The following is a 56,149-nucleotide window of genomic DNA, read 5'->3' as shown; positions in this document are numbered from 1 at the left end:
GATTCTAGGCGGGGCCTGTCACCGGGCCTGTCACCGGGCCTGTCCACCGGGCCGACCCCGCGAAGTCCCGAAGCACAATGTCCGGATGAGCCAGACCCCGGACGACAACACCCCCGCCGCCGCCGCGCCGGCGCAGCGCCCGCTGCTGCTGCTGATCGACGGATCCAGCTACCTCTACCGCGCCTACCACGCGATGCCCGACCTGCGCGGCCCCGAGGGCCAGCCGACCGGTGCGGTGCATGGCCTGGTGGCGATGCTGACCCAGCTGCGCGGCCAGTTCCCGGCCGCCCACGCCGCCTGCGTCTTCGATGCCAAGGGCCCGACCTTCCGCGACGACTGGTATCCCGCGTACAAGGCCCAGCGCGCGCCCATGCCGGACGACCTGCGGGCCCAGATCGAGCCCATCCACGAGGTCGTGCGCCTGCTCGGCTGGCCGGTGCTGGAGGTACCCGGCATCGAGGCCGACGACGCCATCGGCACGCTCGCCCGGGTGGCCGAGGCCAGCGGCCACCGGGTGCTGATCTCCACCGGCGACAAGGACCTCGCCCAGCTGGTCACGCCGCACGTCACGCTGATCAACACGATGAGCCGCGAGTCGCTCGACGTCGACGGCGTCATGGCCAAGTTCGGCGTGCCGCCCGATCGCATCGTCGACTACCTGACGCTGATGGGCGACACCGTCGACAACGTGCCCGGCGTGGAGAAGGTCGGCCCCAAGACCGCCGCCAAGTGGATCGCCGAACACGGCTCGCTCGACGGCGTGGTGGCCGCCGCCGCGTCGATCAAGGGCGTTGCCGGCGAGAACCTGCGCAAGGCGCTGGACTGGCTGCCGACCGGGCGCCGGCTGGTCACCGTCAAGTGCGACTGCGACCTCAGCGGCCACGTCGCCGGCTGGCCCGAGGTCGAAGGACTGGCGATGCGCGAGATCGACCGAGAGGGCCTGCTGGCCTTCTACACGCGCCACGGCTTCAAGACCTGGCGGCGCGACCTGGAGTCGCAGCTCGGCCAGCCGGCCGGGGCTGCCATGCCGGCCGCCTTGACGTCCGCCGTGACGTCCGACGATCTGGCCCCCACCGCGGCGCCCGCCGCTGCCGCCGCGCCGGTCGAACGCCGCTACGACTGCCTCACCACGCTGGACGCGCTCGACGCCTGGATCGCCCGCCTGCGCGCCGCGCCGCTGTCGGCGCTGGACACCGAGACCGACTCGCTCGACGCGATGCGCGCCCGCATCGTCGGCATCAGCTTCGCGGTCCAGCCCGACGAGGCGGCCTACGTGCCGATCGGCCACGACTACCCCGGCGCGCCCGAGCAGCTGGCGCTCGACGAGGTGCTGGCGCGGCTGCGGCCCTGGCTGGAGGACCCGGCGGCGCACAAGGTCGGCCAGAACATCAAGTACGACCGCCACGTCTTCGCCAACCACGGCGTCACCGTGCGCGGCCTCGTGCACGACACCCTGCTGCAAAGCTACGTCCTCGAAGCCCACAAGCCGCACGGCCTGGCCAGCCTGGCCGAGCGCCACCTCGGCCGCAGCGGCATCGCCTACGAGGACCTGTGCGGCAAGGGCGCCAGCCAGATCCCCTTCAGCCATGTCGCGGTCGACCAGGCGACCACCTATTCCGGCGAGGACAGCGAGATGACGCTGCAGGTCCACCAGACCCTGTGGCCGCAGCTGCAGGCCGAGCCGAAGCTGCGCGCGCTGTACGAAGGCATCGAGATGCCGGCCTGCGAGGTGCTGGCCCGCATCGAGCGCACCGGCGTGCGCATCGACGCCGGCGTGCTGGCACGCCAGAGCCAGCAGCTGGCCCAGCGCATGCTCACGCTGGAGCAGGAGGCCCACGCCATCGCCGGCCAGCCCTTCAACATGGGCAGCCCGAAGCAGATCGGCGAGATCCTGTTCGTCAAGCTGGGCCTGCCGGTCCGCAAGAAGACCGCCACCGGCGCGCCCAGCACCGACGAGGACGTGCTGCAGGAACTGGCGGCCGACTACCCGCTGCCGGCCCGCATCCTCGAACACCGCAGCCTGGCCAAGCTCAAGGGCACCTACACCGACAAGCTGCCGCAGATGGTCAACCCGTCCACCGGCCGCGTCCACACGAACTACGCGCAGGCGGTGGCGATCACCGGCCGGCTGTCCAGCAATGACCCCAACCTGCAGAACATCCCCATCCGCACGGCCGAGGGCCGGCGCGTGCGCGAGGCCTTCGTGCCGCCGGAGGGCTGGCACATCGTCAGCGCCGACTACTCGCAGATCGAGCTGCGCCTGATGGCCCACATCAGCGGCGATGCCAACCTGCTCAAGGCCTTTGCCGACGGGCTGGACGTGCACCGCGCCACCGCCGCCGAGGTCTTCGGCATCGCGGTCGACCAGGTCACGTCCGAGCAGCGCCGCTATGCCAAGACCATCAACTTCGGCCTGATCTACGGCATGGGCGCCTTCGGCCTGGCGCAGAGCCTGGGCATCGAGCAGAAGGCCGCGCGCGACTACATCGACCGTTACTTCGCCCGCTACCCGGACGTGCGCCGCTACATGGACGACACCAAGGCCTCGGCCAAGGCGCTGGGCTATGTCGAGACCCTCTACGGCCGGCGCATCTACCTGCCCGAGATCAACGGCGGCAACGGCCCGCGCAAGGCCGGGGCCGAGCGCCAGGCGATCAACGCGCCGATGCAGGGCACGGCGGCCGACCTCATCAAGCTGGCGATGGTCGCGGTGCAGGACACGCTGGACCGCGAAGGCCGCAGCAGCCGGATGATCATGCAGGTGCACGACGAACTCGTCCTGGAGGTGCCGGACGCCGAGCTGGCCTGGGCCCGCGAAGCGCTGCCGCGGCTGATGGCCGGCGTGGCCGCGCTGCGCGTGCCGCTGGTCGCCGAGGTCGGCGTCGGCGACAACTGGGACCAGGCGCACTGAGCCCTCGCCCGGTCGTCCAGTCGTCCAGTCGTCCGGTCGTCCGGTCGGCGTCCAGCATGACAAAAGGGCCCCGCAGGGCCCTTTGTCGTGGTTCGCTGACCCGTGTGGGCGTCAGCCGGCGCTCACTGCTTGGCGCCTTCGCCCAGGCGGCGGCCCAGCGAGACCGCATAAGGCGCCGCCCGCGCCGCCAGCATCGGGTCGGCCGAAGGCTCGACGCCCTTGGGCAGCACCATTGGGTTGAAGGTGATGGCCAGGCAGTCGCCGCCCGCGTCGGCGGCCACCGAGGTCACCTTCAGCTGGCCCAGCGTGACCTTGCGGCGGCCCTCCGGCAGCGGCACGGTGGCGCTGTCCAGACGGTCGCCGGGCTGGGCCAGTTCCAGGTTGAACCGGAAGGCGACCTGGCCGGCGGCGACCCGCGCGCGCAGGTCGTCGAACAGGAAGCTCGCGCCCTTGGCCTTGGCCTCGTCGTCGCTCAGGCCCTGCACGCCGCCGACCGGCTCGAAGACCCACTTGCCGAACTGCCGCTCGCCCTTGGCGTTGACGAAGCCGAAGGCATGCACGCCCCAGTAGTTGATGCTCGCGTAGCTGGCCGGCACCGGCTGGCTGGCGAAGTAGCGGCCTTGCAGCAGCACCTCGGGGTTGGCGTCGGCAAAGGCCTTGACCTTGGCCGGATCGGCCGCCTTGGTGGCCGGGTCCGGACGCAGCGACTCGACGCGGCCGAGCATCTGCTCGGGCGACGACGCACCGAAGATCGGCGCGTTGATGTTGCCCATCTGCCAGGTCTCGCCGCCCGGCAGGTTGAACTGCAGCGCCAGGTTGCGCTGGCCCTTGCCGTTGTCGGCCGCCTTCGGGTTAGCCCCGCCGACCGAGAAGCGCACGATCACCGGCACCGGCTGGCCGCTGAAGGCCGAGCTGCTCGACAGCGCGCGGCCGTCGGCGCTGCCGACGAACTCGCCGGTCGCGCAGATGCCCTTGGCGCCCGAGCGGCGGTAGCCCTCGAACTTGCCGTTGGTGGCCTCGAAGGCATCCACCAGCTGCACGGGGCTGACCTGGGCGGCGGCGCCGAGGCTGATCAGGCTGGCGGCAGCGGCCAGGGCGGAAAGGGCGATGTGTCGCATGTCGGAAGTCCTCGGAGGGTCAAGGCCACGGTGGCCAGGGATGGCGGGGGCTGGAGAATCGGCACGCAGCGCCGTGCGCGGATGGCGTCGTCGCGCCGACAAGGCTGTGTCGGGCTCGGGCAGGCGTTCTTACGACCGCACCTCGCCGCCCGCGACGCTACCTACGCAGGCGCGGCCGGATCGGATGCAGCCGTCATGCCCCTGCCGGCGCAGCGTGTTTCACCCAGGGAGTTGCCCATGTCCGAACCCACCCCGCCGTCCCACCTGTCGCGCCTGGACCAGCAGGTGCTGCTGCTGCTGGCCGAGCGTGCGGTCGGCGCGCTCGGCACGCTGGAAGACGACGGCTCACCGGCCGTGTCGATGGTGCCCTTCGCGGTCGATGGCGCGGCCGGCGAGCTGATCCTGCACGTCAGCGCCCTGTCGGCCCACACCCGCCAGATGCAGCAAGACGACCGCGTCAGCCTGCTGGTGACCGCCGCCGACGATGCGGCCGATCTGCCGCAGGCCCTGCCGCGCGTCACCGTGCAGGCCCGGGCCCGCTTCGAGGCAGCCGGCAGCGAAGCGGCCGCGCGTTGCCAGGCGCTCTACCTGGCACGGCACCCGGCCGCCGAGCTGATGACGCAGCTGCCCGATTTCGCCTTCGTCCGCCTGCGCCCGACCGCGGTGCGCCACATCGCCGGCTTCGGGGCCGCGCGGTCGGTGGACCCGGCCGTGTTTGCCGGTCTGCTGGCCGCCGTTGCGGTGCGGCCGGTCGGTGTGCCGGCCGCCGACACGCCCAGGGCCGACTGAGCCACACTGCGCAGCGCCGAAACCGGCCAAGACCCACCATCACCCGCGAGGAGACCGCCATGAAACCCGTCGTCTGGGGCGTGCTCAGCACCGCCAAGATCGGCCTGACCAAGGTCCTGCCCGGCATGCTCAAGAGCAGCCAGCTGGAGATCCGCGCGCTCGCGTCGCGCAACCTGGCCGCGGCACAGGCCGCCGCCGCGCCGCTGGGCATCCCGGTGGCCTACGGCAGCTACGAGGAACTGCTGGCCGATCCGGCCATCGAGGCGGTCTACAACCCGCTGCCCAACCACCTGCACGTGCCGCTGACGCTGGCCGCCGCGCGGGCCGGCAAGCACGTGCTGTGCGAGAAGCCGATCGCGCTGAACGCCGACGAGGCCGCGCAGCTGCGCGAGGTCGCCGGCCAGGTCCACATCATGGAAGCCTTCATGGTGCGCTTCCACCCGCAGTGGATCCGCGCCCGCGAGCTGGTGCGCAGCGGCCGCATCGGCCGGCTGGTCGGCATCCAGGTCTGGTTCTCCTACTTCAACAACGACCCGGCCAACATCCGCAACATGGCCGGCATCGGCGGCGGTGCGCTCTACGACATCGGCTGCTACCCGGTGGTCGCCGGCCGCTGGTTCTTCGAGGGCGAACCGCTGCGCGTGGTCTCGCTGGCCGACCGCGATCCGGCCTTCGGCACCGACCGCCTGTTCAGCGCGCTGCTGGACTTCGGCGCCGGCCGCCAGCTGAACTTCAGCGTCGCGATGCAGACGGTGCCCTACCAGCGCATCCAGCTGATCGGCGAGCACGGCCGCATCGAGATCGTCATCCCGTTCAATGCCCCGCAGGGCGCGACCACGCAGGTCCGGCTGGACGACGGCCGCGCGCTCGACGGCGCCGGCATCAACACCCAGACCGTCGCCGAGAGCGACCAGTACCAGCTGCAGGGCGAGGCCTTCTCGGCGGCGGTGCGCGGCGACATCCCGCTGCCCTACGGCGTCGAGGACGCGGTGCAGAACATGCGCATCATCGACGCGCTCTACGCCAGCGAGCGGCAGGGCGGCTGGATCAGCCTGTGAGCCACCCCGGCATCGCCTGACCGCCTGAACCATGAAGATCCTCGTCACCGGCAGCGCCGGACACCTGGGTGAAGCGCTGATGCGGACCTTGCGGGCCGAAGGCGTCGCGGTCGTCGGCATCGACCGCCTGCCCTCGCCCTGGACCGACCGGGTCGGCGACATCGCCGATCCGGCCTTCGTGCGCGAGGCGATGGCCGGCGTCGGCCAGGTGCTGCACACCGCCACGCTGCACAAGCCGCATGTCGAGACCCATGCGCGCCAGGCCTTCATCGACACCAACGTCACCGGCACGCTGAACCTGCTGGAGGCGGCGGCCGCGTGCGGTGTCACCGGCTTCGTCTTCACCAGCACCACCAGCGCCTTCGGTGCCGCGCTGCGGCCGCCGGCTGGCGCGCCGGCGGTCTGGGTGGACGAGACGCTGACGCCGGTCGTGCGCAACATCTACGGCCTCACCAAGACGGCGGCCGAGGACCTGTGCGAGCTGATGCACCAGCTGACCCGCCTGCCGGTGATCGTGCTGCGCACCAGCCGCTTCTTCCCCGAGGACGACGACGACCCGGCCGCACGCGAACGGCGCTCGCGCGACAACCTGCAGGCCAACGAGCTGCTGTACCGCCGCGTCGACATCGAGGACGTGGTGGAAGCCCACCGCGTCGCGCTGCGCGAGGCCGGCCGCATCGGCTTTGGCCGCTACATCGTCAGTGCGACCACGCCGTTCACGCGCGAGGACTGTGCCGCGCTCGGCCGCGACGCCGCCGCCGTGCTGCGCCAGCGCGTGCCGGGCTGGCAGGCGGTCTATGCCCGCCAGGGCTGGACGCCGCCCGACACGCTGGACCGCGTGTACGACAACCGCGCCGCGCGCGAGGCACTGGGCTGGCAGCCCCGGGTCGACTTCGCCGCCGCGCTGGCCCGGCTCGACGCCACCGGCGACCTGCGCAGCCCGCTGGCCCGCGTCATCGGCCAGAAGGGCTATCACCGCAGGGCTTGATGGCCGCGGGGCCTGATGCCCGCGCGTCGTCCGTGACGGGTCAGCCCTTCAGGCCGTCGTGCAGCGCGACGTATTCCTGCGTGAGCTTGTGGCGCGCGTCGAGGTGGATCATGGGCCGCGACAGCTCGTGCGATTCCTTGATCTTGACGGAGGCCGACAGGTAGGGCTGCAGGACCGGCAGGCCCTCGTCGATCAGCTCCTGCACGACCTTCTGCGGCAGGCTGGCGCGCGGCTGGAACTGGTTGACCACGATGCCCTCGACCTGCAGGCCGGGGTTGTGGTCGGCCTGGATCTCCTTGACGTTGTCCAGCAGCGCATAGAGCGCGCGGCGCGAGAAGTCGTCGCAGTCGAACGGGATCAGGCAGCGCTGCGCGGCGATCAGCGCACTGCGCGTGTAGAAGTTCAGCGCCGGCGGCGTGTCGATGTAGATGCGGTCGTAGTCGGCCGCCAGCGCATCGAGTGCATCGCGCAGCTTGTAGATCTTGTAGCGCGACTCCAGCTTGCCGTGCAGTTCCTCCAGCGCCGGGCTGGACGGCATCAGGTGCAGGTGCTCGAAGGGCGTCTCGTAGATGTACTCGGCCGACTTCTTCGGGTCGAAGGCGAAGCTCAGCGTCTGGGTGAAGAACTCGGCCACCGAGGTCTCCAGCGCATCCGCCCCGTCGCCCAGCAGATAGCGCGTGGTGTTGCCCTGCGCATCGAGATCGAGCACGAGGGTGCGCAGGCCCTGGCTGGCGCTGATGGCGGCCAGGTTGCTGGTGATCGTGGACTTGCCCACGCCACCCTTCTGGTTGAACACGACACGGCGCATCGGAGGTCTTTCGGTCGGGAGGAGATCGGGAGGGCCCTCCGCTCGCGACAGCTCACGAACCGGCGGGGCCGGCTGGGATTGTGCCGTGTCTGCTGCGCTGCAACATCAACACTGGCTTCGCCGTGCCGACGTTTCGGCAGGAACCGCTTTCCCGTGTTCCCTGTGGACGATGCGGGTCGACGTGAACCTCGAGCGTGACCGCCGTGTCGCCGACGCGCCCAACCTCCGCAGGTGAAGGATTGAGCGCCTCACGCGTCAGCGTGATCCCGATGATGCTGAATCAGGCTAGAACTGTTCGTAAACGGTACTGACGGCCAACCCGATCAGTGTCCATCCACACAAAAGGTTGAGCCAGTGGGCCACGGCGGTCGGCAAAGTCCTGTGCATCGCATGGATCAATCCCGCACAAACGAAACACCACAGCAGCGACGACGTCATGAAACCTGCAAAGAATACGCTGTAGTGCGCTGTGGTCGGTTGATTGACACCCAGTGTGCCGAGTACACCACCAAGGGCAGCCCAATAGAAGACGTTTGCGGGATTCGTCAGCGAGAGACTGGCGCCGGCAAAGAGGGCGCCTTGGTTTCCTGCAGGCTCGCCCGTGCCGTCCATCGTCTCAGTGCGGTTCGGGGTGCTCATCAGTGTGGTTGCACCCAGCCACGCCAGATAGGCTGCACCGCAGATCGTGAGCGGCATCCGTATGGTTGGCCACTGAAACAGTACGCCTGCACCCGCCAACCCGAGTACCGCCCAGGTTGCGTCACCCACCAGCGATCCGAATTGGACCTTCAGGGCCGCGTCGTAACCGCCCGAAAGGCCGCGCTTGAGGGACTCGGCAAACACGGCACCCGGCGACGCATTGAAGATCAAGCCAAGAAGGAAGGCAGAGATGAACAAGGTCATCATGAGAACAGTTCCTCCATCGTCGAGTGATCGACCACACGATCGACTTCATCTGCTGCGGCCCAAACCATGTTGACGACGACTCGCTTCGCACCGTCGTTGATTTCGCTGACGCGATGCATGCTTGTATCTGTCCTGATGATGTATGCGTCGCCGGGCTCAAGCCGGAACGAATGTATGACCGAATCGAAAAGCACGTCTTCGACGCTTGGACGTTGGCGGTTCCAGCGGGAATTGGGGACGACTTGCACGTAGCCGCCGTTTTCCTTTTCCGGGACTTCGACTGCGAAAACGATTCCGTACTTGTAGTCATCCCAGTGCCAGCCATGGGTGTTCCCGGATTTGAACAGGGCGTTGATGATGAATTCTTCAGGTTTGTAGGGGCATGGCATGAATTGGCATCCCGCGATCTCCTCGAACAAGTGCTTCATTGCTTCTGACTTGTAGAGTGCGGGAATAATCTTGCCATTGGTTGAGATGTCTTGTTGTCTGACATTCACCATGCGTCTCGGCGTGTTTGCCGTTTGCTTCATCAGGAAGTCTCGTTCAATCCCATGTGATCCCAAAAGCCTGTGGCATTCTTCGCGTAGGGCCTGCAGCAGTTCTTTTTCGATTAATCCGGGTAGGTGCGCAAATCCACGCTCCTTGAGTGAATACTTGAGCTTTTCAGTATTGCTGGGAGGTTTATATTGATTGGCGGCATGATTGATTTGATTGTCGATGCTGCTGATTGTGTTCATTTGCTTATCCCTGGTTTGAATGCGCTCGATTGATAGTTCCCTCATTGCCTCATGAGGCACGAGAGTTGTTCAAGCTTAGTCAAACATCAAACATAGGGTAATTACTTATACAGGTAGAACTTCGACTTGAAAGCGTTGCATCTGCGGGACTGTCCGCGCGTGCAGGGGTGCCAAGGGTGAACCTCGGGCCGAAGTCGATCCAGAGCTACCCGCCCCGCCGCTCCAGCGCCCCGCGCCGCCACAGTTCCGGGAACAGCCGCGTCCACAGCCCCGCCACCGCCAGCACGCCGAAGCCGCCCAGCAGCACCGAGCCGACCGGGCCGAGGGCGGCGGCGGTGGCGCCGGACTCGAACTCGCCGAGCTGGTTGCTTGCGCCGATGAAGACCGAGTTGACCGCGCTGACCCGGCCGCGCATCGCGTCGGGGGTCTCCAGCTGCACCAGCGTCTGGCGCACCACGACGCTGATCATGTCGGCCGCGCCGGACAAGGCCAGCACCGCCAGCGACAGCCAGAACACCGTCGACAGCGCGAAGCCGACCATGCACAGGCCATAGAAGGCCACCGCGCCGAACAGCACCGGGCCGGCATGCTGCAGGCTGGGGCGGCGGGCCAGCCAGATCGACATCGACAGCGCGCCGACCGCCGGGGCGGCGCGCAGCAGGCCCAGGCCCCAGGGGCCGACGTGCAGGATGTCCTTGGCGTAGATCGGCAGCAGCGCGGTCGCGCCGCCCAGCAGCACCGCGAACAGGTCCAGCGAGATGGCGCCCAGCAGCACCGGCTGGCCGCGCAGGTAGTGCACACCGGCCCAGACGGCCGACCAGCCCTTGTTGTCGGGATCGGGCCGTGGCCGGGCATGCACGACGCCCAGCGCGCAGCCGAAGGCGATCACCAGCAGGCCCGCGCAGACGCCGTGCACGACGGCCGGCCCGAAGGCATAGAGCAGCCCGCCGAGTGCCGGACCGCCGATCACCGCGATCTGCATGCCGCTGGAACTCAGCGCCACCGCGCGGGCCAGCATGTCGCCTGGCACCAGCAGGGCCGGCAGCGCCTGCGTGGCGGGGGTCTGGAAGGCGCGGGCGACGCCCAGCAGCACCGACAGGGCCAGCACCGCATCGCGCCCCAGCCAGCCGCCGAAGGCACCGAGCTGGCCGCCGGCCAGGCTGCCCATCACCAGCGCCAGCGCGATCAGCGCCTGCATCACCGTGGTCGCCTGCAGGATGCGCGAGCGCCGGTGCCGGTCGGCCATGGCGCCGGCCGGCAGCGTGAAGACCAGTGCCGGCGCGAACTGGGCCAGGCCGACCAGGCCGAGGTCCCAGGCGCTGCCGGTCAGCTCGTACATCTGCCAGCCCAGCGCAACCATGGCCATCTGGCTGGCGGTCTGGGTCGTGACGCGCGTCAGCCAGAAGCGGCGGTAGGGCCGGATCGCCCACAGCGCGGCGAGGCCGCCAGGTGCCGCGTCGTTCACGAGCGGAACAGGCGCGAGTACTGTGCCTCGTGCCGCGCCGACAGGATGGCCAGCATCGGTGTGTGCGCCTGGCGGGTCGTGTCGTCCAGCGTCATCGCCTGTTCGACGGCGGCGGGCAGGGCCTCGACCAGCGCGGCCAGGATGCGCTGGCCGGCGCTCTGGCCCAGCGGCACCGCCTTCAGTGCGGCCTGCACCATGTTCTCGGCCCAGCCGAAGCCGTGCGCCAGCAGCGCCTGCTGCAAGGGCGCGCCGCTGCGGGCCAGCGCCAGCGCGTGGGCGACCGGCCAGGTCGGTGCCGGCTTGAGCGCACCGAGCTGCGCGATGCGCGCGTCGGCATCCACGACCGCCCCGTGTTCATCGGCCTTGCCGGCCTGCTGGATGCGCAGCCACTCGTGCAGCGAGCGGCCCATCTGCTCGGTCTGCTGGCGCAGTTCCAGGGTCTCGCGGGTGGTCCGCACCCAGGTGTTCAGGGCCTCGATGCGGGCGAGGTCAGCGCGGCGATCGTTGCCGGGCTCGACATCGTCGACGCCACCGCGCCAGGCCCGGATCGCCTCGGCCACGACCGGCAGGTCCGAGCGGGCCAGCGCGAGCCGCAGCTGGTCGACCAGCCAGCGCCGCGCGCCGGCCTCGTCACGCACCTGGCCGCCGTCGACGGCCGCCTCCAGACCCTCCGAGTAGCTGAAGCCGCCGACCGGCAGCACCGGCGAGGCCAGCCAGATCAGCTTGAGCAGCGCATCGGGCGTCGGGCTCATGCGTGCTTGTGTCCGTGGTCATGACCGTGGTCGTGCCCGTGGTCATGACCGCAACCGGGACCGTGCACGTGCGGCGTGGCAGCAGCCTGCACCGGGATGCCCAGCGGCTTGCCACGGGCCGGCGCGGCAGCCGGGGCGTGGTCATGGCCGTGATCGTGGTCGTGTGCATCACTGTGTGAATGGCCGTGTGCCTGACCGTGTGCATGACCGTGCCCCCCCGCCGCATAGGCACCGCCCTCGGGCTCGAAGGCGCTGGCCTCGCTCGTGACGATCAGGTGCATCTGCCGCAGCATGTCGGCCAGCACGTGGTCGGGTTCGAGCTTGAGGTGATCGGGCTGCAGCGCCAGCTGCACGTGCCGGTTGCCCAGGTGGTAGGCCGCGCGCAGCAGGTCGAAGGGGCTGCCGTGCTGGGCGCAGGCACGCACGACCAGCACGTCCTGCGGTGCGGCGATCACGCGCACCAGGCTGCCGTCCTCGACCACCAGCACGTCGCCACCGCGCACCACCTGGCCGCGCGGCAGGAAGACGCCGATGTGGCGGCCGCCGCTGTCATGGGCGTCGAAACGGCTCTTCTGGCGCGTGTCCCAGTCCAGCTCGACGCTGGCGGCGCGCTTGAGCAGCACGTTGGCAAGGCCGCGGCCCTGGGGAATCAGCTTGTTGACGGTGAGCATGACGGCAGGCGGCGGGGCAAGGCGCCGCAGTTCGGGGAAACCGAAATTCTCCCGCAGGATGCATGCCTGCGCCCGGCCGGTGCCGGCGGTCGCGGGCTTGCGCTGTCGCTCAGCGCAGGTCCGGCCGGTCGCTCAGCTCGTTGCGATCGGTCTGGCCGGCCACCCGTGGACAGTGCTTGCGCAGCAGGGCGTCGACCGCGTCGATGGCGGCGCCCAGGCCGTCCTCGAACCGACCGGCCGCGAGCGCCGGCCGCATCGCGTCGACGATGGCCTGCCACTGCGCTGGCGTGACGTGCGGGTTCAGGCCGCGGTCGGCCACGACCTCGATCGCGTGGTCGGCCAGCAGCAGGTAGATCAGCACGCCGGTGTTGGCCTCGGTGTCCCAGACCCGCAGCTTGCTGAACATCATCAGCGCGCGTTCGCGGGCGCTGGCGCCGCGCCGCAGGTAGGACAGCGGCAGGCCGGCCTCGATGCACAGGCGCAGCTCGCCGGCATGGTCGGCCTCGCTGGCCTGGACGCGGGCGGTCAGCCGGTCCAGCACGCCGGGGCCGAGCGTGCGTTCGATGCGGCGCGGGTCGGCCAGCAGGTGTCGCAGCAGGCGCAGGGCGCTCTTCACGGTGCGGTTCAGGACGTTCGCGCTCATCTCACCAGCCTCCCGACGCGCCACCGCCGCCGAAGTCGCCACCACCGCCGGAACTGAAGCCGCCGCCCCCTCCGCCCAGGCCTCCACCCCCGCCGAAGCCGCCCCCGCCGAAGCCGCCGTCCGAGCCCCAGCCGTGGCGGTTGCGCCCCCGGCTGGCCGACACCGCCTGGTCCAGCAGGCCGGCCGCGCTGAGCGCACCGATCACCAGCGCCACCACCAGGCCGAGGCCGGCGGCGATGCCGGCCAGCACGAGGCTGGCGCTGAAGTCCCAGACGATCCAGCCGGCCGCCGCAGCCGTCGCCAGCGTGCCCAGGCCACGTCCGGCGATCTGCGTCAGCACGCGGGCGATGATGGGCACGCCGACCAGCGCGATCATGCCCAGCGCGGTCCAGTCGGTGTCGGTGCCGGTGCCGGTGTCGCCAGCGCCACCGGGGTCTGCGGCGGGCGCCGGCAGGCCTTCGCCCTTGACCAGCGTCTCGACCCGCGTGATGGCGTCGACCAGGCCGGCGGCTGGGTCGCCGCGCCGGAAGGCGGGCGTCAGGGCTTCGTCGATGATCCGCTTGGCGGCCAGGTCGGGGATGGCGCCTTCGAGCGTCTTGGCCACCTCGATGCGCAGCTTGCGGTCCTGCGTGGCGACCACCAGCAGCAGGCCGTCGCCGACGTCGCGGCGGCCGATCTTCCACTGCTCGCCGACCCGCTGCGCATAGGCGGCGATGTCCTCGGGTGCGGTGCTCGGCACGATCAGGATGACCATCTGCGTGCCCAGCCGCTGCTCCAGCCCGGCCAGCTGCGCCACCAGCGCGTCGTGCCGGTCCGGCGGCAGCCAGCCGGCGGCGTCGATGACGCGGTCGCTCAGCACCGGCACGGCCTGCTGGGCCTGTGCCGGTGCGACGGCGCACAGCAGCGGCAGAACGGCCACCAGCGCCACCAGCGTGGCGCGCAGCCAGACGCGCAGCCAGGTGCGCAGCCGGCCGAGGCTCACTTCGACGCGGCCTTGCCGCCGAAGTCGACCACCGGCGCGGTCGAGATCGCGGCCTCGTTGGCGACGGTGAAGCTCGGCTTGACCGCGTAGCCCATGACCATCGCGGTCAGGTTGCTCGGGAAGCTGCGGGCCAGCACGTTGTAGTCGGTCACGGCCTTGATGTAGCGGTTGCGCGCCACCGTGATGCGGTTCTCGGTGCCTTCGAGCTGCACGCGCAGGTCCTGGAAGCCCTGGTTGGCCTTGAGGTTGGGGTAGTTCTCGGTCACGACCAGCAGCCGGCTCAGCGCGCCCGACAGCTCGCCCTGGGCGGCCTGGAACTTCTGCAGCGCCTCGGGGTTGTTGAGCAGCTCGGGCGTGACCTGGATGGCGGTGGCGCGCGAACGGGCCTCGATCACCCTGGTCAGCGTCTCCTGCTCGAAGTTGGCCTCGCCCTTGACCGTGTTGACGATGTTGGGGATCAGGTCGGCGCGGCGCTGGTACTGGCTCAGCACCTCGGCCCAGGAGGCCTTGACCTGTTCGTCCAGGCGCTGGAAGTCGTTGTAGCCGCAGCCGGTCAGGGCCAGCAGGGCGAAGGTGGCGATCAGGGCGGAGAGCAGTCGGCGCAGCATCGGGGGGTCCTCTCTGGGCGATGTCGAACGGCGGGGTGTACCACGGTGGCGTGGCAGGACCTCGGACAGGTCCCGGGCCGCCCTCAGCCGACCGGTTGTGCTCCGGCTTCCTGGATCGGGTGCTTGTTGAACAGCTGCTGGAAGTGGCGGCGGTGGGCCGACATCAGGCCGAAGGTGTCGCGCTGCGCCAGCATCTCGACGATCAGCAGGTGGCTGCGGGCGATGTCCTCGAGCGCCAGCGGGTCGGCCGGGCGCGGCCGGTCGTTGCGGATCATCTGGTGGAAGGTCTTCCAGAACAGGTCGATCATCGAATTCAGGAAGTCGTTGCCGAGGCAGCTGTACATCTCGACGTGGAAGGCGCGATCGGCTTCCAGGAAGTCCTCGCCCAGCCGAGCGTGCGCCAGCATGGCGTCGGTCAGCTCGCGCAGGCGCGCCAGGTTCGCGGGCTGGATGAAGCGCACCACGTCCGGGATCGCCCCGAGCTCCAGGTAGGCGCGGGTGTAAAGCAGGTTGCGCACCTGCATGTCCGTCATCGCCATCGCGTAGGGCAGGTTCTCCAGGATGGCGTCGAAGGTGAAGGCCTTGACGTAGACCCCGTCGCCATGCCTCGACTCGACGATGCCCAGCGAGTCCATCGCCTTGATCGCCTCGCGCAGCGACAGCCGGCTGACCCCGATCAGCTCGGCCAGCCGGTCCTCGGTCGGCAGCGCGTCGCCCGGCCTCAGGCCGTTCTTCTCGATGTACTGCTTGATGTCCAGCTGGGCTTGGCGGTAGGTGGGAATGCGCGTGGCCATGGCAGATCAGGGTCCTGTCCGGGAGAGGGGGGCATGTTCCGTTTGGATTGTCGCTACCCCAGCACCTGCACGACCTGCTCGTCGACCGACCAGCGCAGTTCGGTCAGCGCGGCGGTGGCGTGGCCGTCCTGGGTCTCGCCGCCGATCAGCAGCAGGCTGTCGTCGAGCTGGACCTCTGCGCCGTAGCCGCGTCCTTCGGGCAGCGTGCCGGCGACCCGCCAGCGGCCGTCGACGCGTGCGTAGATGTCCGCATGCCAGACCTTGCGCAGGCCCCGATGCGCCCACAACATGCCCTGCGCGAACTGCTGTCGTGACCCCGGGAAGCTGGCCCCGCCCGCCACCATCCACACGCCCAGGCTGTGGCCGGCATGGGCGCCCGCCAGGCCGTCCTGTACCTCGGCCCACGGCGGTGGCGGAAGAGGTTCGGCGGACCACTCGATCTGCCAGCCGGAAGACGCGCCGCCGTGGATCGTCGCCGTCGTGACCAGCGGCGTGCGCAGCCCCGGCTTGATCTCGCCGCCCGCCAGGGCCAGCTCGCGCCCGCATGCCGCCACACCTGCGCCGATGAAGGGTGTGCCGGGGAGGCTGCCGACACGCTGCCAGGAGCCGGTCGGGACATCGCAGGCGACCACCTCGCGCGAGAAGAAGTAGTCCTGCGGGCGCCGGTTGAAGTAGGCCGCCTGCAACTGCGGCAGCGCCTCGGTGTCGCCCCGGCTCGTCGCCTCGTGGCAGGCCCGGTTGTGGCCGTCGAACACGGCCGGGTTGACGCCGCCGAAGAACAGCACCGTGCGCTCGTCGGGCACATGGACGGCACTCGCCAGCAAGCCCATCGGTGGCTGGATCGTCAGCCGCGACCAGGTGTCGGTCGCCGGTTCGTATCGGAACACGCTGTCGTCGACGCGGTGGAAGGCGTCCTCCGGCCGGGTCCGTCCCTGGCCGCCGAACACCAGCACCTGGCCCCCGACCGCGACGGCGCTGGCCGACTCGCGCCAGCCGCCGGGGTAGTCGGCCAGCCGGGTCCAGCCGGCGTCAGGCCGGCGCAGGTCCAGGCGCCACCAGCGTGCGCCGGCCGTGCCCAGGCCCGCCAGCACGGCGTCGCCGAGGCGTGCGGCGCAGATGAACTTCGCAGCTTCAGGGAAGGCTGGCCAGACCGGGTCGTTGGGGGTGGAAGGGGACATGGGGCTCCTCGGATCGTCTCGTGTAGACCGTCGTTGCCTGCATCATGACATCAGATGAATTATTGATCCATCAACTGATGACAACCTGGCGTGTCAGCGAATAATCGCTTGGGAAATGTTCAAATTGCTTGGGTTTAAGGCGATAAATGTCGACACTTACCCTTGTTTAGTTGTAAGTATGACGCAAACACCGGGTAAACCGTAGCCTTGTCATCTGATGAGTTTTTATAGACTACGTCATGCGCTTCACAAGTCATCAGATGACTTGCGGTACATAAGTGACTTTCAACCCACAGACCCAGGACCTGAGGAGTAGCCCGACATGAAGAAATCCCTGATCGCGCTGGCCGTGCTTGGCACGTTTGCCGGCGGTGTGGCCGCCCAGAGCAGCATGACGATCTCCGGCCTGCTGGACGTGTCGCTGATCCACACGTCGACGACGCCAGCCCCCGCCCAGGCCTGGAAGGTGGCGGCCGGCAACAACAACCGCCTGATCTTCTCGGGCGTCGAAGATCTCGGTGGCGGCAACACCGCCACCTTCGGCCTGCAGCACCGCTTCGAGCCCAACAGCGGCATGCTGGAAAAGGCGGGTGCCCGACCGTTCTGGCAGGGCGAATCGCGCGTCGGCCTGCGCAGCAACGATTGGGGCTGGCTGCGGATCGGCCGCGGTCTGACCCCGGTACAGGAACCGAATGGCAAGTTCGAGCCTTTCGGCGTGGCCACCGTGGCCCACACGCAGGATTACCTGACGGCGTACTACAAGGCGGTGGATGACACGACGAAGGCACTCAATGCAGCCGGGGTATCTGATGCCTTTGTCGGCGGTGAAGGCCGCTGGGATGGCGCCGTGTTCTACGAAACGCCGAACTGGAGTGGTCTTGCCGTGCGTGGCGCCATCCAGAAGTCCGACCGCGACGAGCCTTCCCAGCCCGTCAGCGCGTCGCTGACCTACGACCAGGGCCCGACCTCGGCCATGGTCGGCGTCGAGCGCAACAACCGCGGCACCCGCAACATCCAGATCGCCGGCCTGCACAACTTCGGGCCGGTCAAGGTGATGGGCTCCTGGGCGGTCAACGACCCGGTCGGTGCTCTCAAGATCACCGGCATGGGCGCCGGCCTGCACGTGCCCGTTGGCGACTTCCTGATCCGTGCTGGCCTGGCTCAGGCCAAGTCCAACGGTGCGGGCACGGTCTCGGCCAAGAAGATGGGCCTGGGCGGTCTCTACAACTTGAGCCCCCGCACCTCCGTCTATTCCGACATCGCGCGCAGCAACGGGCTGCTCAGCCGCACCAACACGACCGCGATGGATCTGGGCATCGCCTCCAAGTTCTGACGCTGGTCAGTCGTCCCACCGGACGGCCCGTGGTGCCAGCCTGCTGCGCACGGGCCGTCCGCCGTCCGCCTCTTGAATCCGGGATCTGACGTGCCCTTGCTGCTCGACGTGCGCGACCTCGTGACGCGCTTCCGGACCGACGGTGCGACCGTGCACGCGGTCAACGGCATTTCCTTCACGCTCGACGAGGGCGAATCGATGGGCATCGTCGGCGAGAGCGGCTCCGGCAAGTCGGTCTCGATGATGTCGCTGATGGGCCTGATCGGCGATCCGCCCGGGCGCATCGAATCCGGCCAGGCGCTGTACCGTGGCCGCGACCTCCTGCGGCTGTCGGCCGCCGAACTGCGCCAGGTCCGCGGCAAGGAGATCGCGATGATCTTCCAGGACCCGATGACCTCGCTCAACCCGGTGCTGCCGGTGGGCCTGCAGATGACCGAGATGATCGGCCTGCACCTGCGCCTCGGCCCGAAGGCCGCGAAGGCCCATGCCATCGAGATGTTCGAGCGGGTCGGCCTGCCGCGTGCCCGCGAGCGCCTGGGCGACTTCCCGTTCCAGTTCTCGGGTGGCCAGCGCCAGCGCATCATGATCGCGATGGCGCTGTCGTGCGGCCCCAACCTGCTGATCGCCGACGAGCCGACCACCGCGCTGGACGTGACCATCCAGGCCCAGATCGTCGACCTGATCCAGGGCCTGCAGCGCGAGCTGGGCATGGCCGTCATCTGGATCAGCCACAACCTCGGCCTCGTCGCCGGTGTGGTCGACAAGGTCGCCGTGATGTACGGCGGGCACATCGTCGAACAGGCGCCGGTCGATGCGCTGTTCGAGCGCCCCCGTCACCCCTATACGCGCGGCCTGCTGCAGGCGATGCCGAGGCTCGAAGGGCGCGACGCTGCCCGCCTGGTCCCGATCGACGGTTCGCCGCCCGACCTGCGCGAGCACCCGGTGACTTGCGCGTTCGCGCCACGTTGCGTCCATGCGGTCGAGCGCTGCCGCGAGGCGCTCCCGCCACTGTCCGGCCCGACGGCCTCCCAGGTCGCGCGCTGCTGGCGTGCCGACGAGATGGATGCCGTCCGCACACAGGAGCTGGCATGAACGACGTGACCCAGGCTCGCCCGCTTGTCCAGGTCGATGACCTGCAGGTCCATTTCCCGATCCGCGAAGGCCTGCTGCGCCGGCAGGTCGGCGCCGTGCGTGCGGTCGATGGCGTGTCCTTCGACATCCATCCTGGCGAGACGCTCGGCCTGGTCGGCGAAAGCGGCTGCGGCAAGTCGACCACCGGACTGGCCGTGCTGCGCCTGCTGGCGCTCAGCGGCGGTTCGGTGCAGGTCGAGGGAGTCGACCTCGCCGGCCTGAACGAGCGAGAGATGCGCGCGATGCGCCGCCGCATGCAGATGGTCTTCCAGGACCCGCATGCCTCGCTCAACCCGCGCATGACGGTCGGCAGCATCGTCGGCGAGCCGCTGGACGTCCACGCGATCGGCAGCCGGGCCGAGCGTCGCGAGCGCACCGAAGACCTGCTGGCGCTGGTCGGTCTGGCGCCGTCCTTCATCAACCGCTATCCGCACGAGTTCTCGGGCGGCCAGCGCCAGCGCATCGGCCTGGCGCGCGCCCTGGCGCTGAACCCCTCTCTGATCATTGCCGACGAGCCGATCGCCGCGCTCGACGTGTCCATCCAGGCGCAGGTCGTGAACCTGATGGCGGACCTGCGAGCGCGTCTGGGCCTGAGCTACCTGATGGTCTCGCACGACCTGTCGATGGTCCGCTACCTCAGCGATCGCGTCGCGGTGATGTACCTCGGCCGCATCGTCGAGATCGGCGGTCGGGATGCGGTGTTCGACATGCCGCGACATCCCTACACCCGGGCGCTGCTGTCGGCGGTGCCCGTGCCCGACCCGAAGCGCGAGCGGGCGCGCCAGCGCATCACCTTGCAGGGCGATGTGCCCAGCCCGGCCAAGCCGCCCGCCGGTTGCCATTTCCATCCGCGCTGCCCGATGGCCAGTGCGCGCTGCCGCGACGAGTCGCCGCAGCTGAACGGCCCGACGGGCGCGACCCCGTCGCCGGCCTTGCATCGCGTGGCGTGTCACCACGCCTGATCTCCCACCCTGTCGTTCAACCCGCCCGGCGCAGACCCGCCAGCCTTACCCCAGGAGCATCCCCATGCGACTTCGAACCTCCACCCTCGCTGCCGCGGGCAGCCTGCTGCTGGCCTTCGCGCTCGGCACGCCGACGGCGGTGTCGGCCCAGGCCGCCGCCGCACCGGCAGGCACGATCCGACAGGCCTTCCGCACCGGCTGCATGGGAGGCCCGCTGTGGACCACCTGCGGGCGCCGGCTCGACGAGACCGTGCTGCAGGGCCTGGCCCACGTGAAGTGGACCGGCAACGGCGTGGCCGCGATGCTGGCCGAGTCCTGGAGCACGCCCGACAACGGCAAGTCCTGGGTCTTCAAGCTGCGCAAGGGCGTGAAGTGGCACGACGGCAAGCCCTTCACCGCCGATGACGTGGTGTTCTCGTTCAACACCTATGCCGATCCGGCCGTGGCCTCGATCTACGCGCCCAAGCTGGTCGACGTGGCCGGCTACCAGGACTTCCGCGACGGCAAGGCCAGCAGCCTGCGTGGCGTCAGCAAGGTCGACAGCCACACCGTGCACATCGAGCTGGTCGGCACCCGGCCGCTGTGGGTGGACCTGCAGCAGATCTCGATCACGATGCTGCCGCGTCACCTGCTTGGCGGCATCAAGGCGTCCGAGCTGCAACAGGCACCGTACTGGACCGAGAACCGCGTCGGCACCGGACCTTTCAAGTGGGTGCGCCATGTGCCGGACCAGTACATCGAGCTGGCCCGCAACGACGACTACTTCCTGGGCAAGCCCAGGGCGTCGCGCATGATCTACCGCATCTTCGCGGACATCCCGTCGATCCTGAACGCGCTGTCGGCCGGCGAGATCGACGTCATGTCCTACGAGGGTGGCGGCGTGCCCATCAGCGATGTCGAGCGCATGCAGAAGCAGCCCGGCCTGACCGTGCTGCCCAACCTCGATGCCGGGCTGCCGTCCTATCTTCAGTTCAACCTGTCGCAGCCTTACCTGAAGGACGTGCGGGTACGCCAGGCCATGGTCCACGCGATCGACCGCGACAAGATCATCGCGTCGATCAAGAAGGGCACCGGCAAGATCTCGAACACCATGTTCCCGGCCGCATGGGCCCAGGCCGCCGACCTCAATCCCTACAAGTACGACCCGGCCAAGGCGCGCGCGCTGCTGGCCGATGCGGGCTGGGACACCAGCCGCAAGATCGACTTCATCTATTACTACGCCGACCAGGTCAACAAGGACACCGTCACCGCGATCCAGTCCTACCTGTCGGCGGTCGGCGTGAACATCGTGCCGCGCCTGCTGAACCCGGCCGAGATCCAGACCGTCTACAAGGACGGCACCTTCGAGATGGGCTACTTCGCCAACGGCCAGGGCCTGGATCCTTCGCTGGGCGCGTTGACGAGCCGTTGCGGTGCGCAGCTGGCCTTCGGCTGGTGCAACAAGCGTGTCGACGAGCTGTACGACCAGGCCCTGAGCGAATCAGCCCGTGCGAAGCGGGCACCGGCCTACCAGGAGATCTCGAAGATCCTCAACACCGAGATGTTCCGCGGCTGGCTCTGGTACGAGGTCCGTCCGATGGCGTTCAGCAAGCGCGTCAGCGGTCCGGCCGAGCACTACGCCGAGATGCCCAACCTGATCTTCGACCTGCCCGTCTACAACGAGGTCGAGAAGTGGGACGTGAAGAACTGAGCCCAGCCACCTGCCGCGGCGGCGCGGGCCGCGCCGCCGCACGGGTTCTTCCCTTCTGCCTGGGTACTCCATGTTCCATTACCTCGTCCGTCGCCTGCTGGTCAGCATCCCGATCCTGCTGGGCATCACGCTGATCGTCTTCCTCATCGCCTCGAAGATGCCGGGCGATGCGGTGCTGGCGATGATCTCCAACGAGACCCCGCAGGCCGAAGACCTCATCAAGCTTCGCCGTGGCCAGCTGGGCCTCGACCTGCCGGTCTGGCAGCAGTACGGACGCTGGCTGTGGCAGCTGCTGCACGGTCATCTCGGCTATTCCTTCCAGAGCGGCGAGCCGGTCAGCGCAGTGATCGCCGCCCGCCTGCCGGCCACCGTGCAGCTCATGGGCGTGGCGCTGCTGTTCGCCATCGTCGTCGGCGTGACGCTGGGCGTGGTGTCGGCGCTGCGGCAATACAGCTGGGTCGACTACAGCTTCACGCTGTTCGGCTTCGCCGGGGTGTCGATCCCCGACTTTTTCCTCGGCATGGTGCTGGTCTACGTCTTCGCCATCGAGCTGCACCTGCTGCCAACCTCGGGCTTCGGCACGGCCGGCGAAGCCTATTCGTTGACCGACAACCTGCGCCACCTGCTCCTGCCGGCGCTGGCGCTGGGCCTGGCGCGCACGGCGGTGTTCATGCGCTACACACGGGCCAGCGTGCTGGAGGTGATGAACAACGACCACGTGCGCACCGCCCGTGCCAAGGGTCTTCGGGAATGGCGTGTGATTGCCCGACACGTGCTGCGCAACGCGCTGGTACCGGTGGTCACGGTGATCGGCCTGTCGCTGCCGGTGCTGTTCGGCGGGGCCGTGATCATCGAGACGATCTTCCAGTGGGCCGGCATTGGCCTGATGTTCATCAACGCGGTTACCGGTCGAGATTCGCCCGTGATCATGGGCTACGTCCTGCTGTCAGCCGTGATGGTCCTGGTCAGCAACCTGCTGACTGACGTGGCCTATGCCAGCCTGGATCCGCGCATCCGATTCGACTGAAGCCATGACGAGTCCCATCCCTTCCATCGTCCCGACCACGTCCGCCCGCGTGCGTGGCATCAGTCCCTGGGCCAAGGCCAGTCGGCGCTTCATCCGCCATCGGCTCGCCATGGGTGGTCTGGTGATCCTGTGCCTGATGATCCTTCTGGCGCTGCTGGCGCCATGGATCGAACGCCATTCGCCGATCGAGATCAACCTCGACGCGATGGGCCAGCCGCCCAGCCTGGCGCATTGGCTGGGCACCGACACGACCGGACGCGACGTCTGGTCGCGCGTGCTGCATGCCGGTCGCGTGTCGCTGTCGGTCGGCCTGGTCGCAGTCTCGATCTCGACCGTGATCGGCATCGTCATCGGCGGCATCGCCGGCTACGCCAGCGGCAAGGTGGACATGCTGCTGATGCGGCTGACCGACATGTTCATGGCCTTCCCGTCGCTGGTGCTCATCATCACGGTGGCGGCGGTGCTCGGCCCCAGCATCTACAACACCATGCTGGTGATCGGCATCCTCACCTGGCCGGGCATTGCCCGGCTGGTGCGCGGCCAGTTTCTGTCGCTGCGCGAACAGCCCTTCGTGCTGGCGGCCCGCTCGGTCGGCGTGCCGCCGCACCGGATCATGCTGTTCCACCTCTTTCCCAACGTCGTGGGCACGGTGACCGTTGCCGCCACGTTCGGCGTGGCCAGCGCGATCCTTCAGGAGGCGGCGCTGTCCTTCCTCGGCCTGGGCGTGCAGGCGCCCATTCCGAGCTGGGGGAACATGCTGCGCGACGCGCAGACGTTGACCATCCTCGAGACCATGCCTTGGCTCTGGCTGGTGCCCGGTCTGATGATCGCCATGGCCGTGCTGGCCATCAACTTCGTCGGCGACGGACTGCGCGACGCGCTCGATCCGCGCTCGATCCTCTGAGTGGCCGACCAGCCCTCGTTTCCTCGCCATCCACGGAGCATCCATGCCCAACGGCTTTCGACTCAAGGGGCTCGTGCCCGCGACCTTCACGCCGATGAAGGAGGACGGCCAGATCGACCTGACGAAGATCCCCGCCATCGTCGACCGCCTGCAGGGTCACGGCGCTGGCGGCCTGTTCGTCTGCGGCACCACCGGCGAGGGCGCTTCGCTGAGCATGGCCGAACGCATGCTGACGCTGGAAGCCCACGTCGGTGCGGCCGATCGGCGCCTGCCGGTCATCGCGCACGTCGCGCACACCTCGCTGGTCGAGGCGCGCGAGCTGGCCGCGCATGCGCAGCGTGCCGGCGCGGCGGCGATCTCGGCCTTGCCGCCGTTCTACTTCAAGCCCGCAACGCTGGAGCAACTCGTTGCCAGCATGGCCGAGATCGCTTCGGCGGCGCCGGAGTTGCCCTTCTACTACTACCACATCCCCGGTTTCACCGGCGTGAGCCTTGACCTGGTCGAGTTCCTGCGGCAGGCCGCCGACCGCATCCCCAACCTGGCTGGCGTGAAGTACACGGCCCCGACGCTGTACGAGTTCCAGAGCTGCGCGGCCGTGCTGGATGGTCGTTTCGACCTGGTCTTCGGCGTCGACGAGATGCTGCTGGCCGGCCTCGCCACCGGCGCGCAAGGTGCCGTGGGCAGCACCTACAACCTGGCGCCGCGCCTGTACCAGGCGGTCATGACCCATGCGTTGGCCGGCAACCTGGCCGAGGCCCGCCGCCTGCAATTGCTCTCGGCCCACATGGTCGAGGCGGTCAAGCGCTACCGGCCCCTGCCGGCCCTGAAGGCCATGATGGCCTTCATCGGCCACGACTGCGGCCCGACCCGCCTGCCGCTGCAGGCCATGTCCGCGACTGAGAAACTGGCCCTGCACCGCGAACTGGACGACATCGGCTTCCTCGAATGGATGGCCTGATTGGCGCGTCAGCAATAGCGAGTTTCGAACAACGCCAGGAGACGACATGAATCCGAAGTACTGGGCCTTGGCCCTGACAACCGCATCCGGCATGTGCGCCGCCGCCAACGGAATCGGTGCCGCGCAGGCCACAGAGGAATGGGTCTTTCGCAACGGCATGGCCACGACCACCGGCGTGCCACGCTATGCGTGCTACCGGATCCCCGCCGTCGTGACCTTGTCCGATGGCACGTTGCTCGCCTTCGCCGAAGGTCGGCAATACGGCTGCGGCGACCACGACGCCAACATCGACGTGGTGATGCGTCGCCGCACCCCCGATGGCGTCTGGGGCCCCGTGCAGATCGTGGCCGATCACGGCGGCCGTGTCACCCGAAATCCCGCGCCCGTGGTGGACCGCCATGGCAAGGTCCACCTGGTCTACAACGTCAACTACAACGCCAATGACACCAGCAGCGAGGCAGCGGTCTCCGAAAGCAGCATCCTTGCGGACCGCAAGGGTCCGCTCAGTGCGGGCCAGAGTGACTACCGTGCGGCTGTGTACTACCGCCGCAGCGCGGATGGCGGTCTCACGTGGACCGACGCAGGCGCGCAGGCTCTGAACATCGATGCTCAGGTGCATCCCTATGCTGGCAACAAGAACTACTCGTCTGGCCTGTGGGGCTGGTATGCCATGACGCCCGGGCATGCGATCGAGCTGGCCGACGGCAAGCTGCTGTTTCCCGCCAATCACTCGGAAAGCAGCCTGGGCATGGGTGGCAGCGCCTATCGAATGTTCACGCACGCGGTGATCCTGGACCCTGCGAGCCAGACCTTCACGCTGGGAGGGACCGTCGGTGCCGACACCAACGAGTCGAGCGCGGCCCAACTCGACGGCGGTCAGATCTACATGACCATGCGCAACTATCACCGATCGGTCGGCAAGGTCAACGCGGTGTCCTTCAGCGAGGACGGGGGTGTCTCATGGATGGGGGGAGTCCACGACTACCGGCCCAACGACGGCAGCAACTACTGGAAGAACCTCGGCTATGACCCTCAGTTGATCTCCCCACTGGTCGAATCGAGCGTGCTGTCCTTCTCGCGTTCAACCGAGGCCAGCATGGTGTCCCGGCTGGTCTTCTCGAACCCCGCCAATGACTCGAGCCGCATCAAGGGGACCTTGAGGGTCAGCTACGACGAAGGCGTGACCTGGTCGACCGAGTACGTCTATCAAGCCGGCAGCGCTGCGTACAGCGACCTCGTGGCCACGACCGATCACCAGGTCGGCATCCTGCATGAAGCGGTCAAGTCCGGTGCCTACACCGGCGGGAACATGGAATCGGGCCTGCTGTTCACCAAGGTAAACCTGGAGGCGATGACCGCCGGCAAGGACAGCTGGCGTGTTCCCGCCTTCGGAAGGCAGTTCGCCACCGGGGTGCTGAACGCGTCGATGGGGAAGATCGCCAGCGAATCGACGATGGATCCCGACCAGGGTGACTTCAGCGTTTCGGTGAGCTTCGCCCTGCGCTCGACCGCCACTCTTGCCGGCCCTTCCTTCCTGGCCCGCAAGGGCAACCGGATTTCGACCGTGCCCGGCTGGGGGCTGTTCATCGAGGACGGCTACATCAAGTTCCGCGCCCTGGGCTCCGAAGCCGGCGCGGCCCGTCTCGGCATCAAGGCTGCCATCGGCGATCGACTGAGTGACCGCTCGGTCAAGCACACGGTAACAGCCCAGATCGATCGCGTTTCCGGCGTGATGTCCATCCACCTGGACGGTGTACGCCTCGATTCATCAGCCTTGTACACGTCGACCGTACCGCCCGGCTATCGCATCCAAACGAGTGATCCGCTGGTGCTCGCCGGCTCGGACGGTGTGGCGTCGCTGTCAGGCTTGGTGTTTGACGTCCGTGTGCACGCGCTGGCGCTGAGTACGGACACCATCGCGCTGCATGCCCGATCCGCGACCCGCGTTTTCAATCACCAGTCCAAGTTCAAGCAGGACCACAGCGGCTTCTGGAAGGCGCCGTACTGAGGACCGATCAGACGCGAGCCGTCGCCCCTCAAAACAGGAAATACCTCTGCGCCATCGGCAGCACCTTGGCCGGTTCGCAGGTCAGCAGCTGGCCGTCGGCGCGCACGGTGTAGGTTTGGGCGTCGATCTCCATCACCGGCGTGTAGCTGTTGTGGACCATGCCAGCCTTCCTGATCGTGCGGCAGCCGCGCACCGCCGACAGGTGCTTGTGCAGGCCGTAGCGGGTCGCCACGTCGTCGGCCAGGGCCGACTGCGACAGGAAGGTCAGCGAGGTCTTCGCGATCGCGCCGCCGAAGCTGCCGAACATCGGCCGGTAGTGGACCGGCTGCGGCGTCGGGATGCTGGCGTTCGGGTCGCCCATGGCGGCCAGCGCGATGAAGCCGCCCTTGAGCACCAGGCTGGGCTTGACGCCGAAGAAGGCCGGCTTCCAGAACACCAGGTCGGCCCACTTGCCGACCTCGATCGAGCCGACCTCATGGCTCACGCCGTGAGCCAGCGCCGGGTTGATGGTCATCTTGGCCAGGTAGCGCTTGATGCGTTCGTTGTCGTGGCGCTCGCTGTCGCCCGGCAGCTTGCCGCGCTGCACCTTCATCTTGTGCGCCGTCTGCCAGCAGCGGATCACCACCTCGCCGACCCGGCCCATGGCCTGTGAGTCCGACGAGAACATGCTGATCGCGCCGAGGTCGTGCAGGATGTCCTCGGCCGCAATGGTCTCGCGCCGGATCCGGCTCTCGGCAAAGGCCAGGTCCTCGGCGATGCCCGCGTCCAGGTGATGGCAGACCATCAGCATGTCCAGGTGCTCGTCGAGCGTGTTGACCGTGTAGGGCCGCGTCGGGTTGGTCGAGCTGGGCAGCACGTTGGCCTCGCCGACCACCTTCATGATGTCGGGCGCATGGCCGCCACCCGCACCTTCGGTGTGGAAGCTGTGGATGGTGCGGCCCTTGAAGGCGGCGACGGTGTCCTCGACGAAGCCCGATTCGTTGAGCGTGTCGGTGTGGATGGCGACCTGGACGTCGCTTTCCTCGGCCACGCTCAGGCAGTTGTCGATCGCCGCCGGCGTGGTGCCCCAGTCCTCGTGCAGCTTCAGGCCGATCGCGCCGGCCTCGACCTGCTGGCGCAGCGCTTCCGGACGGCTGGCGTTGCCCTTGCCCAGGAAGCCGATGTTCATCGGGAAGGCGTCGGCCGCCTGCAGCATGCGCTGGATGTTCTCCGGGCCGGGCGTGCAGGTGGTGGCGAAGGTGCCGGTGGCCGGACCGGTGCCGCCGCCGAGCATGGTGGTGACGCCCGAGGCCAGCGCCTCGTCGATCTGCTGCGGGCAGATCCAGTGGATGTGGCTGTCGATCGCACCGGCGGTGACGATCAGCCCTTCGGCCGCGATGACCTCGGTGCCCGGGCCGATGACGATGTCCACGCCCGGCTGCACGTCCGGGTTGCCGGCCTTGCCGATCGCCGCGATGCGGTTGCCCTTCAGGCCGATGTCGGCCTTGACGATGCCCCAGTGGTCCAGGATCACCGCGTTGGTGATGACGCAATCGACCGCGTCGCCGGGGCCGGGGCCGTTGCACCGCTGGCTCTGGCCCATGCCGTCGCGGATGGTCTTGCCGCCGCCGAACTTCACTTCCTCGCCGTAGTGACCGGCGCGCAGCGTCAGGTCCTGCTCGACCTCCAGGATCAGATCGGTGTCGGCCAGGCGCAGGCGATCGCCGACGGTGGGGCCGAACATCTCGGCATAGGCGCGTCGCGGGACAAATGCCATCACAGGGCTCCTTGTACGAGGCCGCGAAAGCCCCAGACCTGCCGGTCGCCGGCGTAGTCGACCAGTTCGACGGTGCGCTGCTGGCCGGGCTCGAAGCGCACGGCGGTGCCGCTGGCGATGTTCAGCCGCATGCCGTGCGCGGCGGCGCGGTCGAAGCGCAGGCCGGCATTGGTCTCGGCGAAGTGGTAGTGCGAGCCGACCTGGATCGGTCGGTCGCTCGCGTTCTCGACCACCAGCGTGACCGTGCGCCGGCCGGTGTTGATCGGGTGGTCGGGACCGTCGGTGAAGAGTTCGCCGGGGATCATGGCTGCGCTCGTCGGCTGATGGCTTCAGCGGCCACGGCGGGCCAGCCACAGGCCGGCGGCCAGGGCGGCGCCAACCAGCCACAGGGCGCTGTCGCCCGCATGCCAGTGGCTCAGGCCGGGCATGCCGTGGCCTTCGTGGGCCTGGGCGTTGAAGGCGGTCAGGCCGATGAGGGCAGGGATGAGCAGGTTCATGCGCGGCTCCGGTGATGTGGGGGTGCGATCGATGGGTCAGAGATCAGGCAGACGCCGGTGCGTGACGCACCGGGATGGGTTGCCCGACGTCGTTCATGCAATGGGTTGGTGCACGGTCACCAGCTTGGTGCCGTCCGGGAAGGTGGCCTCGACCTGGATCTCCGGGATCATCTCGGCGACGCCGTCCATGACCTCGTGGCGCGACAGCACCAGCTTGCCGTCGCTCATCAGCTCGGCGACGCTCTTGCCGTCGCGGGCCCCTTCCATGATGGCCGCGCTGATCAGCGCGACCGACTCGGGGTAGTTGAGCTTCAGGCCACGCGCCTTGCGCCGTTCGGCCAGCAGGGCGGCGGTGAAGATCAGGAGCTTGTCCTTCTCGCGCGGGGTCAGTTCCATGTCGTGCTCGGGTCGGGTGGGCCGGCTGGATGGCCAGGGCCACGCTGGCGCAAGGCGCGTGCCACCTTCGATGCACCGGGAGCCGGGGCCCGCCAGCGCGCCGCCAACGATGCGCTGACCCGCCCGCCGCATCCATCCGCCGAACCCGGTTCGATGGTGTGGAACTTGCACTCCCGTGCGGTCCGTTCACGCCGATCCCTGCCGCCGATCCCTGTCGCCAAGATGTCCGCCCTGCCGCCCGTCGATGTCCCTGCCTCTGCGGCCTCCGCCTGGGCGGAGGAGGCGCCGCCGCAGCGGGTCATCAAGGTCCGGCGCGACTACAACAGCTGGGTCGCGCACGAGACGATCGAGGACTACGCGCTGCGCTTCACGCCGCGCGCGGCGCGCCGCTGGGGCATCGGCCGGGTGGCCAACACCGCCTTCGGCGGCGCCTCGTCCTTCCTGGTGCTGGAGGCGGTCGGCGCGACGCTGCTGGTCCAGCACGGCTTCGTCAACGCGGCGCTGGCCATCCTGGCAACCGCGCTGGTGATCGCGCTGGCGGGCATCCCGATCAGCGTCTACGCCGCCCGCCATGGCCTGGACATGGACCTGCTGACGCGCGGCGCCGGCTTTGGCTACATCGGCTCGACGCTGACCTCGCTGATCTACGCGAGCTTCACCTTCATCTTCTTCGCGCTGGAGGCGGCGGTCATGGCCTACGCCCTCGAGCTTGCCTTCGACATCCCGCCGGCCTGGGGCTACCTGGTCTGCGCGCTGGTGGTGATCCCGCTGGTCACGCATGGCGTGACGCTGATCAGCAGGCTGCAGGTCTGGAGCCAGCCACTGTGGCTGGCGATGCTGCTGCTGCCCTATGCCTACGTGTTCGCGCGTAACCCCGGCCTGCTCGACGAGCTGCGGGCCTACGGTGGCGAACGCGACCTGCACGGCTTCGACGGCCTGGCCTTCGGCGCGGCGATGACGGTGGGCATCGCGCTGATCACGCAGATGGGCGAGCAGGCCGACTACCTGCGCTTCATGCCCGAGCGCACGCCGCGCAACCGGCTGCGCTGGTGGGCCGGCACGCTGGTCGGCGGCATCGGCTGGATCGTGCCGGGCGTGCTCAAGATGCTCGGCGGCGCGCTGCTGGCCAGCCTGGCGATCGGCCATTCGGTGCCGACCGAACGGGCGGTCGACCCGAACCAGATGTACCTGGCGGCCTACGAGTACGTGTTCCCGAACTACGGCTGGGCGGTGGCCGCCACCGCGCTGTTCGTGGTCGTCTCGCAGCTCAAGATCAACGTCACCAACGCCTATGCCGGCTCGCTGGCCTGGAGCAACTTCTTCTCGCGCGTGGCCCACAGCCACCCCGGCCGGGTGGTCTGGATGCTGTTCAACATCCTCATCGCGCTGGTGCTGATGGAGCTGGACGTGTTCCAGGCGCTGGGCGGCGTGCTGGGCCTCTACAGCAACCTCGCGATCAGCTGGCTGATGGCGGTGGTGGCCGACCTCGTCATCAACAAGCCGCTGGGCCTGTCGCCGCCGGGCATCGAGTTCCGCCGCGCCTACCTGTGGGACATCAACCCGGTCGGGGTCGGCGCGATGGTGCTGGCCTCGCTGCTGTCGGTGGCCGCCTACCTGGGCCTGTTCGGGCCCTGGACGCAGGCCTGGTCGGCGGCCATCGCGCTGGTGACGGCCTGCATCGCCTCGCCGCTGATCGCCTGGGCGACCGGCGGGCGCTACTACCTGGCGCGGACGCAGCCCGCTGGCTGCGACGGCGCCCCGGGCGGTGCCTGCGCCGCCTGCCCGTCCTCGGGCACCTACCGCCGGCTGGGCCGGCCGACCGAGGGCGCGCCGCTGTCGCTGGCCCGCTGCAGCATCTGCGAGCGCGACTACGAGTCCGACGACATGGCCGCCTGCCCGGCCTACGGCGGTCCGATCTGCTCGCTGTGCTGCACGCTGGACGCCCGCTGCAACGACCTGTGCAAGCCGCAGGCGCGCCTGTCGGTGCAGTGGAGCGCGGCCTTGCGGCGGCTGCTGCCGCGCCGCGTCTGGCCCTATCTGGACAAGGGCCTGGGCCATTTCGTGCTGCTGATGCTGGTGGTCGTTCCGCTGCTGGGGCTGATGTTCGGCGTGCTCTATCACCAGGAACTGCGCACGCTGGAGGCTCAGGGACTGAGCCTGTCGCCCGACCTCTGGTCCGGCCTGACCGAGGGCCTGCGGGCGGGCTACGTCAAGGCCTACGCGGCCTTGCTGCTGGCCGCCGGCGTGGTGGCGTGGTGGCTGGTGCTGGCGCATCAGAGCCGGGTCGTGGCGCAGGAGGAGTCGAACCGCCAGACCGAGGCGCTGCACCAGCAGACCGTGGCACTGCAGCGCGAGATCGCCTCGCACCGCCAGACCGACCTGGCGCTGCAGGACGCCAAGGCGGTGGCCGATGCCGCGCGGGCCCAGGCCGAGGCGGCCAACGGCGCCAAGACGCGCTACATCACCGCCATCAGCCATGAGCTGCGCACGCCGCTGAACTCCATCCTCGGCTATGCCCAGCTGCTGGAGGAGGACGAGGCCATGCCGGCGCACCGGCGCCAGGCCGTCGGCGTGATCCGGCGCGGTGGCGACCACCTGCTGTCGCTGATCGAGGGCACGCTGGACCTGGCCCGCATCGAGGGCGGCAAGCTCGCACTGCAGACCCGGCCGATGCGCTTTGCCGACACGCTCGCCGAGATCGCCCGGCTGTTCGAGCTGCAGGCCGCCTCCAAGGGCATCGCCTTCCGCAGCGAGCTGGATGCGCACCTGCCGGCGGTCGTGCGGGCCGACGAGCGGCGGCTGCGCCAGATCCTGATCAACCTGGTCGGCAACGCCGTCAAGTTCACCCAGCAGGGCCAGGTCGTGCTGCGGGTCCAGCATGCCCGCGAGATCGCCCGCTTCGAGATCGTCGACTCCGGCCCCGGCATGGACGCGGCCGAGCTGGAGCGGGTCTTCGAGCCCTTCGAGCGCGGCTCGGCGGCCGGTGCGGCCTCGGGCAGCGGCACCGGCCTCGGCCTGACCATCAGCCGCATGCTGACCGCGCTGATGGGCGGCGAGATGACGGTCGACAGCACGCCCGGCGTGGGCACCACCTTCCGGCTCAAGCTCTTCCTGCCGGCGCTGGCCGACGATGCCGCGCTGCCGCGCGAGCAGGTGCCCGTGCGCATCGGCCAGCGTGGCCGGCCGCGCCGCATCCTGGTGGTCGACAACGAGGAGGCCGACCGCGGCCTGCTGCTGTCCATGCTGGCGCCGCTGGGCTTCGACCTGCGCCAGGCCGCCAGCGGCGAGGAGGCGCTGGCGCTGCTGGCCACCCTGGCGCCGTCGCAGCGCCCGGAGGCCGTCTTCATGGACCTCGCCATGCCCGGCATCGACGGCTGGGAGACGCTGCGACGGTTGCAGCGCGACTGGCCGGCCGATGCGCCGCCACCGGTCCGCGCCATCGTCTCGGCCAATGCCTTCGACCAGGCGCTGGACAACGACGTCGGCATCACGCCGGCCGACTTCTTCGTCAAGCCGGTGCGCCTGCACGAGTTGCTCGACTGGCTCGGCCGCCAGCTGTCGATCGACTGGATCGACGCGCCCCGTATCGGCGTTCCGACAGGCTCAGGCCATGAGCCAGCCGGGCGGGTCGATGCGACATCCCTGCCGCCCGATGCCGACCTGTCCGCGCTGCGCGAGGCCTTGTCGCTGGGTTATCTGCGCGGCGTGATGCGCGCGCTCGACGGCCTGCAACAACGGCATGCCCGGTCGGCCGCGTCGATCGAGCGCTGGCGCGGCCTGGCCCGCGGCTTCCAGCTCGACGCGCTGCTGCGCGAGCTGCCACCCGCACCCCTCACCCAGGAAGACGACCGCCGTGCTTGACCGCAACGCCAGCGACATCGTGCTGATCGTCGACGACGTGCCCGACAACCTCGCCGTGCTGCACGACGCGCTCGACGAGTCCGGCTACACCGTGCTGGTGGCCACCAACGGCGTCGACGCCATCGCCCGGGCGTTGCAGGCGCGGCCGCATGTCGTGCTGCTGGATGCGGTCATGCCCGGCATGGACGGCTTCGAGGTCGCGCGCCGGCTCAAGGCCGATGCGCAGACCGCCCACATCCCGATCGTCTTCATGACCGGCCTGACCGAGACCGAGCATGTCGTCGCCGCCTTCGCCGCCGGTGGCTGCGACTACGTCACCAAGCCGATCCGCGCCCGCGAGGTGCTGGCCCGCATCGCCGCCCACCTGCACACCGCGCGCGAGCAGCGCCTGGCGCGCAACGCGCTCGATGCCTTCGGCCATGCCAGCCTGGTGGTGCGCCTGGTCGACGGCCGCGTGTTGTGGCAGACCGCGCTGGCCCGCCAGATGCTCGCCGATCCGGCCGAACCCGACAGCACCGACCTGCGCCGTGCCCCGGTCGAGCTGTTGGCCTGGTTGCAGCGGGAGGCTCGACGCGTGAGCCAGCCCGATGCCGCCGGCCTGGAACGGCAGGCTCTGCCGCTGGACCTGGAGGTCGGCACGCGCCGGCTGCGCTGCAGCCTGCAGGAGGCCACCGGCGACGGCGAGTGGCTGGTCGTCCTGCGCGAGTCCGACGACGCCGCCACGCTGGAGGCGCTGGTGCTGGCCTTGCGCGTCACCCGGCGCGAGGCCGAGGTGCTGCTGTGGCTGTGCCGGGGCAAGACCAACCGCGACATTGCCGACATCCTCGGCGCCAGCGCGGCGACGGTGAAGAAGCACCTCGAACACGTCTACGAGAAGCTGGGCGTCGAGACCCGCAATGCGGCCGCGGCCGTGGCCATCGGCAAGGTGCCGCAGCTCGGGCGCTGAGCGGCACCGGCTCAGGCGGCAGGCTGCTCGTCGCGCGCGGCGGGCGTGCGCGGTGCAGCCGGCAGCGGCGCGACGAAGCCCATCACCAGCATCAGGACGCCCACGCCGATGAAGGACACGATGCGGGTGACCGTGCCGCTGCCCGACAGGTCCACCAGCAGCAGCTTGAGCATCACGCCGCCCAGCAGCGCCGCGCCGACCAGCCAGGGCGTGCGCGCCGCGCGCCGCGAGGCCCACCAGGTCAGCGCCAGTGCGGTGCTGGTCCACAGCAGCGTCAGGCCGGTCTGTACGGCGGCGGTCTCCATCCAGGCCTGCGGCCGGTAGGCCACGCCGGCATGGTGGTGGAAGGCGCGCAGCAGCATGGCGTTGAGCCAGAGGAACACGCTGGCGCCCAGCCAGACCTCGCGCTGGCGGCTCCAGGCCGGCCAGGCGGTCGCATCCAGCGTCGGGAGGGTCCGCCAGACGGTCCACAGTGCCAGGGCGACCAGGCCATCCAGCGGGTTCAGCAGCGGCAGGGCCGAGGCGGTCGGGGGCAGGGTGGGCGACAGGCCGCCATCGGACAGCGCCTGGGCTCCCAGCGCCCAGGCCAGCAGCGCGAAGGCCAGCGCGCCGGCCGCGTCGCGGTAGGTCGGCGGGTCCAGGCGCTGCGGCCAGGCGGCCACGCCTGCGGCGGCGGGCCGTGCATCGAGGCGGACCTGCCAGGCCAGCAGCAGCGCCGGAAACAGTCCCCAGCCCAGCCACGGCCAGGCGCCGTCGGCGGTGCCCAGGGGCGCGGCCAGCGCATGGCCGAGCGCCGAGCCCAGCAGCACGACGGTGGCGACGCCCGCGAGGCGCGTGACGCGGCTCAGCCAGGCCCAGGGTGAGCCGGCGGCCCGGTCCGGGTCGAGCTGTCGCAGGCCGGCCTGCAGCACCAGGCCGTGGACCCCCAGCGCGACCGGCCAGCCCCAGCCGCCACCGCTGCGGCGCGGGTCATGGCCGTCCAGCCAGCTCGCCAGCGCCAGCAGGGCCAGCAGCGGTGCCAGGCCCAACGCGACCCGCGCCGCGCCCGGCCAATCCCAGCGCCGGCCGGCCAGCACCGACAGCGTGGCGATCAGGCCGGCGCCCACCAGCAACCCGCCCATCGTCGCGGCGCGTGGCACCTGCCAGACCAGCTGCCAGCCGGCTGCCCCGGCCAGCCACAGCGTCGACCAGCCGATCAGCGCCGGCTCGATCCAGCGGCCGACCGGCGCGGCGGCCAGCGCATCCGGACCGGCCCGGAAGGCCAGCCAGGCCGCCAGGCCGGCGCCGGCCGCGACCAGCAGCGCGTTCAGGAACCAGGCGTCCAGCACGGGGGGCGGTGCCGTGGCGTCGAGGCCGGCATGGACCAGCGCCGCGCCCGCCAGCGTGACCAGCAGCAGGCCGAAGGCCCGGCTCAGCCGGCCCTGCTGGCGCAGGCCCAGCCAGAAGGCGCCGGCCCCTTCGAGCGCCCAGATGCCGGCGGTCTGGCTGGCGTCGAAGGCCAGCGGGATGGCCAGCGTCAGCGCCAGCACGCCGACCGCCGCATCGGCCTGCACCAGCAGCCGGCTGGCCGGGCTGGCCGCCAGGCGACGCATCGCGGCCGACTGCGCGAGGTGGAACAGGCCCAGCACCAGCGCGCCCCAGGCCGCGCCGTGCGCCAGGTCGCTCACCAGCCCGGCCTGCAGCACGAAGGTGATGGCCGGCAGGCCGAAGACCAGCGGCGCATCGAGGCGGTGGTGGCCGGCCGCCGTGGCCGCGCCTTCCAAGTCGGCAGGTCGGGCCGTCCGAGCCAGCGCAGTCACGCGCACGACCGCGTCGAACAGCAGGAAGTAGGCGATCAGGAAGGCCTGCGCCCAGGGTCGGTCGGCGGGCGTGTAGGACAGCAGGCCCCAGGCCGTCGCGATCACGAAGGTGGCCAGGAACCCGATCAGGTTCAGCGCCCGTGACCGCAGCCGCCAGGCCACCGCCGCGATGCCCAGGTCCAGCACCAGGAAGTAGCCGAACAGCAGCCGCGCATCGCCCGAGCCGGTCTGCAGCAGCAGCGGCGTGGCGAAGCCGCCCAGTGCGCCGACGATGGCCAGCGCCGACGCCCGCTGCCGCAGCGCCAGACCGGCGGCCAGCGCGGCGACGCCGACCATCGCGGCAAACGCCGTGCCCGCCGGCATCAGGCCAAAGTAGCGCGTGGCCGCGTAGAGCGTCAGGTAGAGCGTGGCGACCGCGCCGCCCTGCAGCACCTGCGCATGCACCGGCCGGCTCGTGCGCAACCGCCAGCCGAAGGCCAGCAGCGCCAGCGCCGCCGCCGCGATGCCGCCGAGCCTCAGCTCGATCGGCAGGCTGACGTGCTCGCTGGCGTACTTGGCGAGGAAGGCCAGGCCCAGGAAAAGCACGCCGATGCCGAGCTTGAGGATGGGGTTGCCGCCGACCAGCCAGGCACGCAGCGGCGCGGGCAGCAGGTCCAGCGGTTCGCGTGGCGGCCGTGCGGGGCTTGGAGCAGGTGGGCGCGCGCTGGAGGGCGTGATGGAGGGCGAGATGGTGGGCGTGTAGGCGGGCGCAGGAAGCGCGTCGCCATCGGCCTTCGCGACGACCGGCTGCGCCAGCGCTGCGGGCTGCGGCATGTCCGCGGGCTGCGCGGGAGCCGGGGCCCGTGGCGCGTCCTGCACCTCGCGCAAGGCCGCACGCAAGGTCTGGATCTCGCGGCCTTGAGCCAGCTGCCGCGCCAGCAGCCAGGCGATGGCCGCGCCGAATGCTGCCCCGCCGGCCGGCGTGCCGTCGCCCGCCACGATCGCGCCGAGCAGGCCGCCCAGCAGCACCATCCAGATCGGTTTCATCACGCGCTCCCTGTCCTGATCGGCCCAATCTAGCAAAGGGCCGCGGCGTCGTCGGGCCAGACCCGGCCGGTGGCGTGCCGTGCGCCTGCCGGCATCACGGCGCGATGCCGGCATACGCCATCCGGCGTATGGGCCGCCAGCGTGACGCCCGACACACTTCATCCCAGTCGCCGATGACCTCGGTGCGCGGATTGAACCTCAGCCCCACGTTTCCCAACGCCACTCAACGACCCGGAGCCTCTCCCATGCAAACCACCCGTCGCACGTTCGCCAAGACGCTCAGCGCTGTGTCGCTCGGCGTCGCTGCCCTGAGCCTGCCGCTGTTCGCGCAGGCTGCCGACACCATCAAGGTCGGCATCCTGCATTCGCTGTCGGGCACCATGGCCATTTCCGAGACGGTCCTGAAGGACGTCGCGCTGATGACCATCGACGAGATCAACGCCAAGGGCGGCGTGCTCGGCAAGAAGCTCGAGCCCGTGATCGTCGACCCGGCCTCCAACTGGCCGCTGTTCGCCGAGAAGGCCAAGCAGCTGATCGACCAGGACAAGGTCGCCGCCGTGTTCGGCTGCTGGACCTCGGTCTCGCGCAAGTCGGTGCTGCCGGTGTTCGAGGAAAAGAACTCGCTGCTGTTCTACCCCGTCCAGTACGAGGGCGAGGAGCTGTCCAAGAACGTGTTCTACACCGGTGCCGCGCCCAACCAGCAGGCCATCCCGGCGGTCGAGTACCTGATGAGCAAGGACGGCGGCTCGGCCAAGCGCTTCGTGCTGCTGGGCACCGACTACGTCTACCCGCGCACCACCAACAAGATCCTGCGCGCCTTCCTGAAGGCCAAGGGCATCCCCGAGTCGGACATCATCGAGGAGTACACCCCCTTCGGTCATGCCGACTACCAGTCGATCATCGCCAAGATCAAGAAGTTCGCGTCCGAGGGCAAGAAGACCGCCGTCGTCTCGACCATCAACGGCGACTCGAACGTGCCCTTCTACAAGGAACTGGGCAACCAGGGCCTGAAGGCGACCGACGTGCCGGTGGTGGCCTTCTCGGTCGGCGAGGAAGAGCTGCGCGGCGTCGACACCAAGCCGCTGGTCGGCCACCTGGCCGCCTGGAACTACTTCATGAGCATCAAGAGCCCGGCCAACACCGAGTTCGTCAAGAAGTGGAGCGAGTACGCCAAGGCCAAGGGCATCGCCGGCCACAAGGACAAGCCGCTGACCAATGACCCGATGGAGGCCACCTACATCGGCCTGCACATGTGGGCCCAGGCCGTCACCAAGGCCAAGACCACCGACACCGACAAGGTCATCGCCGCGATGGCCGGCCAGACCTTCCAGGCACCGGGCGGCTTCATGTCCACGATGGACAAGGAGAACCACCACCTCCACAAGCCGGTGTTCATCGGCGAAGTGAAGGCGGACGGCCAGTTCAACGTGGTGTGGAAGACCAAGGGCCCGGTCCAGGCCGACCCGTGGAGCGACTACATCGCCGAGAACAAGGGCAAGAAGAACATGCCGGAAAAGAAGTAACCCCCTACCGCAGCACAGCTGCGGCCCCCCAAGGGGGGCGAGACGGGTGGACCGGCCAAGCCGGATCCACCGTCTCTGCTGGTGTTGCGCCAGGGCCTTTGGGCCCGGCGCCCCTTTCTGGATGTTCGTTCGCGTCGGGTGTTGACGCTCAGGGTTGATTCATGGTGCTGCGCACGCTGTTGTCGGTGGCTCAGGTGGTGAGCTTGTGGCTGGTCCTCGCGGGGGCGTCGCATGCGTTGACGGCGCAGCAGGCGCTGGCGATGGCGGCGGGGGAGACCGATGAGCGGATCGCGGCGCTGAATGCGGCGGCCGCCGAGGGGGATCCGGCGCTGGCGGCGTTCGTGCAGGCCATGCTCGACGATGGCGTCAAGTTCGACGAGAAGCAGGCCTATGTGACGCGGGACGGCAAGTCCTACGTCGCGGGCACCGACAGCGAGGCGACGCCGCCGGCCGAGGCCGAGGATGTCGTCAACAACAACCGCATGCGTGGCGCGCTGGAAGCGGCCATGGGCGTGCTCAAGCTGGTCTCGCCGGACCGTGCGGTGCGCGCCGCCGCGCTGACCGAGCTGGCCCGCAACCCGCTGGACGAGGCCCAGCTGCCGATGATCGAGAAGGCCTATGCGGCCGAGACCGATGCGGCGCTGAAGGCCCGCCTGGAGAACCTCCGTGCGACGTTGCTGGTCAGCGTGTCCGACCCGGCCCGCCGGCTGGAGGCCGCGACCGCGCTGGGCGCGAGCGCCGAGGCCGGCGTCAAGAGCCTGCTGCAGGAACGCCTGGCCGCTGGGGTCGAGACCGATCCGGCCGTGCGCGCCGCGCTGCTGAAGTCGCTCGCGGCGGTCGAGTCGCGGCTGGCCTGGGGCGAGCGCCTGGGCGTGGTCTTCACCGGCATCAGCCTGGGCTCGATCCTGCTGCTGGTGGCCCTCGGCCTGGCCATCACCTACGGCCTGATGGGCGTCATCAACATGGCCCACGGCGAGCTGATGATGATCGGCGCCTATGCGACCTATGTGGTCCAGAACGCCTTCCGCGCCTGGCTGCCCGGGATGTTCGATGCCTACGTGCTGGTGGCCATCCCGGTGTCCTTCCTCAGCGCGGCGCTGGTCGGCGCGGTGCTGGAGCGCAGCGTCATCCGCTGGCTCTACGGCCGGCCGCTGGAGACGCTGCTGGCGACCTGGGGCATCAGCCTGATGCTGATGCAGGCGGTGCGCTCGCTGTTCGGCGCACAGAACGTCGCGGTCGAGAACCCGTCCTGGCTGTCGGGTGGCGTGCAGGTGGCGTCCAACCTGATCCTGCCCTTCAACCGGCTGGCCATCGTGGCCTTCGCCTTCCTGGTGCTGGGCGGCGTCGCGCTGATGATCTCGCGCACCCGGCTGGGCCTGTTCGTGCGCGGCGTGACGCAGAACCGCCGCATGGCCGCCTGCATGGGCGTGAACACCGCCCGCATCGACACCTACGCGTTCTCGCTCGGCGCGGGCATTGCCGGGCTGGCCGGCTGCGCACTGAGCCAGGTCGGCAACGTCGGCCCGGACCTCGGCCAGGGCTACATCGTCGACGCCTTCATGGTGGTCGTCACCGGTGGCGTCGGCCAGCTGGCCGGCACGGTCTACGCAGCGCTCGGACTGGGCGTGCTCAACAAGTTCCTGGAGGGATTCTCCGGTGCCGTGCTGGCCAAGATCATGGTGCTGGTGTGCATCGTGGTGTTCATCCAGAAACGACCGCAGGGCCTGTTCGCCATGAAGGGCCGATCGGCTGAAGCCTGACCGGCTGATCCTCGACGACACCGATGAACACGCGCAAATCCTGAACCCGAGACCTTGACGATGTCCGCCCTGATGACCCCTTCCGATGCCGCTCCGGCGCTGGGCCTGCCCAGCCCGCGCCGCGGCCTGCTGCTCGGCACGCGCGGCTGGATCGCGGTGGCCGCCGCGCTGATCACCGTGGTCGTGCTGGTGCCGCTGCTGAACCTGGTGGTGCCCGAGGGCAGCCTGTTCCACCTCAGCGAGTTCCATGTCCAGCTGGTCGGCAAGATCATGTGCTACGCGATCTGCGCGCTGGCGATGGACCTGATCTGGGGCTACACCGGCATCCTGTCGCTCGGCCACGGCCTGTTCTTCGCGCTGGGTGGCTATGGCATGGGCATGTACCTGATGCGCCAGATCGGCCGCGACGGCAACTACCAGAGCGACCTGCCGGACTTCATGGTCTTCCTCGACTGGAAGTCGCTGCCCTGGCACTGGACCTTCAGCGACAGCTTCCTGGCCCAGCTGATCCTGCTGCTGCTGGTGCCGGGCCTGCTGGCCTTCGTGTTCGGCTTCTTCGCCTTCCGCTCGCGCATCAAGGGCGTGTACTTCTCGATCATCACGCAGGCGATGACCTTCGCCGCGATGCTGCTGTTCTTCCGCAACGAGACCGGCTTCGGCGGCAACAACGGCTTCACCGACTTCAAGCGCATCCTGGGCGTGCCGATCGCGCAGCCGGGCACGCGGGTCTTCCTGTTCGTGCTGACGGGATTGACGCTGATCGGCTTCTTCCTGATGGCGCGCGCCATCGTCAACAGCAAGTACGGCCGCGTGCTGCAGGCCATCCGGGATGCCGAGTCGCGGGTGATGTTCACCGGCTATGACCCGCTGGCCTACAAGCTCGGCATCTGGACGCTGAGCGCGGTGATGTGCGCGGTGGCCGGGGCGCTGTACGTGCCGCAGGTCGGCATCATCAACCCCGGCGAGATGAGCCCGGCCGCATCGATCGAGATCGCGATCTGGGCGGCGGTCGGCGGTCGCGCGACGCTGATCGGCCCGATCGTCGGAGCCTTCTTCGTCAACGGCGCGAAGAGCTGGTTCACGCAGGTCTTCCCCGAGTTCTGGCTCTACTTCCTGGGTGCGCTGTTCATCGCGGTGACGCTGTTCCTGCCGCAGGGCATCGTCGGCCTGTTCAACAAGATCAAGGAGCGCCGCGCATGACGCCGGACCTGATGGAGGACCGCGCCCTGGCGCGCGTCGAGCACGACGCCAGGCTCGCGTCGGGCGTCGGCAAGACCGAGTCGGGCGGCCGCAGCGCCTCCTACGGCCGCTTGCACCGCGCCGGCTCGGTGGACTTCACGCACGGCGTGGCGCTCTACCTGGACGACATCACGGTCAGCTTCGACGGCTTCAAGGCGCTCAACAGCCTGAGCCTGAGCATCAACGTCGGCGAACTGCGCTGCATCATCGGCCCGAACGGTGCGGGCAAGACGACCATGATGGACGTCATCACCGGCAAGACCCGGCCCGATGCCGGCCGCGCATCGTTCGGCTCGACCATCGACCTGCTGCGCCTGCGCGAGAACGAGATCGCCCAGATCGGCATCGGCCGCAAGTTCCAGAAGCCCACCGTCTACGAGGAACTCAGCGTGTTCGAGAACCTCGAGCTGGCGCTGGCGGCCGACCGGCGCGCACGCGCCAGCCTGTTCCACCGCCTGAGCGGCGAGCAGCTCGACCGCATCGGCGAGGTCATCACGCTGATCCACCTGAAGACCGAGGCCCAGCGCACCGCCGGCCTGCTCAGCCACGGCCAGAAGCAGTGGCTGGAGATCGGCATGCTGCTGATGCAGGACCCGAAACTGCTGCTGCTCGACGAGCCGGTCGCCGGCATGACCGACGAGGAGACCGAGCGCACCGCCGAGCTGTTCCTCTCGCTCGAAGGACAGCACTCGCTGGTGGTGGTCGAACACGACATGAAGTTCGTCGACCAGCTGACCGAAGGCCGCAAGACGGTCACCGTGCTGCATGAGGGCAGCGTGCTGGCCGAGGGCAAGCTGGCCGACGTGCAGGCCAACGAGAAAGTGGTCGAGGTGTACCTGGGGCGTTAGCCCCAGGTACACCTTCGGTGGCACGCACCGCTCCCCCGAGCCCCCTCCAAGCGGGGGCTCCAGCATGTTTGGACAGGTAAAACGGCGATGCTCAAGGTTGAAGGTCTGAACCAGTATTACGGCGGCTCGCACATCCTGCGCGGGCTGGACTTTGAGGCGAAGCTCGGCGAGGTCACCGTCGTGCTCGGCCGCAACGGCGTGGGCAAGACCACGCTGCTCAAGAGCCTGATGGGCGTGGTGCCGATCAAGGCCGGCTCGATCGCGCTCGACGGCGGCGACATCTCGCGCGACACGCCCTATGAACGCGTGCGCAAGGGCGTCGGCTACGTGCCGCAGGGCCGCGAGATCTTCGGCCGGCTGACGGTCGAGGACAACCTGCGCATGGGCCTGGCCTACAAGAGCGGCAGCACGCCGATCCCGGACGAGCTGTTCGAGCTGTTCCCGGTGCTGCGCCAGATGATCCAGCGCCGGGGCGGCGACCTGTCCGGTGGCCAGCAGCAGCAGCTGGCGATCGCGCGGGCGCTGGCGGCCGGGCCGAAGCTGCTGATCCTGGACGAGCCGACCGAGGGCATCCAGCCCAGCATCATCAAGGACATCGGCCGCGTCATCCGCATGCTGGCCGACCGCAAGACCATGGCCATCGTGCTGGTCGAGCAGTTCTACGACTTCGCCGCCGAGCTGGCCGACCAGTACCTGGTGATGGAGCGCGGCGAGATCATCGCGCGTGGCCGTGGCCACGAGATGGAAGCACACGGCGTGCGACAGCTGATGTCGATCTGAGGCCGATCCCATCGACCCTTCCGGCCGACCGCCCTCCGGGCGATGGCGGCGCGTAGACTCCCGCGCCACATGTCCAGTCCCTCCGAACAAGCCCCTGTCGCCGCAGCGAACGCTGCGCCCCTCACGCCCTTCCTGGCCACCGCGCCCTCCACGACGGCCGCGCGTGTCTGCATCGTCGGTGCCGGCCCGGCCGGCCTGATGGCCGCCGAGGTGCTCGCCGCCGCCGGCCTGCAGGTCGATGTCTTCGATGCCATGCCCTCGGTCGGCCGCAAGTTCCTGCTGGCCGGCAAGGGCGGGCTGAACCTCACGCACGCCGAACCGGCCGCGCACTTCGTCGCCCGCTACGGCGACCATGCCGACCAGGTCGAGCCCTGGCTGCGGGCCTTCGACGCCGATGCGATCCGCGCCTGGGCCGCCGGCCTGGGCATCAAGACCTTCGTCGGCAGCTCCGGCAAGGTCTTCCCCGCCGAAATGAAGGCCGCGCCGCTGCTGCGCGCCTGGCTGCACCGCCTGCGCGTGGCGGGCGTGCGCTTTCACATGCGCCGACGCTGGAACGGCACGCTGCTCGCGCGGGACGGTCAGGCCGGCGGCGGCTGGCAACTGGCCTTCGACACGCCGTCCGGCCTCGTCACGGCCGAGGCCGATGCGGTCGTGCTGGCGCTCGGTGGCGCGAGCTGGGCCCGGCTGGGCAGCGACGGCGCCTGGCTGCCGTGGCTGGCCGCCGCGGGCGTCGCTTGCGCGCCGCTGCGGCCGTCCAACTGCGGCTTCGACATCGGCTGGAGCGCCCACCTGACCGAACGCCATGCCGGCACGCCGCTGAAGAACGTGCTGCTGCGCGTGCCCGGTCCGGACGACGCGACGCCGGCCTTCGAGCGCCTGGGCGAGGCCGTCATCTCGGCCACCGGCCTGGAAGGCTCGCTGGTCTATGCCGCCAGCAGCCTGCTGCGCGAGCGCATCGCCGCCGACGGGCAGGCCGACTTCACGCTCGACCTGCTGCCGCACCGCCGCGAGGCCGATCTGGCGCAGGCGCTGGCCAAGGGCCGAGGCAGCCGCTCCTGGCCCAACCACCTGAAGGAACAGACGGGCCTGAGCGGTGCGCCCGCCGCGCTGCTGCGCGAGGGGCTGGACGCGGCCGGCTGGTCCGCGTTGACGGCCGATCCGGCGGCGGTCGCGCAGCGCATCAAGCGCCTGCCGCTGCGGGCGCGCGCGACACGGCCGATCGACGAGGCCATCAGCACCGCCGGCGGCGTGCGCCTGGGCGCGGACGGTGCCGACGAGGCGCTGATGCTGCGGGCGCGGCCCGGCGTCTTCGTGGCCGGCGAGATGCTGGACTGGGAGGCCCCGACCGGCGGCTACCTGCTCAGCGCCTGCCTGGCCAGTGGCCGCTGGGCTGCCACGCACCTGGCCCGTCGGCTGAGGGGCGGCTGAGGGGCCGCTGTGGGGCCGCTGTGGGGCGGCCGACCGACGCTTGCACGGCCGCAAGAAAAAAGCCTCCCGCAGGAGGCTCGCGATCGGGGCGGGCGGGCAGCCCGGTGATCAGGCGGTGCGGGCCTTGCGGCGACGCGACATGAAGCCGATCGCGCCCAGGCCGGCCAGCATCATCGCGTAGGTCTCGGGTTCCGGGACCGCGGTGACGGTGTTGGACACCACGCTCACGTTGTCGACCCAGGGATTGAAGCCCTTGGCCTCGATGCCGCCCATGCCCTCGAAGGCGACCCGCACGCGGGCGCCGTTCGGGTTAAAGCCGAAGATGGCCTGGCCGCCGGTGCCGCTCAGCAGCCCGGTGGGCGAGTTCGACCACAGCGTGTCTTCCTGGGCCCAGGACCAGCCCGTGCCTTGGGTGAAGGTCTGGAAGCCGAAGCGCAGCAGCTGGTCGTTGCCGGCCACGCCGGTGCGCAGCGTCCGGTCGATGCCGTAGACGAAGTCCAGGTCCAGCAGCGTGCCCAGCGCGAAGGTGCCGAGGGTCTGGGACAGGAAGCTGACCCCGCCGCCGGTGCCGACGTCGAAACGGGCGGCGATGTTGACGCCCGCGCCGGGGCGGTCGTAGGCGGCCACGTTGATGTCGTTCCAGACCCGCAGCGGATCGGTATTCGTCGGGGTTTCCGTGAAGCCGCGGTTGGCGAGTTCTTCCCGCTGGACCAGCGTCTGAGCGGAAGCGCTCGAGGCCAGGCCGATCAGGGCGACCGCCAGCGCCAGGGCGCGGTGCGTGAAAAGTGATGCCATGTGGATGATCCTTGAAGTGTTCGTGGAACCGGACCGCCGAGGACGGTGTGTCTCGTCTTCGGCAGGTTCCTGAAGAAACTGAAGGTCATCGTATGGAGCGGTGCTGCGATGCACCACCACCCGAATCGGGTGCATCGGGGCGGGCGTTCAGGCTCAGCCGGTACTTGTGCACACGCCAGGGGGCGTGGCGTGCGGGCCTGGAAGCGCGAACGGCGCCTGAGGCGCCGTTCGGTTCGGGGGCTGCGGTGCGCGCCGGGTTCGTCCCGGGTGCGCGGCGGCCGGCTCAGTCCTGCTGCTTGCGGCGGCGCCGGGTCATGAAGCCGATCGCGCCGATGCCGGCCAGCATCATGGCGTAGGTGCTGGGCTCGGGGACCGGCGGCGGGCTGACGGCCACCAGGCCGAGGTTGCTGTTCGGGTTCTTGGCCTGCAGCGTGAAGGACGCGATGCCGGCGTAGTTCGTCGGGTGCCCGGCATTGGCATAGGCGAACGTGACGCGGTCGTAGTACAGGTCCGTCGCCAGCTGCGGCGCGAGCGTCACGCTGCGGGTGATGACGCCCGGTCCCGTCACGCCGACCTTGAAGGACAGCGAGGGGTTCTCCAGTGCGCGGAGCCTGCTGTCCAGCTTGTCGCTGCCGGACGCCACCAGCTGGTTCCCGTTGTAGAACTCGATCCACCCGTCGACCGTGTCGTTGCCGCCGATGAAGGACACGGTGATGTTCGTCAGGCGGAAAGCCTCGGTACTCGTCAGGAAGCCGTAGTTCGCGCTGGCGGTTTCGGTGGTGCTGAGCTGGAAGGTCCGGAAGCCGGTGCTGGGGCTGGACGCCCACCAGCCCTGCGCAAAGCTCAGGCCGTTGCCAAGGTCGCTGACCGGCGCATCGGCCGCGAAACGCGGGCTGGCGATGTCGATGGTGACCGCCGCCTGGGCCAGGCCGGCGAACAGGCCGGTGAGTGCACCGATCGTCGCGAACGTCCAGGCCCGGGCGGCCCGCGTCAGGCGGTTCGGTGATGAGCGGGGGGTGGCGCTGAAGGTCTTGTTCATGGTGTTCTCGTGCTTCTGAAGCGCCGTTCCCGCAGACCTGTCCGGTCGCTGGAACCACGTTCGTGGGGATGGGGCGGGTGGCTGGTCGGGCTGTCGGAACACTTCCTGAACCCCGAGATTGCCTGCCACCGTGAAGCAACGATACACCTGAATGCGGGGGGTATTTCCCATTTTTAAGGGGTGTTCAACCTGCTTAATGAATGCTGAGTGAATCCAGAAATCACTATGGGGCTGCTGACCCGTGGAGATCGGGGGGGTGGGGAAATCGCCCCGGTGACGTGGGTGAGGTCACCCACACGTGATGAGCGACGCGGATTCAGGTGGACCACACGCGTGGTGGGCAGGCGACGCGGTCCCAGGCGATCTCGCGCCACCGTGACCACACGGCGGTCATCAACTTCATGGCCGGTTCGACCCGTGGGGCCAGCACCCGCAGCACCAGGCAGGACGGCTGGGCCGCGCTGACGCCCGCCTGCAGCCCCGTGCCGGCCATGCACGTCGCGTCCGCCACCAGCAGCGCCCGGGCGGCGTCCAGCGCCTGTTCGACCACCGGGCGCGGCAGGGCCGATCCGGCCGCCAGCCAGAAGGTGCCCAGCACGCGCTGGCCGGCCCAGCCCAGCGGGCTGTCCAGCAGCGCGTGGTCGTCGGCCGACAGCCGGGCCTGTTCCAGCCAGCAGCCGGGCAACTCGATGCGCTGCTCGTAGCTGCCGCGCCGCCAGGCGAGGTCGGCGGCCGGCAGGCCCAGCGCCAGCAGGTCCCAGCCCATCATCTGCGCGCCGGGTGCCAGCTCGAAGCGCAGCTGGTTGCGGGCGATGCAGCCGTCGTAGGCGATGGTCTCCAGCGGCAGCCATTCCAGCCGCGCGCCGTCGTCCAGGCGGGCCTGCACGCGCTGGGTCGCGGGCTGGCCCTCGCTGCGGTAGTAGCGCGTCGCGCCGGGCGTGGTGACGAGCGCATGGCTGCCCTCGGCCAGGTGGACGGTCACGTCCAGCGTGTCGCCGCCGACCAGGCCGCCGGGCGGATGCACCAGCACGTGGTGGCAGACCGCGTCGCCTTCCGGATAGAGGCGCTGCAGCACCCGCAGCGGGCCGTCGTGGCGGTCGTGGGCGATGGTGCGCGGGGCGTTCGTGTGGGGATCGAGGTGGTAGTCGAGGCTCAGGTGGCCGTGCCAGCTCATCGGGGGGCTTTCTCGGGATCGCAGGAGGTGCGTCGGCCGGATGGCCGCGCGGGCCGGCAGTTTAGGGAGCGACGGCGCAGCGGCGGTCCTGTAACCGGGTTACAGCCTGCCCGGCGATCCGGTGACGGCGGCCTGTGGACAAGCCCCGTTCCCGGCCTGTGGACGGAACTTGTCCACAGCCGGCAGGTATCCCCATCGGACAGGGACAAGCATGTGGATAGCGCCCGGGACAGCATGCGGGAAGGCCGATCGCCACGGGGCATCCAACGGATTGCCTCCGTTTTGAGCAGGCTGCCGGAAGCGGCCGCGAAAAACGGTATGCGTCCATTTGTCAATGACTTGCAGCGGTCATCTGGCGCGATTGAAACCCCTGCGCCTGTGGACAGTGCCGGCCGTCCGGACGCCGCCGCTGGCCCTCCACACCGGGCAGGGACAAGCCTGGGGACAAGCGCAGGGCGGCGCTCGCAAGTGGCTGTCGGGGCTGGGTTTTCCCTGGGTTGCCCGGGAATGAGGCAGTCGCGGCGGCCAGACGTCCAGATGTGGAAAACCGGCAAAAGTCAAGGACGCCGGGCCGCGCCGTCAAAAGGTTGGCAAGGTCGCCAGCGCAGGCGACCGGGTGTCGGGCAGACCGGCGGTGAGCAGGCGCTCACGTTCATCCCAGCCGCGCAGCTTGCCGGGGTTGAGCAGGCCCTGTGGATCGAAGCGGGCCTTGGTCGCGACGATCTCGGCGTTGATCGCGCCCTGCTTGCCGTCCTCGACCCGCCAGACGTGCGGGTTGGCGATGCCCACGCCGTGCGCGCGGTGGGTCTGCATGACGTCGTCGAGGTGGGCGTCGTCGCGGAAGCGCAGCATCTGCAGGCCCGAGCAGGTCGGCAGGCCGTCCCGGTTGCGGATGAATTCCAGGTGCACCAGCAGCGCGTCGCCGAAGTGGCGGCGCAAGGCGCGGACCTGTTCCAGGTGCGGGCCGGCCGGGAAGCCGCTCTGGATGTAGGTGATGGACTTGTCCACCTTCAGCGCATGCAGCGTGGTGTGGTTCCAGGTCGTCTCGACCAGGGTGCGCTTGCTGGCGCTCACCTCGGCGGCGGTCTGGCGCCAGGTGATCTGCCCGTCGTGGGCGGCGGCGAGTTCGCGCAGGGCCTGTTCACCCCATTCGGCGACCAGCACCGGCACCGCGTGGTGGCCGGCCGGCAGGCCATCGGCCAGGTAGGGCAGGGCCTGGGCCAGCAGGGCGCAGACGGCGCTGTCGAACAGCGTCACGCTCTTCTTCACGATGCCCGGCTGGGCCGCGAAGGTGTCGGCGAAGACCAGTGCGGCGTCGAAGTCGTCGAAGGCGACGATGGCCTCCAGCCACGGGTGGGCCGGCGCCAGCGCGACCTCCAGCTCCAGCACGATGCCGTTGGTGCCGTAGACGTGGTGCAGCAGCAGGGCCTCGGGCGCACGCAGCTCGACCAGGCGCGGCTCGGGCTCGATGGTGAGCGTGCGCACACCCAGCACGTTGCCGGTGGCCGCCAGCGGGCCGTGGTTGATCGAGCCGACGCCGCCGAAGCCGCCGCCGTAGAGCCCGCCCAGCGTGGCCGAGCGGAAGGTGCTGGGCACGCAGCGCAGCTCCCAGCCGGACGGCCGCAGCTGATCGTCCATCGCGCCCATGCGGATGCCGGCCTGGGCCCGCGCGACGCCGCCGCGCTGCCACAGAAGGGCGTTGTAGCCCGACAGGTCCAGCAGCACACCGCCCTGGACCGGCGTGCACTGGCCGTAGTTGCCGGTGGCGCTGCCGCGCGGCGTCAGCGCCACGCCGTGGCGGGCGCAGGCGGCGACGACCGCGACCACGCCGGCCTCGTCGGTCGGCCGCGCGACCGCCTCGGCGGACTTGCCGGCCAGCTCGCGCGCCAGCACTGGGCTGAACCAGGCGAAGTCGCGCGACAGGCGCTCGCGCCGGCCGGGGTCGGTGACCCAGTCGATGCCAGGGGTCTCGGCGATGACCTGGGCCAGCGCGGCCGGCAGCGGGGAGGAAAGCTCGTTCATCGGGGGATGCCTCAGGAGGTGGCTCGGGTGTGGGGCAGGGTGTGCTGCAGCGGCTGGACGTCAGGCCAGCCGGGCCTTCAGCGCCGCGACCTCGGCGGCCGCGTCCGCGCGCAGCTCGGCCAGGTCCAGGCCGGGGATGGCGCCGTCCTCGACCACCCGCCGGCCGCCGACCAGCACCGCGCGGGCCCGGCCGCGGCCGCTGACGACCGGCGCGACCGCCGGGTCGTGCAGGCCGAAGTGGGCCGGCTCGTCGAGGTCGTAGATGACCAGGTCGGCGGCCTGTCCGGGCTGCAGCGTGCCGACCGCGTCCAGCCCCAGCACGCGCGCGCCGCCGGCCGTCCCGACGTGGATGACGTCGGCCACCGGCATCGCCGCCGCGCCGTGCAGCGCGCGGTGGATCAGCCAGCAGGCATGGGCCTCGCTGAGCATGTCGGCCGCCTCGTTGGAGGCCGCGCCGTCGACCGCCAGCGAGACCGGCACGCCAGCGGCCAGCGCGGCCACCAGCGGCGCGACGCCGGAGCCGAGCCGGCCGTTGCTCTGCGGGCAATGGGCGATGCCGGTGCCGGTCTCGGCGCAGCGCCGCACCTCGGCCGGGCTGAGGTGGACCATGTGCGCGTACCAGACGTCCGGCCCGACCCAGCCGTGGCGCTCGACGAATTCGAGCGGCGTGCAGCCGTGCACCTCGCGGCAGTAGCGCACGTAGTCGACCGTCTCCGAGAGGTGGCTGTGCAGCCGCACGCCCAGCTCGCGGGCCGCGCGGGCGATGACGTCCAGCTCGTCGGGCAGCACCGACCAGGTCGGCGTGGTCGGCGCGCAGACCACGCGCCGCATCGCGTCCGGCGCCGGGTCATGGAAGCGTTGCACGTCGCGCGCCAGGCCGTCCAGCAGCTGGTCCAGCGTCTCGGGCTGCACCTGCGGCGACGGCGTGGTGTCGACCAGGCGGCTGACGGTCTGGCCACCACGCGCCAGCACCAGGCGCATGCCCAGCCGCTCGGCTTCGTCGAACACCGCCGCGCTCGGGTCCCAGGGCATGCCGGGCCACAGGTGGTACTGGTGGTCCGACACGGTGGTGCAGCCCGACAGCAGCAGCTCGACCAGGCCGATGCGGGCCGCCAGTCGCAGCGTGCGCTCCTGATCGAAGCCGCGCCGCCAGCGCACCGGCACCGCGCTGAGCCAGCCCATCAGGTCCAGGTCCAGGCCGGCGGGGATGCCCTTGAGCAGGCTCTGGAACAGGTGGTGATGCGTGTTGACCCAGCCCGGCATGACGACGCCGCCGCGTGCATCCAGCACCGTCTCGCCGGGCTCGGGCGCGAGCTGCCCGGTGGCGGCGATGCGGCCGTCGCGGATCCGGATGTCCAGCCCGCCTTCGAGCCGGGCGCCCGCCCCGCGCAGGCCGGTCCAGACCGCCGCCGCGCCGGTGATCAACAGGTCGTTGGCCGCATTCATGCCTGCCCCTGCTCGCTCTCGTGCCAGCCGCCCAGCACCGCGCGCGTCAGCAGCGCCAGCGCGACGAACAGCAGCACGCCGGTCACGCTGATCAGGAACAGCGCCGCGAACATGCGCGGGATGGCGAGCTGGTAGCCCGATTGCAGGATCTGGTAGGCCAGGCCGGTGCCGGTGCCGCCGGTGCCGGCGACGAACTCGGCCACCACCGCGCCGATCAGCGCCAGCCCGGCGCTGATGCGCAGGCCGGCGAAGAAATACGGCAGTGCGCTCGGGATGCGCAGCCGCACCAGCGTCTGCCAGCGGGTCGCGCGGTTGAGCTGGAAATAGGCCGCCAGGCCGGGGTTGACGCTGCGCAGGCCCAGCGTGGTGTTGGCAATGACCGGGAACAGCGCCACCAGCGTCGCGCAGATCACCAGCGAGGCGGTCGGGTCCTTGACCCAGATGATGATCAGCGGCGCGATCGCGACGATGGGCGTGACCTGCAGCAGCACCGCGTAGGGGAACAGCGCCGTCTCGATCCAGCGGCTCTGCACGAACAGGAAGGCCACCGCGACCCCGACCACGGTCGAGGCCAGGAAGGCCAGCAGCGTGATCTTCAGCGTCGTCCACAGCGCGCCGGTCAGCAACGCGAAGTCCTCGACCAGCGTGGCGGCGATGCGGGTCGGCGCGGGCACCAGGTAAGCCGGCACGTCGGCCATCACGACCCAGGCCTGCCAGAGGCCCAGCAGCACCGCCGCGACCAGCAGCGGCAGCACCGCACGCTGCACCGCCGGCAGGGCCAGCCAGGGCGTGCGGCGGGCCGGCCGCTGGCGCCGCTTCGGCGCGGCGACGAAGCCGGTGGTGCGGATCGGCGCGGCCGGCGGCTCGGCCGTGCCGAGTCCCTTCATGTCGACATGGGCGGTGGCGGTGTTCATGTGCGGGCTCCGATGGCGACAAGGCCGTCCTCGTCCTGGCTGGCCTTGAGCAGGCTGTCCTGCAGGTGGGCCGCGATCTGCGCGTAGCGCTGGCTGACGCGCCATTCGGGGCCGCGCGGGTAGGGCTGGTCGATCTCGACCTGCTCGACCACCCGGCCCGGCCGGGCCGCCATCACCACCACGCGGCTGGACAGGAAGACCGCCTCGTGGATCGAGTGGGTCACGAACACGACCGTGAGCTTCTGGCGCTGCCAGAGTTCGAGCAGGTCGCCGTCCAGCCGGTTGCGGGTGATCTCGTCGAGCGCGCCGAAGGGCTCGTCCATCAGCAGCAGCTGCGGCTCGGTGACCAGGCCGCGGGCGATCGAGACCCGCATCTGCATGCCGCCGGACAGCTCGCGTGGGCGCTGGCCGGCGAACTTCTCCAGCCCGACCAGGCTCAGCGCCTGAGCCACCTTCGGATCGGCCTCGGCCGGCTTCATGCCTTGCAGGTCCAGCGGCAGGCGGACGTTGCGTGCCACGGTGGTCCAGGGCATCAGCGTGGCCTCCTGGAACACGAAGGCCAGGCGCTTGCCCACGCTGGCGAGCTGCTCGACCGGCCGGTGCCACAGCTGGATGCGGCCATCGGTGGGCTGCAGCAGGCCGGCGATCATCTTCAGCAGCGTGCTCTTGCCGCAGCCCGACGGGCCCAGCAGCGTGACGAACTCGCCGTCACGGATCGACAGGTCCACCGGCAGCAGCGCGCGCGTGCCGTTGGGGTAGACCTGCTCGGCGGACAGGATGTCGATGGCGGGCGCGCGGTCCGCCGCAAGGTCGGTCATGTCGTGCTCTCCGTGAGCGTGGTGCGGCGATACATCTCGACGATGTGCTCGCCGGCGGTGATCGGGGCGTGGCGGGCCGGGTTGTCGGCGCTGCAGCAGGTCGGCAGCACCTCGACGCGGGCGTGGTAGTCGATGTCGAAGAAGTAGGCGATCGAGTGCCGGTCGCGGCCGCTTTGCGCGTTCACCACGCGGTGCAGCGTGGAGCGGTAGCGGTCGTTGGTCCAGCGCTGCATCAGGTCGCCGAGGTTGACGACGAAGCTGCCCTCGATCGGCCGGGCGTCCAGCCAGCGGCCCAGCTCGTCGCGCACCTGCAGCCCGCCGGCATCGTCCTGCGCGAGCAGCGTGATGCCGCCCCAGTCGGTGTGCGCGCCCGAGCCGATCTGGTCGTCCAGCGTGCTGGCCTGCTGCGGCGGGTAGTGCAGCAGCCGCAGGATGGGCATGGGGTCCTGCAGGAAGGGCTCGAAGTGGCCACGCGGCAGGCCCAGGCCCAGCGCGATCAGGCCCATCAGGTGGCGGCCCAGGCGCTCCAGCGCGGCGGCATAGGTCTCGCAGGCCAGGCGGAAGCCCGGTGCATGGGCCTCGTCGGGCCACTGGTTGGGGCCGTGGTTGGGCGTGCCGGCGCGCACCAGCGCATCGTCCGGTCCGCGCTCGGCGCCGAGGTAGAAGCTCTCCTTCAGGTCGGCCGGCCGGCCGGACTCCAGCGCCTGCCAGCCGATCGGGTCGTAGCCGCGCTGGAGGCCGCCGGAGCGTTCGATGTGGCACCGGTTCTTGATGTCCTCAGGCAGCTCGAAGTAACGCCGGTTGACCATGAACAGGTGGCTGATCAGCGCCAGCGGCACGCCATGGCCGACGACGTAGAAGAAGCCGTGGCGGCGGCAGGCCGCGTCGATCTGGCGGGCCACGTCGCGCGCGCCCGCCGGGTCGGTGCCGAAGCTGGGTGCGAGGTCGATGACGGGCAGGTTCGCTTGCATGCGGTTCTCCGGATGGCCTGGGCGAGCGGGGTCGCGTGGAGGTCGCAGGCGCCCAGGCTGGTAGGGCATGACGACCTCAGGGCATGATCTTCAGGTCCTTGACGAACTCGGTCGTGTAGACCGTGCGGAGGTCGACCTTGGCGGCGTCGAGCAGCTTGTTGGCAACCATCATGTCGAAGGTCTTCTTCATGCGCTCGTCGGTCATGATGCCGATGCCCAGCTTGGCCGCATCGCCGCCGGTGACCATGCCGGTCTCCTTCATCTTGGCGATGCCGTTGGCGATGACGTCGTCGGTCATGTTCGGGTTGTCCTTCTTGATCAGCGCATTGGCCGGCGACGGGTCACCGGTGAGGTAGCTCTTCCAGCCTTCCATCGTCGCCTTGACGAAGGCGGCCACGGCGGCCTTGCGCTCCTTGACCGTCTTCTCCATGCAGACCACCGAGGTCGAGTACGGGGGCCAGCCGAAGTCCGACAGCAGGAAGACGCTGGGCTTGAACTTGCCTTCCTTCTCGATCTTGAAGGGCTCGCTGGAGAGGTAGCCCTGCTGCGCGATCTCCTTGTCGGCCATGAAGGGCTGGACGTTGAAGGTGTAGGGCTTGGCCATGTCGTCGGTGTAGCCGTAGGTCGACTTCAGCCAGGGCCAGAAGGTCGAGTAGGAGGCCGAGGCGATCAGCACGGTCTTGCCCTTGAGGTCCTCCAGCTTCTTGACGTGCGGATGGGCCAGCAGCACCTGCGGGTCCTTCTGGAACGAGGCCGCCACGGTGACCGCCGGGATGCCCTGCTCGCGGGCCTTCATGGTCTGCGTGTCGTAGCCCATGTAGCACTCGGCCGCACCGGCCGCGATCAGCTGCAGGCCGTTGACCTGCGGGCCGCCCATCTTGATGGTCACGTCCAGGCCGGCCTTCTTGTAGAGGCCGGTCGCCAGTGCCTGGTAGAAGCCGCCGTGCTCGGCCTGGGCATACCAGTTGGTCAGGTAGGTGAACTTCTCCTGCGCCTGCGCGTGCGTGGCGAAGGTGGCGGCGAGGGCCGCCGCGCCGATCAGCGCGAGTCGGCCGAGGGTGCGCTGCGAACGGGTCTGCGTGGGCATGGACATGGGCATGGGCATGGCGAGGCTCCGGGGTTGAGGTTGGGGTGAGAAGACGTCTGGCGCGGTGGACGCGGCGGATGCACGCAGGCCGGCGCGCGGCATCACGCGGGCTCGCGCGCCGGCCAGTCCAGCCGGTGCAGGTCGGTGATGGCGGCGGCCCAGCTCTCGGCCAGCGAATCGAGGATGGCCAGGCCCTGTTCGCGCGTGGCCGGGTGCGGATCGCCGATGACGCCGCTGGGACCGAAGTCGCGCGCGACCCAGGCGGCGGCGGGCCGGCCATCCGGCGACAGCGAGCGCGGGAACTCCGGCGGGTAGTGCGCCACCGCGCGGTCCATGTGCACGGTCTCGGGCGCCAGCGCCATGACCAGGGCGGTCTCGGCATGGCCGGCATGCATGGCCAGGCGGCGTTCGCGCTCGGACAGGAACTGGCCGGCCACGTGCGGCACCCGCCAGGTGAAGTGCGGCACGACCACGAAGTCGCCGTGGCGCAGCCGCAGCGCGCGGGCGGCCATCTCCATCACCTGAGGCTGGCCGCCGTGGCCGTTGACGATCAGCAGCTTGCGGAAGCCCGCCCGCCAGACCGACTCGCCGATGTCCTCGACCAGCGCCTGCAGCGTCGCGCCGCTGGTCGTCAGCGTGCCGGGGAAATGCGTGTGTTCATCGGACTTGCCATAGGTCAGCGGCGGCAGCGCGTAGGCCGGCACCGCGTCGTCCAGCCGTGCCAGCGCGGCGCCGACCACGCCGGTGGCGATCAGCGCATCGACCGCGCAGGGCAGGTGCGGGCCATGCTGCTCGATGGTGCCGGTGGCCAGCACGATCACCGTGTTGGCGCGGTCGGGCAGGGCCTCGATGACCGTCCAGCTCAGGTAGGGCAGGAAGCGACGGGCGGGGATGGGGCCGTGCAGCATCGGGTCACTCCTGACGGGGTTCATGCATCGGGCGTGCCGAGCCACACGGTGGCCTCGACCTCGACGAGGATGTCCGGCGAGGGCAGCATGCCGCTGACCTCGACCACGGTGGACGCCGGCGGCAGGCCGGGAAAGAACAGCCGGCGCACCCGGCTGTAGTGCGGGAAATGGTCCAGGTCGCGGAAGTACTGCACCAGCTTGACGACCTGGTCCATGCGCGCACCGGCGCTCTCGACCGTCGCGCGGATGCGGTCCAGCACGTACCAGCTCTGCGCCAGGATCGGGCCCTCGCGCCAGTCGGTCGAGAACTCGTGGCTGCGCCCCAGCAGGGCCTGGGCCTCGGGTGGGATGTCGTCGTAGCCGCGCACGATGCGGCTGGCGGCCGGATCGACCGCGATCACGCCCGACAGCAGCAGCCAGTCGCCGCAGCGCCGGAACGCGCTGTAGCGGGCCAGCGGCTGCGCGATGTCGTTCGAGGATGAGCCCGTGTTCATCGGCATTCCCTTCAGGCTGCCCGGCTGGACAAGGTGCGCCGCACGCGACCCAGGAAGCGCGTGCGGTCGCGCTCGGTGGCGTAGTTCATCGCGTGCAGCTGCAGCCAGTCGGTGCGGCAGCCGCGTGCGTACAGCGGCTTGAGGCCGCGCAGGAACAGCCGACGGCCGGGGTCGCCGATCCAGCGCAGCCACCACCAGGGC

49 protein-coding genes (1 of these 49 cut by a window edge) are annotated in these 56,149 nt (G+C 69.8%); 20 read left to right on the top strand and 29 right to left on the bottom strand.

The genetic code is table 11. From position 1 onward, the window contains the following. Positions 1-85: 85 nt before the first annotated feature. Positions 86-2,911, top strand: a complete 2,826-nt coding sequence (polA, locus tag Q8X39_RS09335) for a DNA polymerase I (protein ID WP_305749399.1) — start codon at positions 86-88, stop codon at positions 2,909-2,911. A 122-nt stretch (positions 2,912-3,033) separates the two neighbouring features. On the opposite strand, the gene Q8X39_RS09330 is transcribed toward polA, so the two are convergent. After that, positions 3,034-4,029 carry a catalase family peroxidase gene (locus tag Q8X39_RS09330; RefSeq protein WP_305749398.1) on the bottom strand — a complete coding sequence of 332 codons (996 nt, stop codon included), beginning with the start codon at positions 4,027-4,029 and terminating at the stop codon, positions 3,034-3,036. A 237-nt stretch (positions 4,030-4,266) separates the two neighbouring features. Here Q8X39_RS09330 and Q8X39_RS09325 point away from each other — a divergent pair, with 237 nt between their 5' ends. From Q8X39_RS09325 to Q8X39_RS09315, 3 genes are read left to right on the top strand one after another with little or no spacing between them, the layout of a single operon-like run. After that, positions 4,267-4,818, top strand: a complete 552-nt coding sequence (locus tag Q8X39_RS09325; protein ID WP_305749397.1) for a HugZ family pyridoxamine 5'-phosphate oxidase — start codon at positions 4,267-4,269, stop codon at positions 4,816-4,818. A gap of 59 nt (positions 4,819-4,877) precedes the next feature. Next, the gene (locus Q8X39_RS09320; RefSeq protein WP_305749396.1) at positions 4,878-5,876 is read left to right on the top strand and encodes a Gfo/Idh/MocA family protein; all 999 of its coding nucleotides are present in this window, start codon (positions 4,878-4,880) and stop codon (positions 5,874-5,876) included. Positions 5,877-5,907: 31 nt separating this feature from the next. Beyond that, a complete protein-coding gene (locus tag Q8X39_RS09315; protein ID WP_305749395.1) occupies positions 5,908-6,864 on the top strand; it encodes an NAD-dependent epimerase/dehydratase family protein in 957 nt (318 codons plus the stop codon). 40 nt (positions 6,865-6,904) lie between these two features. Here Q8X39_RS09315 and Q8X39_RS09310 read toward each other — a convergent pair whose 3' ends face one another. The 11 genes from Q8X39_RS09310 to Q8X39_RS09260 form a co-directional block, all read right to left on the bottom strand. After that, positions 6,905-7,672: a ParA family protein gene (locus Q8X39_RS09310; protein WP_305749394.1), complete on the bottom strand. Its 768-nt coding sequence runs from the start codon at positions 7,670-7,672 to the stop codon at positions 6,905-6,907. A 285-nt stretch (positions 7,673-7,957) separates the two neighbouring features. Further along, positions 7,958-8,578 (bottom strand): LysE family translocator, encoded by a 621-nt coding sequence (locus tag Q8X39_RS09305; protein WP_305749393.1) that lies wholly within the window; start codon positions 8,576-8,578, stop codon positions 7,958-7,960. Continuing rightward, positions 8,575-9,315 (bottom strand): HalD/BesD family halogenase, encoded by a 741-nt coding sequence (locus tag Q8X39_RS09300; RefSeq protein WP_305749392.1) that lies wholly within the window; start codon positions 9,313-9,315, stop codon positions 8,575-8,577. Before Q8X39_RS09300 ends, Q8X39_RS09305 begins: the two co-directional genes overlap by 4 nt. 205 nt (positions 9,316-9,520) lie before the next feature. Continuing rightward, the gene (locus Q8X39_RS09295) at positions 9,521-10,780 is read right to left on the bottom strand and encodes an MFS transporter (protein WP_305749391.1); all 1,260 of its coding nucleotides are present in this window, start codon (positions 10,778-10,780) and stop codon (positions 9,521-9,523) included. After that, positions 10,777-11,532 carry an urease accessory protein UreF gene (locus Q8X39_RS09290; protein WP_305749390.1) on the bottom strand — a complete coding sequence of 252 codons (756 nt, stop codon included), beginning with the start codon at positions 11,530-11,532 and terminating at the stop codon, positions 10,777-10,779. The genes Q8X39_RS09295 and Q8X39_RS09290 overlap by 4 nt, the downstream gene beginning before the upstream one ends. Further along, positions 11,529-12,203: an urease accessory protein UreE gene (gene ureE, locus Q8X39_RS09285; RefSeq protein ID WP_305749389.1), complete on the bottom strand. Its 675-nt coding sequence runs from the start codon at positions 12,201-12,203 to the stop codon at positions 11,529-11,531. Before ureE ends, Q8X39_RS09290 begins: the two co-directional genes overlap by 4 nt. A gap of 109 nt (positions 12,204-12,312) precedes the next feature. Further along, a complete protein-coding gene (locus Q8X39_RS09280; RefSeq protein WP_305749388.1) occupies positions 12,313-12,846 on the bottom strand; it encodes a TPM domain-containing protein in 534 nt (177 codons plus the stop codon). Position 12,847: 1 nt separating this feature from the next. After that, a complete protein-coding gene (locus Q8X39_RS09275; RefSeq protein WP_305749387.1) occupies positions 12,848-13,828 on the bottom strand; it encodes a TPM domain-containing protein in 981 nt (326 codons plus the stop codon). Next, positions 13,825-14,436, bottom strand: coding sequence for a LemA family protein (locus tag Q8X39_RS09270; RefSeq protein ID WP_407067994.1), 612 nt, complete (start codon positions 14,434-14,436; stop codon positions 13,825-13,827). Before Q8X39_RS09270 ends, Q8X39_RS09275 begins: the two co-directional genes overlap by 4 nt. Positions 14,437-14,519: 83 nt before the next feature. Then, entirely contained in the window at positions 14,520-15,230 is a 711-nt protein-coding gene (locus Q8X39_RS09265) for a FadR/GntR family transcriptional regulator (protein WP_305749386.1), read from the bottom strand. 53 nt (positions 15,231-15,283) lie between these two features. Next, positions 15,284-16,408 carry a YjhT family mutarotase gene (locus tag Q8X39_RS09260; protein WP_305749385.1) on the bottom strand — a complete coding sequence of 375 codons (1,125 nt, stop codon included), beginning with the start codon at positions 16,406-16,408 and terminating at the stop codon, positions 15,284-15,286. A 322-nt stretch (positions 16,409-16,730) separates the two neighbouring features. On the opposite strand from Q8X39_RS09260, the gene Q8X39_RS09255 reads away from it, so the two are divergent. The 8 genes from Q8X39_RS09255 (at position 16,731) to Q8X39_RS09220 (ending at position 26,421) form a co-directional block, all read left to right on the top strand. Further along, entirely contained in the window at positions 16,731-17,741 is a 1,011-nt protein-coding gene (locus Q8X39_RS09255) for a porin (protein WP_305749384.1), read from the top strand. A gap of 90 nt (positions 17,742-17,831) precedes the next feature. Further along, positions 17,832-18,833 (top strand): ABC transporter ATP-binding protein, encoded by a 1,002-nt coding sequence (locus tag Q8X39_RS09250; protein WP_305749383.1) that lies wholly within the window; start codon positions 17,832-17,834, stop codon positions 18,831-18,833. Further along, entirely contained in the window at positions 18,830-19,834 is a 1,005-nt protein-coding gene (locus tag Q8X39_RS09245; RefSeq protein ID WP_305749382.1) for an ABC transporter ATP-binding protein, read from the top strand. Before Q8X39_RS09250 ends, Q8X39_RS09245 begins: the two co-directional genes overlap by 4 nt. 64 nt (positions 19,835-19,898) lie before the next feature. Then, positions 19,899-21,524, top strand: a complete 1,626-nt coding sequence (locus tag Q8X39_RS09240; protein ID WP_305749381.1) for an ABC transporter substrate-binding protein — start codon at positions 19,899-19,901, stop codon at positions 21,522-21,524. A gap of 70 nt (positions 21,525-21,594) precedes the next feature. Then, positions 21,595-22,551, top strand: a complete 957-nt coding sequence (locus Q8X39_RS09235) for an ABC transporter permease (RefSeq protein WP_305749380.1) — start codon at positions 21,595-21,597, stop codon at positions 22,549-22,551. Between the two features lie 4 nt (positions 22,552-22,555). Beyond that, positions 22,556-23,455 (top strand): oligopeptide ABC transporter permease, encoded by a 900-nt coding sequence (opp4C, locus tag Q8X39_RS09230; protein WP_305749379.1) that lies wholly within the window; start codon positions 22,556-22,558, stop codon positions 23,453-23,455. A gap of 43 nt (positions 23,456-23,498) precedes the next feature. Further along, positions 23,499-24,413 (top strand): dihydrodipicolinate synthase family protein, encoded by a 915-nt coding sequence (locus tag Q8X39_RS09225; RefSeq protein ID WP_305749378.1) that lies wholly within the window; start codon positions 23,499-23,501, stop codon positions 24,411-24,413. Between the two features lie 46 nt (positions 24,414-24,459). Next, positions 24,460-26,421 (top strand): sialidase family protein, encoded by a 1,962-nt coding sequence (locus Q8X39_RS09220; RefSeq protein ID WP_305749377.1) that lies wholly within the window; start codon positions 24,460-24,462, stop codon positions 26,419-26,421. 28 nt (positions 26,422-26,449) lie between these two features. Here Q8X39_RS09220 and ureC read toward each other — a convergent pair whose 3' ends face one another. The 4 genes from ureC to ureA form a co-directional block, all read right to left on the bottom strand. Next, entirely contained in the window at positions 26,450-28,177 is a 1,728-nt protein-coding gene (gene ureC, locus Q8X39_RS09215) for an urease subunit alpha (RefSeq protein WP_305749376.1), read from the bottom strand. Next, a complete protein-coding gene (locus tag Q8X39_RS09210; protein WP_305749375.1) occupies positions 28,177-28,482 on the bottom strand; it encodes an urease subunit beta in 306 nt (101 codons plus the stop codon). Before Q8X39_RS09210 ends, ureC begins: the two co-directional genes overlap by 1 nt. 24 nt (positions 28,483-28,506) lie before the next feature. Then, positions 28,507-28,674, bottom strand: coding sequence for a hypothetical protein (locus Q8X39_RS09205; RefSeq protein WP_305749374.1), 168 nt, complete (start codon positions 28,672-28,674; stop codon positions 28,507-28,509). A gap of 93 nt (positions 28,675-28,767) precedes the next feature. After that, complete coding sequence (gene ureA, locus Q8X39_RS09200; protein ID WP_305749373.1) at positions 28,768-29,070, bottom strand: urease subunit gamma; 303 nt, start codon at positions 29,068-29,070, stop codon at positions 28,768-28,770. Between the two features lie 222 nt (positions 29,071-29,292). On the opposite strand from ureA, the gene Q8X39_RS09195 reads away from it, so the two are divergent. Next, positions 29,293-32,931, top strand: coding sequence for a hybrid sensor histidine kinase/response regulator (locus Q8X39_RS09195; RefSeq protein ID WP_305749372.1), 3,639 nt, complete (start codon positions 29,293-29,295; stop codon positions 32,929-32,931). Continuing rightward, positions 32,924-33,877: a response regulator transcription factor gene (locus Q8X39_RS09190; RefSeq protein WP_305749371.1), complete on the top strand. Its 954-nt coding sequence runs from the start codon at positions 32,924-32,926 to the stop codon at positions 33,875-33,877. The genes Q8X39_RS09195 and Q8X39_RS09190 overlap by 8 nt, the downstream gene beginning before the upstream one ends. Positions 33,878-33,888: 11 nt before the next feature. Here Q8X39_RS09190 and Q8X39_RS09185 read toward each other — a convergent pair whose 3' ends face one another. Next, complete coding sequence (locus Q8X39_RS09185; protein WP_305749370.1) at positions 33,889-36,702, bottom strand: DUF2339 domain-containing protein; 2,814 nt, start codon at positions 36,700-36,702, stop codon at positions 33,889-33,891. A gap of 245 nt (positions 36,703-36,947) precedes the next feature. On the opposite strand from Q8X39_RS09185, the gene urtA reads away from it, so the two are divergent. The 6 genes from urtA to Q8X39_RS09155 all read left to right on the top strand — a co-directional run bounded on the left by urtA (position 36,948) and on the right by Q8X39_RS09155 (position 44,280). Further along, positions 36,948-38,225, top strand: a complete 1,278-nt coding sequence (gene urtA, locus Q8X39_RS09180) for an urea ABC transporter substrate-binding protein (protein WP_305749369.1) — start codon at positions 36,948-36,950, stop codon at positions 38,223-38,225. A 161-nt stretch (positions 38,226-38,386) separates the two neighbouring features. Further along, positions 38,387-39,985, top strand: a complete 1,599-nt coding sequence (gene urtB / locus Q8X39_RS09175) for an urea ABC transporter permease subunit UrtB (protein ID WP_305749368.1) — start codon at positions 38,387-38,389, stop codon at positions 39,983-39,985. A 60-nt stretch (positions 39,986-40,045) separates the two neighbouring features. Continuing rightward, entirely contained in the window at positions 40,046-41,185 is a 1,140-nt protein-coding gene (gene urtC / locus Q8X39_RS09170; protein WP_305749367.1) for an urea ABC transporter permease subunit UrtC, read from the top strand. After that, the gene (gene urtD / locus Q8X39_RS09165; RefSeq protein ID WP_305749366.1) at positions 41,182-42,072 is read left to right on the top strand and encodes an urea ABC transporter ATP-binding protein UrtD; all 891 of its coding nucleotides are present in this window, start codon (positions 41,182-41,184) and stop codon (positions 42,070-42,072) included. Before urtC ends, urtD begins: the two co-directional genes overlap by 4 nt. 87 nt (positions 42,073-42,159) lie before the next feature. Then, complete coding sequence (urtE, locus tag Q8X39_RS09160; protein WP_305749365.1) at positions 42,160-42,852, top strand: urea ABC transporter ATP-binding subunit UrtE; 693 nt, start codon at positions 42,160-42,162, stop codon at positions 42,850-42,852. A gap of 69 nt (positions 42,853-42,921) precedes the next feature. Beyond that, the gene (locus tag Q8X39_RS09155; protein ID WP_305749364.1) at positions 42,922-44,280 is read left to right on the top strand and encodes a TIGR03862 family flavoprotein; all 1,359 of its coding nucleotides are present in this window, start codon (positions 42,922-42,924) and stop codon (positions 44,278-44,280) included. A gap of 108 nt (positions 44,281-44,388) precedes the next feature. On the opposite strand, the gene Q8X39_RS09150 is transcribed toward Q8X39_RS09155, so the two are convergent. From Q8X39_RS09150 to Q8X39_RS09095, 12 genes are all read right to left on the bottom strand, one after another. Further along, complete coding sequence (locus tag Q8X39_RS09150; RefSeq protein ID WP_305749363.1) at positions 44,389-45,075, bottom strand: PEPxxWA-CTERM sorting domain-containing protein; 687 nt, start codon at positions 45,073-45,075, stop codon at positions 44,389-44,391. 283 nt (positions 45,076-45,358) lie between these two features. After that, a complete protein-coding gene (locus tag Q8X39_RS09145; protein WP_305749362.1) occupies positions 45,359-46,114 on the bottom strand; it encodes a PEPxxWA-CTERM sorting domain-containing protein in 756 nt (251 codons plus the stop codon). A 316-nt stretch (positions 46,115-46,430) separates the two neighbouring features. Further along, on the bottom strand, positions 46,431-47,288 hold the full coding sequence (locus Q8X39_RS09140) for an urease accessory protein UreD (RefSeq protein ID WP_305749361.1): 858 nt from the start codon (positions 47,286-47,288) through the stop codon (positions 46,431-46,433). A gap of 579 nt (positions 47,289-47,867) precedes the next feature. After that, positions 47,868-49,310: an FAD-binding oxidoreductase gene (locus Q8X39_RS09135; RefSeq protein WP_305749360.1), complete on the bottom strand. Its 1,443-nt coding sequence runs from the start codon at positions 49,308-49,310 to the stop codon at positions 47,868-47,870. Positions 49,311-49,370: 60 nt separating this feature from the next. After that, positions 49,371-50,756, bottom strand: a complete 1,386-nt coding sequence (locus tag Q8X39_RS09130; RefSeq protein WP_305749359.1) for an amidohydrolase family protein — start codon at positions 50,754-50,756, stop codon at positions 49,371-49,373. After that, complete coding sequence (locus tag Q8X39_RS09125; RefSeq protein ID WP_305749358.1) at positions 50,753-51,670, bottom strand: ABC transporter permease; 918 nt, start codon at positions 51,668-51,670, stop codon at positions 50,753-50,755. Before Q8X39_RS09125 ends, Q8X39_RS09130 begins: the two co-directional genes overlap by 4 nt. After that, positions 51,667-52,488 (bottom strand): ABC transporter ATP-binding protein, encoded by an 822-nt coding sequence (locus Q8X39_RS09120; RefSeq protein WP_305749357.1) that lies wholly within the window; start codon positions 52,486-52,488, stop codon positions 51,667-51,669. Before Q8X39_RS09120 ends, Q8X39_RS09125 begins: the two co-directional genes overlap by 4 nt. Beyond that, entirely contained in the window at positions 52,485-53,459 is a 975-nt protein-coding gene (locus tag Q8X39_RS09115; RefSeq protein WP_305749356.1) for an isopenicillin N synthase family dioxygenase, read from the bottom strand. Before Q8X39_RS09115 ends, Q8X39_RS09120 begins: the two co-directional genes overlap by 4 nt. Positions 53,460-53,535: 76 nt before the next feature. Next, positions 53,536-54,564 carry an ABC transporter substrate-binding protein gene (locus Q8X39_RS09110; RefSeq protein ID WP_305749355.1) on the bottom strand — a complete coding sequence of 343 codons (1,029 nt, stop codon included), beginning with the start codon at positions 54,562-54,564 and terminating at the stop codon, positions 53,536-53,538. An 83-nt stretch (positions 54,565-54,647) separates the two neighbouring features. Further along, positions 54,648-55,454 (bottom strand): creatininase family protein, encoded by an 807-nt coding sequence (locus Q8X39_RS09105; RefSeq protein ID WP_305749354.1) that lies wholly within the window; start codon positions 55,452-55,454, stop codon positions 54,648-54,650. Between the two features lie 20 nt (positions 55,455-55,474). Next, positions 55,475-55,948, bottom strand: coding sequence for a RidA family protein (locus Q8X39_RS09100; protein ID WP_305749353.1), 474 nt, complete (start codon positions 55,946-55,948; stop codon positions 55,475-55,477). 11 nt (positions 55,949-55,959) lie between these two features. Continuing rightward, positions 55,960-56,149 carry the 3' portion of an NAD(P)H-dependent oxidoreductase gene (locus Q8X39_RS09095; RefSeq protein ID WP_305749352.1) on the bottom strand. Its footprint extends 422 nt past the window's final position, so 190 of the gene's 612 nt are visible here — the last part of the coding sequence; the start codon falls outside the window, past its right edge — the gene reads right to left on this strand; the stop codon is at positions 55,960-55,962.

It is taken from the genome of Leptothrix discophora, from assembly GCF_030705305.1.
GTDB classification, from domain to species: domain Bacteria; phylum Pseudomonadota; class Gammaproteobacteria; order Burkholderiales; family Burkholderiaceae_C; genus Sphaerotilus; species Sphaerotilus discophorus.
This window is presented reverse-complemented; position numbering and strand designations above follow the sequence as displayed.

Bases quoted from the DNA above. Each gene is read 5' to 3' on its own strand.
- Q8X39_RS09245 (WP_305749382.1), top strand. From the start codon at position 18,830: ATGAACGACGTGACCCAGGCTCGCCCGCTTGTCCAGGTCGATGACCTG.
- Q8X39_RS09255 (WP_305749384.1), top strand. From the start codon at position 16,731: ATGAAGAAATCCCTGATCGCGCTGGCCGTGCTTGGCACGTTTGCCGGC.
- Q8X39_RS09310 (WP_305749394.1), bottom strand. From the start codon at position 7,672: ATGCGCCGTGTCGTGTTCAACCAGAAGGGTGGCGTGGGCAAGTCCACG.
- Q8X39_RS09185 (WP_305749370.1), bottom strand. From the start codon at position 36,702: ATGAAACCGATCTGGATGGTGCTGCTGGGCGGCCTGCTCGGCGCGATC.
- Q8X39_RS09210 (WP_305749375.1), bottom strand. From the start codon at position 28,482: ATGATCCCCGGCGAACTCTTCACCGACGGTCCCGACCACCCGATCAAC.
- Q8X39_RS09130 (WP_305749359.1), bottom strand. From the start codon at position 50,756: ATGAATGCGGCCAACGACCTGTTGATCACCGGCGCGGCGGCGGTCTGG.
- Q8X39_RS09125 (WP_305749358.1), bottom strand. From the start codon at position 51,670: ATGAACACCGCCACCGCCCATGTCGACATGAAGGGACTCGGCACGGCC.
- Q8X39_RS09220 (WP_305749377.1), top strand. From the start codon at position 24,460: ATGAATCCGAAGTACTGGGCCTTGGCCCTGACAACCGCATCCGGCATG.
- Q8X39_RS09205 (WP_305749374.1), bottom strand. From the start codon at position 28,674: ATGAACCTGCTCATCCCTGCCCTCATCGGCCTGACCGCCTTCAACGCC.
- Q8X39_RS09115 (WP_305749356.1), bottom strand. From the start codon at position 53,459: ATGCAAGCGAACCTGCCCGTCATCGACCTCGCACCCAGCTTCGGCACC.
- Q8X39_RS09110 (WP_305749355.1), bottom strand. From the start codon at position 54,564: ATGCCCATGCCCATGTCCATGCCCACGCAGACCCGTTCGCAGCGCACC.
- Q8X39_RS09290 (WP_305749390.1), bottom strand. From the start codon at position 11,532: ATGAGCCCGACGCCCGATGCGCTGCTCAAGCTGATCTGGCTGGCCTCG.
- Q8X39_RS09235 (WP_305749380.1), top strand. From the start codon at position 21,595: ATGTTCCATTACCTCGTCCGTCGCCTGCTGGTCAGCATCCCGATCCTG.
- ureC (WP_305749376.1), bottom strand. From the start codon at position 28,177: ATGGCATTTGTCCCGCGACGCGCCTATGCCGAGATGTTCGGCCCCACC.
- Q8X39_RS09145 (WP_305749362.1), bottom strand. From the start codon at position 46,114: ATGAACAAGACCTTCAGCGCCACCCCCCGCTCATCACCGAACCGCCTG.
- Q8X39_RS09100 (WP_305749353.1), bottom strand. From the start codon at position 55,948: ATGAACACGGGCTCATCCTCGAACGACATCGCGCAGCCGCTGGCCCGC.
- Q8X39_RS09300 (WP_305749392.1), bottom strand. From the start codon at position 9,315: ATGAACACAATCAGCAGCATCGACAATCAAATCAATCATGCCGCCAAT.
- urtA (WP_305749369.1), top strand. From the start codon at position 36,948: ATGCAAACCACCCGTCGCACGTTCGCCAAGACGCTCAGCGCTGTGTCG.
- Q8X39_RS09120 (WP_305749357.1), bottom strand. From the start codon at position 52,488: ATGACCGACCTTGCGGCGGACCGCGCGCCCGCCATCGACATCCTGTCC.
- urtE (WP_305749365.1), top strand. From the start codon at position 42,160: ATGCTCAAGGTTGAAGGTCTGAACCAGTATTACGGCGGCTCGCACATC.
- Q8X39_RS09260 (WP_305749385.1), bottom strand. From the start codon at position 16,408: ATGTCCCCTTCCACCCCCAACGACCCGGTCTGGCCAGCCTTCCCTGAA.
- Q8X39_RS09325 (WP_305749397.1), top strand. From the start codon at position 4,267: ATGTCCGAACCCACCCCGCCGTCCCACCTGTCGCGCCTGGACCAGCAG.
- Q8X39_RS09330 (WP_305749398.1), bottom strand. From the start codon at position 4,029: ATGCGACACATCGCCCTTTCCGCCCTGGCCGCTGCCGCCAGCCTGATC.
- ureE (WP_305749389.1), bottom strand. From the start codon at position 12,203: ATGCTCACCGTCAACAAGCTGATTCCCCAGGGCCGCGGCCTTGCCAAC.
- Q8X39_RS09140 (WP_305749361.1), bottom strand. From the start codon at position 47,288: ATGAGCTGGCACGGCCACCTGAGCCTCGACTACCACCTCGATCCCCAC.
- urtB (WP_305749368.1), top strand. From the start codon at position 38,387: ATGGTGCTGCGCACGCTGTTGTCGGTGGCTCAGGTGGTGAGCTTGTGG.
- urtC (WP_305749367.1), top strand. From the start codon at position 40,046: ATGTCCGCCCTGATGACCCCTTCCGATGCCGCTCCGGCGCTGGGCCTG.
- Q8X39_RS09105 (WP_305749354.1), bottom strand. From the start codon at position 55,454: ATGCTGCACGGCCCCATCCCCGCCCGTCGCTTCCTGCCCTACCTGAGC.
- Q8X39_RS09240 (WP_305749381.1), top strand. From the start codon at position 19,899: ATGCGACTTCGAACCTCCACCCTCGCTGCCGCGGGCAGCCTGCTGCTG.
- Q8X39_RS09315 (WP_305749395.1), top strand. From the start codon at position 5,908: ATGAAGATCCTCGTCACCGGCAGCGCCGGACACCTGGGTGAAGCGCTG.
- Q8X39_RS09320 (WP_305749396.1), top strand. From the start codon at position 4,878: ATGAAACCCGTCGTCTGGGGCGTGCTCAGCACCGCCAAGATCGGCCTG.
- Q8X39_RS09225 (WP_305749378.1), top strand. From the start codon at position 23,499: ATGCCCAACGGCTTTCGACTCAAGGGGCTCGTGCCCGCGACCTTCACG.
- Q8X39_RS09150 (WP_305749363.1), bottom strand. From the start codon at position 45,075: ATGGCATCACTTTTCACGCACCGCGCCCTGGCGCTGGCGGTCGCCCTG.
- Q8X39_RS09270 (WP_407067994.1), bottom strand. From the start codon at position 14,436: ATGCTGCGCCGACTGCTCTCCGCCCTGATCGCCACCTTCGCCCTGCTG.
- Q8X39_RS09305 (WP_305749393.1), bottom strand. From the start codon at position 8,578: ATGATGACCTTGTTCATCTCTGCCTTCCTTCTTGGCTTGATCTTCAAT.
- Q8X39_RS09265 (WP_305749386.1), bottom strand. From the start codon at position 15,230: ATGGCCACGCGCATTCCCACCTACCGCCAAGCCCAGCTGGACATCAAG.
- ureA (WP_305749373.1), bottom strand. From the start codon at position 29,070: ATGGAACTGACCCCGCGCGAGAAGGACAAGCTCCTGATCTTCACCGCC.
- Q8X39_RS09155 (WP_305749364.1), top strand. From the start codon at position 42,922: ATGTCCAGTCCCTCCGAACAAGCCCCTGTCGCCGCAGCGAACGCTGCG.
- opp4C (WP_305749379.1), top strand. From the start codon at position 22,556: ATGACGAGTCCCATCCCTTCCATCGTCCCGACCACGTCCGCCCGCGTG.
- Q8X39_RS09135 (WP_305749360.1), bottom strand. From the start codon at position 49,310: ATGAACGAGCTTTCCTCCCCGCTGCCGGCCGCGCTGGCCCAGGTCATC.
- urtD (WP_305749366.1), top strand. From the start codon at position 41,182: ATGACGCCGGACCTGATGGAGGACCGCGCCCTGGCGCGCGTCGAGCAC.
- Q8X39_RS09195 (WP_305749372.1), top strand. From the start codon at position 29,293: ATGTCCGCCCTGCCGCCCGTCGATGTCCCTGCCTCTGCGGCCTCCGCC.
- polA (WP_305749399.1), top strand. From the start codon at position 86: ATGAGCCAGACCCCGGACGACAACACCCCCGCCGCCGCCGCGCCGGCG.
- Q8X39_RS09280 (WP_305749388.1), bottom strand. From the start codon at position 12,846: ATGAGCGCGAACGTCCTGAACCGCACCGTGAAGAGCGCCCTGCGCCTG.